Here is a 55,838-nt window from a genome sequence, read left to right as displayed (position 1 = left end):
TGCCATATATTTGTCTAATTGTATATTCAGATACCAGACATGCGAACTGTGAATATAGTCGAGTTCGCCAGCCCGAAGAGGCCTGGGCTGCCTGTTCAGTCGCGGACGGGCACGGTGTAATTCAGCGGCAGGCGCCCGCCGTCGGCATACAGGGTCTGCCCGGTCATGTAGGAGGCGTCGTCGCTGGCGAGGAAGGCGGCGATCGCGGCCACTTCTTCCGGCTCGCCGCAGCGTCCGAGCGGCGTGCGCGACAGGATGGTGTGGCGCGCTTCCGGGCTGGACAGCACGGCCTGTTTCGCCAGTTCGGTCAGGATCGTGCCCGGGCCGATGGCATTCACGCGGATGCCGTGCTGGGCCAGGCTGACTGCCGCCACGCGCGTGAGCTGGTTGACGCCGCCTTTCGAGATCACGTACGGTACCTGGTTCGGAATCACCAGTTCGGCATTCACGCTCGACATATTGATGATGCAGCCGTCCTGGCGCTTGACCATGTCCCGCGCGGCCGCCTGGCTGCACAGGAACATCGATTTCAGGTTGACCCGCAGGACGCGGTCGAAGTCTTCCTCCTGCAAGTCGAGGAAGTCGGCCGCATGGGTGACGCCGGCGTTGTTGACCAGGATGTCGACACGGCCGAAGGCATCGAAGGTGGCCTGGAAGAGAGCGTCGACATCGGACTTCTGGCTGACGTCGGCAACGAAGAAGCGAGCGGCCTCGCCCAGTGCGGCGGCCGCCTCGGCCACCTCCGGGCGCACGTCGGCCAGCATCACGCGCGCCCCTTCGCGCACCAGACGTTGGGCGCAGGCCAGGCCGATGCCCTGGCTGGCACCGGTGACGAGGGCGATCTTGTTTTCGAGTTTCATGGCGCGCTTTCACGGAGTTCGGTTGCCGATATTCTAAGGGCAAGCCCGCGTCCGTGATAGCCGGTCCTCAGAGCATGATCGGACTGTCCGGCAACTCGTTGGGCCGCGCGCCGTTGGCCGGGAAGTGCGTGCGCAGCAGTGTATTCACCTGCTCGATCGCCGCCAGCGTGGCGTCGTGGTAATTGTTCTGCCTAAAACCCTCGGTCATCGTGCGGCACACGGCCTGCCAGGTGGCGGCGTCGATCTTGCGGTCGATGCCGCGGTCGGCCACGATGTCGACCTTGTGTTCGGCCAGGTTCACGTAGATCAGCACGCCGCAATTGTCCTCGGTGTCCCAGACGCCGTAGTCGGCGAACAGGGCGAGGGCGCGCTGGCGGTTGGTGACGCCATCCCAGACTTCGTCGGTGGGCAGCGCTTTTTCGACGATGAAGCGCACTTCGCCCCGATGGGTCTGCTCGCCAGCCGTGATCGCCTGGGCGACGGCTGCGAGGGTGCTGTCGGGGAAGGCGCGCTGGGCGTCGGCCTTGCTGCTGCGCCAGTGCCGCAGTACGCGACCGCAGCGCTGGCCGAAGGATTCATGGGTCATGTGGTCTGCCATCACCAGTCTCCCGAGGCGCCGCCGCCATCAAAACTGCCGCCGCCGCCGGAGAAGCCGCCACCGCCGAAGCCGCCGCCACCGCCGGAAAAGCCGCCGAAGCCGCCACCGCCGCCGCTACGCCCGGCATTGCTGAGGATGCTGCCAAGGATGAACCCGGTGGCGCCACTGCCCCAGCCGCCGCGCGACAGGCGCGTGCGGCGCGGACGGAACATCGAGCGGAGCAGCATGAACCCGAAAATCAACATCAAGATACCAAACATACCGATCCCGCCTCCTCCTCCATCCTGGGCCGTGTTCGCAGGGGCTATCTGCGGTGCCGGCTCGGGAAATCGTTCCCGGTTCAGCAGCGTGGCGATCGCGCCCACGCCTGCGACCAGGCCCTCGTAGTAATGGTTCTGACGAAAATGGGGCGCGATGACGTCCTGCAGGATGCGCTTCGATTGCGCATCGGTGAGCACGCCCTGCACCCCGCGTCCGGCTTCGATGCGCAGGCGGCGCAGCGAGCTCGGGTTGTCGCGCGCGACGAGCAGCAGCACGCCATCGTCCACGCCCTTGCGTCCCAGCTTCCAGGCATCGACCACGCGAATGCCGTACTGCTCGATCGCTTCCGGCTCGGTCGACTTCACCAGCAGGACGGCGATCTGGTTGCCGCTTTTTGCTTCATGTTCGGCCAGTACGGCTTCCAGGCGCTGGCGCTGGGTGGTGTCGAGCATGCCGGCTTCGTCGGTGACGCGGCTGGTCAGCGCCGGCACCGGTTTCAGCTGGGCCTGGGCCGCGCCGGCCAGCATGAAGGCCAGCACGAACAGCCAGAGTGGTCGCAGGAAGCGCATCGTTATTTGCCGAAGTTGACCGTTGGTGCGGTCGAGATCGCTTTTTCGTTCTCGACCGTGAACGACGGCTTGGCATCGTAGCCGAACATCATCGCGGTCAGGTTGGTCGGGAACTTGCGCACGGTGACGTTATAGTCCTGCACCGAGGCGATATAGCGCTGGCGCGCGACCGTGATGCGGTTCTCGGTCCCTTCCAGCTGCGACTGCAGGTCGCGGAAGCTGGTGTCGGCCTTGAGTTCCGGATACTTCTCGGAGACGACCATCAGGCGCGACAGCGCGCTCGAGAGTTCGCCCTGCACCTGCTGGAACTTCTGGAAGGCCTGCGGATTGTTCAGGACCTCGGGCGTGATCTGGAAGCTGGTGGCGGCCGCGCGCGCACGGGTGACCGCTTCCAGCGTCTCGCGTTCGTGCGAGGCATAGCCCTTGACGGTGTTTACCAGGTTCGGGATCAGGTCGGCACGGCGCTGGTACTGGTTGACCACTTCGCCCCAGGCCGCCTTGGTGGCCTCGTCCTTGGTCTGGAATTCGTTGTAGCCGCAGCCGGAGAGCAGCGAGCTTGCCAGGGTGGCGGCGGCCAGCAGACGGGCCCAGCGAGAGAATACGGAAGACCTCATGATGTCCTGTCCATTGCGAGTTGTCGAATGAATAAAAATATACAGGAGTCGCCCGTTGGCGGTCGCACGGTCGCGCCCGTCGTGCCACCGGGGCCCATGCGGCGGGTACAATAATGGGTTTGCAACGACTACTGACAAGGGGCTGGACGTGAATTTCATCGATAAACTCTCCGCGGCCTGGGCCCGCAACGACTCGCTCCTGTGCGTTGGACTCGACCCCGACCTCGCGCGTTTCCCTGCGCACCTCAAGGATCAACCGGACGCCATTGTCCAGTTCTGCAAGGCCATCATCGACGCCACGGCCGATCTCGCCTGTGCCTTCAAGCCGCAGATCGCCTATTTCGCCGCCCTCGGCGCCGAGGACCAGCTGGAAGCCATCTGCCGCTACCTGCGCGACACCTACCCGCATATCCCCCTGATCCTCGACGCCAAGCGCGGCGACATCGGCGCCACCGCGCACCAGTACGCGCGCGAAGCCTTCGACCGCTACGGCGCCGACGCCGTCACGGTCAGCCCCTACATGGGTTCGGATTCGGTCGAACCCTACTTCGACTGGCCCGACCGCGGCGTGATCGTGCTGTGCCGGACCTCGAACGCGGGCGGCTCGGACCTGCAGTTCCTGGATGTGGGCGGCGTGCCGCTGTACCAGCACGTGGCGAAGCTGGTTGCCGAGAAATGGAACCGCAACGGCCAGTGCGCGCTGGTGGTGGGCGCGACCTTCCCGGAAGAACTGGCGCAGGTGCGCAAGATCATCGGCGACATGCCTTTATTGGTGCCGGGTGTCGGCGCGCAAGGGGGCGATGTGGCGGCGACCGTGCGTGCAGGGCGCACGGCGAACGGGACCGGAATGATGATCAATTCCTCGCGGGCGATTTTGTATGCCACTGCGCAGGAGGGCGAGGATTTCGCGACGGCCGCGCGGCGCGTTGCGCGTGAGACGCGCGACGAGATCAACCGGTATCGGGGGTAAATAACGGGCACGGGCGGAGTGGGGCAGTTGCCCGCGCCGTTAACGACATGCAACGATCCGCGCGGGGCGTAGCGGGGAATTCGGGCAGCATGCTGCCCGCCCGCGAAGCGCCCTGCCCGCGAGGGCAGGGCATGCCCGCCCTACGTTACGCTACGGCCTGTAGCTGCAGCGCACCGTAGGGCGGGCATGCCCGCGCGGATTTTAAAACACCGATAACGTAACAGGCGAAGCCCCGCTAACTTCAATACCTGCTCGGCGCAATCGCCTCCACGTATTCGTACAAGGCGCCGAGAATCTCCTCGGCCCGCTCGTCCGCCGTCTCCGACAGCGCATCGATCTCCCCAAACAACTGATCGACCGTACGCGCGCCGCCGGCGCCGTCGAACAGGCGCGCCGCCCGGTGCTCTTCCCAGCTTTCCATTTCCTGCTCGCTCAAAGTCTGCGGGAAATTGCGTGCGCGGTAGCGCCACAGCAGTTCGGCCAGGCGCTCGTCCTCGAAGGAGGGGCGGGCGGTGGCGAGCTGGGCGGGCGTCTGCATGCGCAGCGATTCGAGCTTGCGGCGGTCGTTGTTGCTGACAAAGCCGCCGTACAAATCCTCGTCGACATCGGTATCGTTGCCGGCTCCGGGCTTCTGGTAGACCTGGGCCCAGACCGCCGTCATGTCGGGACCCTTCGCCGCCAACTGCGCATGGGCTTTGGCCTGCTCGAGGTCGATGCCCCAGCGCGTGGCCATCGCCGGGCTCAGGGTTTTCAGGTTCCCGACCAGCATCGGCGACTTGTTCAGGTGCACGCTCTTGATCGGCAAGCGCGTCACGCCCTCGGGCAGGTCGGCGCTGCGCGTGAACATGCGCAGGCGAATCGTCTCCACATCCAGGCCGAACAGTTCCGATGGATCGTGGCGGCAATCCCAGACCAGGATCTCGTTCTTGTTGCTCGGATGCTGGGCCAGCGGCCAGACCAGGCCCAGGCAGCCATTCTCGGCCGGGAACATGCCCGACACGTGCAGGAAAGGCTGGCGCGTGCTGCGTTCCAGGTGCAGGCCCATTTCGCTGGCAACCTTGTCCTTGCGCCGCAGCTCCAGGCAGAAGTCGAACAGGCGCGGCTGCTTGCTGCGAATCAGGCGCGCCAGGGCAATGGTGGCGCGCACGTCGGACAGCGCATCGTGGGCCGCGTCGTGGCTGAGGCCGTTAGCGCGCGTCAGGTCCTCGAGGCGGAAGCTGGGGCGGCCGTCCGGATGCGTCGGCCACTCGATGCCCTCGGGACGCAGGGCATAGGTCATGCGCACCACGTCCAGCAGGTCCCAGCGGCCGCAATTGTTCTGCCACTCGCGCGCGTACGGGTCGAGCAGATTACGCCAGAACAGGAAGCGCGTGACTTCGTCGTCGAAGCGGATCGTGTTGTAGCCGACGCCGATCGTGCCCGGCTCGGCGAAGGCGGCTTCGATCTGGCGCGCGAACTCGTGCTCGGGCACGCCTTGCTTCAGGCATTGCTGGGGCGTGATGCCGGTGATCAGGCAGGATTGCGGATCGGGCAGGTAGTCGTTGGCCGGCTGGCAGAACAGCATCAGCGGTTCGCCGATCTCGTTCAGTTCGGCATCGGTGCGGATCGCGGCGAACTGCGCCGGGCGATCGCGGCGCGGCTGGGCGCCGAAGGTTTCGTAATCGTGCCAGAGGAAAGTGTGTGTGCTCATCGTTTTATTGTGTGTGCCTTCGTGCTGAAGCGTCCAGCGTGGCACGGATTGTCGGTGCGCGCTCGCGATCCGTCAATCAAACGCTCACACAATTGCGGCCGGCTTCCTTGGCACGGTAGAGGGCCGCATCGGCTGCTTCGATCAGGCTCACTTCATCGCCTTCCGGACCGAGTACGGCCACGCCGAAGCAGGCCGTCAGGTGCGGCATTGGCACCCGCATGTCGGAGAACAGGACCACTTCGCGCATCTGCTGGCACAGGCGGTCGGCCACCATGTGGGCCAGCTCGGCATTGGTTTCCGGCAGCACGGCCATGAGTTCTTCGCCGCCATAGCGCACCGCAAAGTCGGACGGGCGCAGGCCGTCGCGGATGGCATTTGCCGCCGCACACAGGGCGGCGTCGCCGACCAGGTGGCCGTGGGTGTCGTTGAACTTTTTAAAATTGTCGAGGTCGACCATGAGCAGGGACAGCGGGCTGCCCTGGGCGCGCGCGCGCGCCACCAGTTTCGGCAGCATATCGGCCAGCCAGGTGCGGTTGTACAGGCCCGTCAGGGTATCGTTCAGCGAGAGCTGGCGGTAGAACTCGCCCAGCTTCTGGCGCCGGCGCAGCAGGGCATTCGCCGCGCGGATGCGGAAGGACATCAGGCGCAGCAGGTTGCGCGCCACCGCGTTCGAATGGTCGATCAGTTCCCAGGCCAGTTCCGATTCGATCACCAGCAGCCGGGTTTCCTCGACCGCGTGCACGGCGTCGAGGTTGGCGGCGTCGTCCAGCACCGATTGCTCGCCCACGCTTTCGCCCGGCGCGATGCGGTTGACGTTGCCGTCGGAACTGCCGGTGTGGCCGTCCGTCTCGACTTCGAGCATGCCGGACAGCACGATGTAGAGCCGTGCCCTCACCGGATCCTCGATCGGTTCGCCGGCGGCGACCTGCACCACCTCGCAATCGGCCAGCGCAGTGGCCACGGCCTGCGTGTCGGCGCCGCGGAACAGCTCCAGCTTGTCCACCGTGTAGCCCGAATCCCGAAATGCTCCGATCAGTTTCAAAACGTTCCTCCGCGTGCTCGCTGGTAGCTGGAATGAGTAGGGAAATAAGCATGCATGATAAACCATTCGCCGCCGCGTTCCCGCTGGTGTTTCGGAAACAGGAGTGTTTCAATAGCGGCCATGACCGCACCCCTCGAACACCGCATCGACGCCCTGGGCGTCGCCCACCCGCCGGCGCCTGGCGCGCGCATCGTTTCGCTGGTTCCCTCGATCACCGAATTGCTGTGCGACCTGGGCCTTTCTCACCTGCTGGTCGGCCGTACCGGCTTTTGCATCCATCCCGCGGAAACAGTCGCGGCGATCCCGAAAGTCGGCGGCACCAAGGACGTCAACCTCGAGAAAATCCGCAAGCTGGCGCCGACCCACGTGATCCTCAACATCGACGAAAACGAGAAGCCGACGGCCGAGGCCCTGGCCGCCTTCGTGCCGCACCTGGTCGTCACCCATCCGCTGGCGCCGCGCGATAACCTGGCCTTGGCAAGGCTGATGGGCGGCATTTTCGGCGCCGAGGAGGCGGCCGAACGCTGGTGCGCGGACTTCGAAGCCGAGTACGCGGCGCTGAAGCAGGAGCGGGCAGGGCCGCCGCGCACGGTGCTCTACTGCATCTGGCAGGATCCATGGATGAGCGTGTCAAGCGACACGTATATCGCGCGCATGCTGGCCGAACTCGGCTGGACCTTGCCGGCTTTGCCCGACACCGCCCGTTACCCGCGTTTTGCGTGGTCGAGCGAGCTGGTCGACCAACTCGACGCGGTGCTGCTGTCCACCGAACCCTATCGCTTCACCGAGGCGCACGCGGATGCCCTGGAGAAGCAGCTCGGCATTCCGGTGTTGCTGGTCGACGGCGAGATGATGTCCTGGTACGGCAGCCGGGCGCTGGCCGGATTGCGTTACCTGCGCGAACTGCGGGTGCTGGTCGAGGGATAAAAAAAGCGCGGCCCCCGAGCCGCGCTTCAGCTTCCATCCGCGGCGATTACATGCCGCTGGTCAGGTTCTTGTCCTGTTCCGGCGCGAGGTCGCCGTCGGCATCGCCGAGCGGCACCGGCTCGCGCTTGCCCTTGTCGGCCAGGCGGCCCAGGGCGCTGTCGAGCGCGCGTTTGAGTTTGTTGCCAGCGCTGTTGACGGACTGGTGCAGGGTGTCCGCGTGTTCGTTGACGACCACCGGCGCATAGCCGGCGACGTGCGCTTCCATCATGCAGCGGCTGCCGCCGTCGGCGCCTTTCTGGCTGTTTTCATCGCTCAGGTGGACTTCGACGCGGTGGACCTGGTCCGCGAAACGGCCGATCGAGCTCTCGACGACGGACTGCACGTGTTCATCGAGACCTTGGTGTTTGTCGATGGTACGGTCGGTATTAACATTGATTTGCATAAAGATGGCTCCCTTATCAAAGATCTTGAAGCCGATCTTACACTTTTTGCATTATTTGCCGCGTTCTGGACGCCGCTAGGCTAGACCTTCGCTTCTTCCTTGTGATGCGGAAACCGGTCCATTTTCGACAACACCGGAAACAGCACGGCCCACAGTCCCGTCACCACCAGGGTCGCCGCGCCGCCCAGCAGGATGGCGCGCGTCAGGCCGAACCAGCCGGCGGTGACGCCGGATTCGAATTCGCCCAGTTCGTTGGAGGCGCCGATGAAGACGGCATTCACGGCGCTGACGCGGCCGCGGATCTCGTCCGGCGTCTCGTACTGCACCAGCAGGTGCCGCACGTAGACACTGACCATGTCGCCCGCGCCCAGCAGGAAGAGGGCGATCAGGGCCACAGGAAATTGGCTCGTCCAGCCGAGGGTCAGCGTGGCCATGCCAAAGACAGCGACGCCGCCGAACATCCAGGCTCCGACGCGGCGCCGGATCGGCATGAAGGCCAGCGCGATCGAGCACAGCGCCGCGCCGGCGCCGGGCGCGGTACGCAGCCAGCCGAGCGCCGTGGGACCGGCATGCAGCACATCGTGGGCGTACGCAGGCAGCAGGGCGGTGGCGCCGCCGAACAGCACGGCGAACAGGTCGAGCGAGATCGCGCCCAGCACGATCGGCCGCGAGCGAACGAAGCGCAGGCCCTCGAGCAGGGTATGCCAGCTGGCGGGCTTGGTGCTGCGTACTTGCGGCGCGCTGGTGGTCGAGGCCATGAGCAGGGTGGCGACCAGCAGCAGCGCGGCGGAAATCGTGTACACGACGGTCGGCCCGAAGGCATACAGCAGCCCGCCCAGTACGGGACCGGCGATCACGGCCACGTGGAAGGTCGAGGAGCCGAGCGCGACGGCCTGGCCGAAGTCCTTGTCCGGCACCAGGTTGCGCAGTACCGCCTGCGAGGCCGGCATCATGAAGGCGCGCGCGCTGCCGAACAGCACCAATACCGCGAACACGGGCCAGACCACATGGCTGCCGCTGGCGGTAAAGGCCAGCAGCAATGCGCTCACCAGCAATTGCGTCAGCATGCAGCCGACGATGATCTTGCGCCGGTCATGGCGGTCGGCCACGTGGCCGGCCCAGAGGATCAGCACCAGGAAGGGCGCGAACTGCGCCAGCCCGATCAGGCCCAGGTCGAACAGGCTGCCGGTGATCTGGTACACCTGCCAGCCGACGGCCACGCTTTGCATCTGGACGGCCAGGGTGCCGAGGAAGCGCGAGGAAAGATAAAAGGAGAGATTACGGTTGCGCAGGACGGCGAGGCCGCTGGAGGAGGAGAGCAAAGACATGAAGGAGCAATGACAGGCGAGAAGCTGTCAATTGTGCCCGAATTAGAACGTTGCTGCCGACGTAGGGTGGGCGCCCTGTGCCCACCAAAAACATGCGTCGAGGTGACGCCACGTTCGGTGGGCACAGAGCGCCCACCCTACGTCGTTATTCCGCCGCCAGATCCGCCTCAGTCGTGAACGCATCCGCATAAAACTCCTCCGCCGGCAGTCCGCACTGCGCCACGTACTCGGTGCGCGCCGCATCCACCATCACCGGCGCGCCGCAGGCATACACCTGCCAGCCCGACAGGTCCGGAATGTCCTGCATCACCGCCGCGTGCACATAGCCGGTACGGCCGGTCCAGTTATCCTCGGGAAGCGCATCCGAGATCACGGGCACGTACTGGAAGTCGGGCATGGTCGTGGTCCAGGCCTGGCACAGCTCGTCCATGTACAGGTCTTGCGGACGGCGCCCGCCCCAGTACAGGCGGACCGGACGCGTCGACTTCAGGTGCATCAGGTGCTCGACCAGGGCCTTGACCGGTGCGAAGCCGGTGCCGGAAGCCAGCAGCACGATCGGCTTGTCGGACTCCTCGCGCAGGAAGAAGGTGCCGAGCGGACCCTCGAAACGCAGGATGTCGCGCTCCTTCATGGCGCCGAAGACGTGGTCGGTAAACAGGCCCCCCGGCAGGTGGCGGATGTGCAGTTCCAGCGGACGCTCGAGCGTCGGTGCGCAGGCCAGGCTGTAGGCGCGGCGCTTGCCGTCCTTCAGCAGGAATTCGACGTACTGGCCGGCGCGGTAGGCCAGCGCCTCGTTGGCCGGCAACTGCAGGGTGACGATGGCGACGTCCGGCGCGGCGCGCGTGATCGACTGCACCCGGGTCGGCATCTTGCGGATCGGGTAATCGCTGCTGCCGCCGATCTCGCGCGCCTCGATCACGACGTCGCCTTCGGGCAGGGCGCAGCAGAACAGCGACATGCCGCCGAGCTTTTCCTGTTCCGACAGGGCGCGCGCCTGGTGCGGCTTGTGGGTGACGCTGCCGCCGACGACCTTGCCCTTGCACGAACCGCAGGCGCCGTTCTTGCAGCCGTACGGCAGGCCCACGCCGGCGCGGATCGCGGCCGACAGGACGGTTTCGTCGGCCTCGCAGGCGAATTGGGTGCCGCTGGGCTGGACAGTGATCTGGAACGTCATACAATCCTCAACATGAATTTCAATAATAAATTTCGTCTGGGCCGCCCACGCCTGCTGCTGCTCGGCTGCGGCGATGTCGGCATGCGCCTGCTGCCGCTGCTGGTTCCACGCTTCCGGGTCTTTGCCGTCACCCGCGACGAAAGTCGCACCGGAGAGCTGCGCGCACTGGGCGCCATACCGGTCGTGGCCGATCTCGACCGGCCGGCCAGCCTGGCGCGCCTGCGCGGCCTGGCTTCCCGGGTGGTGCATCTGGCGCCGCCGCAAACCGAAGGCGCGCTCGACCTGCGCACACGGCGGCTGACCGCCATTCTACCCGAGGGGGCGCGCCTCGTTTATGTCAGCACGAGCGGGGTCTATGGCGATTGCAAGGGAGCGCTGATCGACGAAACCCGTGGCGTGGCGCCGAAGAATGCCCGTGCCGCCCGCCGCGTCGACGCCGAACGCGTGCTGCGCGCCTGGGCCATGCGCAGCGCCGGCAGCGTCGCCATCCTGCGCGTGCCGGGCATCTATGCCGCCGACCGCCTGCCTTTGAGGCGCCTGCGCGAAGGCACGCCGGCCTTGCGCGCGGAAGACGACGTCTACACGAATCACATCCAGGCCGACGACCTGGCGCGCATCGTCGCCTTGGCGCTGTTTCGCGGCCTGCCGGGGCGGGTGTATCACGCGGCCGACGATACGCGCCTGAAAATGGGAGACTATTTCGACCTTGTGGCCGACGCCTACGGACTGGCGCGGCCGCCGCGCCTGGCGCGCGAGGACTTGCGCGCGGCGGTGTCGCCGATGCTGCTGTCCTTCATGTCGGAATCGCGCCGCCTCGACAACACGCGCATGCGGCGCGAACTCGGCGTGCGCCTGCGCTATCCGGATGTTCACCGCGCGCTGGCCCAATGGGCGCTGATAGAATAGCGCCCCTCCCAAAAGCATCCTGTAAAGCTCACCATGAAAACCCTGACCTACGAAGCCTTCCTCGACGAAGTCACGACCCTGCTGACCGAAATCTACGACCTGGACGACGAGACGGCCATCAAGCTGGTCGTGGACGCGCAGGCGAACGATTATTTCGTGGCGCACGACGACCACGAAGCGATGCGTACCGTCGAGCAGGCGAAGAAAGAAGCCGTCGCCCTGTATGAAGGCAAGAAGAACAGGACGCAGACGCAGGAACGGCAGCAACTGCGCGCACGTCACAAGAAGCCGTAATGCGGCGTCTGCTCGTCTTGATTAATCGTCTGATAGTTGCTTGAGCAAAATCCAACTTTCCCATTATCATTGCCACTGTGAGAATATCACCATATAAACGGTGCATATTTTGGCTTGAAGGCCAATTTTTCACTACAAAAGAAACATTGTGAAAAATAAGAGTTGGTTTGTGACATTTGGAAAGAATTGATATGCCAGTCAGAAGATTGCCGGAAGGCGCGCAATACGACCCTAACCGTGTCCTGGACGCGATCATCGAGAAAACCGGCCTCAAGAACGATGCGGCCTTGTCGCGCGCGCTGGAAGTGGCGCCGCCCGTCATCAGCAAGATTCGTCACAGCACCTTGCCGATCGGTGCCACGATCCTGCTGCGCATGCATGAGATCAGCGATTTCAGCATCCGCGAGCTGCGTGCGTTGATGATTGCGCCGGAAGGGGGAGCGGCCGGCGCTTGATGAAAGGAGCGGTGACCGGCGCGTCCTGCGCTTGGCCACCGGAACATCGAATTATCACGCCGCCTGCCGGGTCGTGCCCATGCACCAGGCGGTTTGCACATCGGCTGCCTTGATGCGGGTCGTGCCCATGCACCAGGCAGTCTGCGCATCGACAGCCTTGATGCGGGTCGTACCCATGCACCAGGCAGTCTGCGCATAGGCTGGCGTGATCCTGGTTGTCCCCATGCACCAGGCAGTCTGCGCATAGGCTGGCGTGATCCTGGTTGTCCCCATGCACCAGGCAGTCTGCGCATTGGCTGCCGTGATCCTGGTGGTGCCCATGCACCATGCAGTCTGCACATCGCCCGCCGTAACCCTGGTCGTGCCCATGCACCAAGCCGAGTTTGCCGCCTCTCCATTAGTCTGGACCAATGCCGTTTGCACATCGGCCGCTTCCACGGCGTCGTCGGTCCTCAGCGGACGCACATACGACAGCCCGAACGTGGACTCATACAAGTCGCGCATGCGCTTGCCCGCCTGCTTCTGCATCTCCGCGTCGTCTTCGCCCTCCATGCCGAGGTAGGGGTAGTGGTGCAGGAAGCGGCCGAAAGTCTGCTCGCAATCCCGGGCGTACTTCATCGTGTCGAGGATGTGGTAGTGCCAGAACGTGTCGACATCCACGGTCGGCGCCACCTGGGCGTCGGGATAGGCATTCATCAAGTACAGGAAGCGGCGATACTCGGTCTCGATGGCATTCGCGCGTTCCAAGGACCAGCCTTCGCCGGATTCCTTATGCATCAGTTTTACTTTGATCGGGTTCAAGTCCAGAGAGGCAATGAGGGCGAAGTCGTTATTCGAAATCATGATCTATCCTTTTGTTTTGGCTACTGCATCGTTATTTTGGTGTGTGTTGGCAAGCGATGAAGTGATGCTGGCAAATGGGTAGTCCTCCTCGGTTTTTTGCTGCTTACGTCGCCATTGACGCGAAGCATTGATAGGAATTCTCTACCTCAAGCACCCAAAAATCGTTGATTTGGCACAAGTTGAAACGTGTCAACAAGTTCGGTGTCGCAAAATTGCCTACAACGCCACGGGCAGTAGGCCTACAAGACGGCCCTCTTCGCACCTACAGCGCGTCAAGGGCGGTATGGAGGGGAATAGCGGGCTCCGGCATATAGGAAACGGAGAGCAGATTGTCCGCCGCGGGAAGCGCCACGTGGACCGTGGTGCCAGCATTCGGCACGCTCGTGATAATGCATTTGCCGCCTAAAATGCGCACCCTTTCTTCGATGCCGACCAGGCCGAAGGATCCCGGTTTCGGCCCGCCCGCCTTGCTCAGGCCGATGCCGTTATCGCTGACGGTCATTGAAATCGATTCGGGGTCGACAGCGAGCTCGACCCTGACCTTGGTGGCGCGGGCGTGGCGCGACACGTTGGTGAGCGATTCCTGCAGGATGCGGAACAGGGTCGTGGCACAGCGGTCGCTGACATGCAGGTCGTGGTTGTCCGATACCAGTTCGCAGGCCAGCCCCGTACGGCGCTGGAATTCGGCGATCTGCCAGTCGACCGCCGCCGTCAGGCCCAGGTCGAGCACGTGCGGGCGCAGGTCGTTGATGATCTGGCGCACGCTCTTGATCGTCGCGTCGATCTGCTCGAGCATCCAGTGCGCCCGCGCATGCAGGCGCGGATGGCGCTTGTTGGTGCGCGAGGCCAGCAGGTCGACCTCGATGCGCAGGGCCAGCAGGTTCTGGCCCAGGTCGTCGTGGATCTCGCGCGCGATGCGCTTGCGTTCGCTTTCCTTGATGCTTTCGGCGTGGGCCGCCAGGCGCCGCAGGTTGTCGTTCGTCTTTTGCAGCTTTGCTTCGCTCGCCCTCAATTCCTCGGTCATGTCCTCGGCCAGCACAATGGCGCGCCGGCGCGACGAGCTGAGGGTCTGGAACAGGGCATACAGAAGGGCGGTGCTGGTCATCCCCGCGAGCATCGCCACCCATGGCAGGACGCTGTCGAGCCCGGAGTACAGGCTGCGCTTTTCGACGCTGAAATCGATGTCCCACCCGCTCTTGCCGAAACCGAGCGGCAACACTGCATGAAATAGGGTCTGTCCGTCGGTGGCGTCACCCGGACGGTTGTCAAACACCACGGTACGGATGTAACCCTTTGGCGTGCCTGGTTCGTCGATTGGGCTCGTTCCGGAAATCACAAGCCGCGTTGCATTCTTCGGAGTGTTGTCGAGCACACCCTTGGCAAGACTCTCAACGCTGAACCCAATCCCGAGCGTTCCCAAGTAGGCAGCGCGGCGCTGGGCTACGGTCCGTGGGAGGAAAGGGCCGCGGTAGACTGGAAACCGCATCGAAAGGCCGATCACCACCGATCCCGCTTTGACCGGGGCGCCTGAAGTCAACACTTCTCCTGTATCGCGCGCGTGTGCCAGCAGCGCCGGCGCACTTGGAAAGGTGCGCAGGTCCAGGCCGATACGGTCGACCCAGATCGCACCGGGCTCGGCGAAACTCAGTACCGTGTACTCGCTGCGCTGGCCCTCGGGCATGATCCTGGCATTGCGTCCGCGTCCGTCGATGTTGCGCAGCATAGTCGTTTCGAACTGCTCGCGTTCGGCATCGGGCACGTATTTGGCGAAGTTGATCGACTGGACGCCGGGGAATTGATTGGGCAAATCGAGGCCGGCTACATAGCGGCGGAACTCGTCGCGCGTGACCTCGTCAGACGTAAGAAACAGGCTCGCCGTTCCCCGCAGTACGTCCAGGTAGGTTTTGATGCGCCCGTTCAGGGTCGACTGGACGGTGCGCGCCATGTTCGTGAAGCGCTCCTGGGCGTCGCTCTCGAGCGTCCGGCTGGTGCTGATGTAGAGGCTGATGCCGACACCGAGCGACAGCAGCGCGCCCAGCCAGGTCCCCAGCTTGATCCCCTTGATCTTCGTGAGCGGGTCGGCCGTTCGCATGTCGAATTCGATTGATGATGGGCTTGTTTGATGTAGATCAGAATCTATCAGATGTGCGCCCGTGAAACCTATCAACTCTGGGAGTTGTGGACCTCGTCGCGGCAAGGCGAAAAAAATCCCGCCGCAGGCGAGCCCGGGGCGGGATGGAGGGTGGCCGGGGCGGCGTCATCGTCCCCGTATGGACGATTACTTAGCCCAGCTATCCTTCAGCGTCGTGACACGGTTGAACACCGGCTTGCCCGGCGTTGAGTCGACCTGGTCGGCCACGAAATAGCCGTGACGTTCGAACTGGAAGCGCTGCTCGGGCTGGGCCTTGGCCATGCCCGGCTCGAGGTAGGCGGTGACGGTTTCCAGCGCGTTCGGGTTGAGCAGGGCCTTGAAGTCCTTGCCGCCGGCGTCCGGGTGCGCGTCCAGGAACAGGCGGTCGTACAGGCGCACTTCCGCTTCCAGTGCCGAGGCGGCGCTGACCCAGGTGATGTTGCCCTTGACCTTGTAGTTGTCGGCGCCCGGCGTGCCCGACTTCGAATCCTCGAAGTATTTCACGTGCACGGCGGTCACCTTGCCGTTCTCGTCCTTGTCGTAGCCGGTGCACTCGACCACGTAGCCGTACTTCAGGCGCACGCGCGAACCCGGCTGGTCGCCCACGGGCGGGGTGAAGCGGAAATAACCCTTGGTCGGGGTTTCCATGAAGTCTTCCTGCTCGATCCACAGTTCGCGCGTGAACGGGAAGCTACGCACGCCCCATTCCGGATGGTGCGGGTGGACCGGGGAGCTGCACTCGTGCGCTTCGCCTTCAGGGAAATTGTCGACGATCAGCTTCAGCGGACGCAGCACGGCGATCGCGCGCGGCGCCTTCGGGTCGAGGTCGTCGCGCAGTGCGCCTTCCAGCGTGCTCATGTCGATCCAGCCATCGGCCTTGGAGACGCCGATGCGCTCGCAGAACAGCTGGATCGATTCCGGCGTGTAGCCGCGGCGGCGCAGGCCGACGATGGTCGGCATGCGCGGATCGTCCCAGCCGGAGACGATGCCTTCGTCGACCAGCTGGCGCAGCTTGCGCTTGGACATGACGACGTAGGTCAGGTTCAGCCGCGACATCTCGTACTGCCGCGGCACCGGCGGCGTGAAGAAACCGCCTTCGGTCGCGGTGGCGATCAGCCAGTCGTAGAAGGGACGGTGGTCCTGGAATTCCAGGGTGCAGATCGAGTGGGTGATCGCTTCCATCGCATCCGACAGCGGGTGCGTGAAGTCGTACATTGGGTAGATGCACCAGTCGTCGCCCGTGCGGTGGTGGTGCGCATGGCGGATGCGGTACAGGGCCGGGTCGCGGTTGGTCATGTTGGGCGAGGACATGGCGTCTTCGCTCATCTTCGCGCGCAGGATGTGTTCGCCGTCCTTGTACTTGCCGGCTTTCATGTCGCGGAACAGCTGCAGCGATTCTTCCACCGGACGGTTGCGGAAGGGCGAATTCGTACCCGGCGTACCGAAGTTGCCGCGGTTCTTCGCCATGTCTTCGGCGCTCTGGCTGTCGACGTAGGCGACACCCTTCTGGATCATGTATTCGGCGATCGCGTAGAGTTTGTCGAAGTAGTCGCTGGCGTAGTGCAGGTATTCCTCGCCGCCTTGCTCCCACGAAAAGCCGAGCCACTTGACGCTGTCCATGATGGTGTCGACGTATTCTTGGTCCTCTTTTTCCGGATTGGTGTCGTCGAAGCGCAGGTGGCAGCGGCCGGCGTAGTCGCGCGCCAGGCCGAAGTTCAGGCAGATCGATTTGGCGTGGCCGATGTGCAGGTAGCCGTTCGGCTCCGGCGGGAAACGGGTGATCACCGGCGGCATGCCGTCGCGATCATGGGTGCCTGCCGCCAGGTCGTTGTCGATGATGGCGCGCAGGAAATTCGACGGAGGCACGGGTGCGGCCGCCGCCTTGTTCTTGTCGTTACTCATGAATGGTGTTTTGGATAGGTAAAGTTAACGGCATTTTACCGTACACGGCCTGGCCAGGGGCCGCCTATGTGGTGGAGCGCACGGTCCGCTCCGTATGCAAGGACCATACTTGGGGCGCGCTGCCCCGCTTGCAAGGGCGGGCGGGGCAGGGCGTCGCGTATTGCCGTCCCTGTCATGTTGGCGTTTTCTATAGGATAATCTCGTTTTTGCCGTTCGTTCGGCCCCAGCCGGAGAGTTCCAAAGTGGAAAATTTATACGCGATCCTCGGCGTCGCGCCGAATGCCAGCGACGAGGAAATCAAGAAAGTCTACCGCTCGCTCGCGATGCGCTACCACCCCGACCGCAACGACGCGCCGGGCGCGGAAGCGCGCTTCAAGGCCGTGACCAAGGCCTACGAAATCCTGTCGGACCGCGCCAAGCGCGAGGAATACAACCAGAGCGTGAACCACCGCATCGTGCTCGATGCCGAAGCAGAAGCCTTCGAGCTGTGGCGCTCGCTGTTCGCGCTCAACGGCGTCACGCTGCAGGGCTGAGCTCCCTATTACAGGACAACACATGAAAAGAGTACATCCCGAATTCGCCTACCAGTCGCGCGAACTGGAAGGCCAGATCGAAGGCACGCTGGGCGATCCGCCCAACAAGAAGAATTACCAGATGATGGTCGACGCCCTGGTCTCGGAATACGCGAGCGGTTCCGGCATCGACGACGTCAACCTGATGGCCTTCGCCCTCGTTGACAAGATCAAGTTCATCGACCCGAAAGGCCTGCTGCGCGAGGCGGCCGACTACGAAGGCGACGACCCTGTGAAAGTGTTCGCGATGGCCGAGTGCACGGGCGAAGACGGCGCAGCCATGTACGCGTCCATGACGGAAAACCATCCGGAACTGGCGCGCCAGGCGATCATCACCGCCTTCCTGTTCAAGCACCAGGGCCGCTGGGAAGACGACGACCAGTCGCTCGAGCAGCTCGGCCGGGGCGACGAGGGCGACGACGAGGACGAGAACGACGACACCATGGCGTCGGACGACTTCACGCAGATCTTCGACGCCGAAGGAGAACGCGAATGAGCGACAACGCAAGTAAAAGCGCCAACCTCCCGGCGCTGACCAAGCAGGTCAGCGAACTGGTGCTGGCCGGCTCGCTGCAGCACGCCGAAGAGGCGTTCTCGCAGGCGGCCGACGAGCACGGCGACTATGCCGTCGCCGAAGTGCTGGCTACGCTGCCGCCGCAAGTGACGGCCCTGCACCTGGCCGGCTTCGACGGCGCCAAGACTTCGCTGGCCACCATGCTGGTGCCGCCGAAAGCCTGGGCCGAGAGCCTGGCCTACCTCGCCGCGACCTGGCCCGACAACATGATCGAGGACGACCCCGAGCGCATCGCCGAGGGCCTGTTCAACCACGTCCACGGCGTGGTCTACGCCACCGACGACGAAGACCGCCGCCACGAGCTGCTGCAGGAGGCATCGGCCACCGACCACGGCGCCACCGTGTTCGCGATCCTGTGGTCGCTGGCGCCGAAGGAGATCATGGAAGTGGCCGGCGAGATCAACACCAAGGGCCGCTATGTGACGGGCCAGACCTCGTCCGACAGCGACATCGTGCCGCTGGCCATCGACCTGGCGAAAGCCAGCGAAGACGGCTGGGAGCGTTCGCTGATCGAGCTGTTCCCTGAATTCAGGCACAGCAACGAGATGGCCGAAGCCGAATTCCCGGACGACCCCGACGAAGACCCTGACTTCCAGCAGAGAAGCACGCGCGACCTGCTGTACCGCCTGCGCAAGCAGGTGCCGTCGGTGCGCACCATGCCAAGGCGCAGCACGCGCAAGAGCATGGGCACGGACATCTTCTCGTGACCGGATCGCCATCGATGCTGCCTGCAATCGTCATTGAAAAACTGCCGCGCCTGATCCGTGCGATCAAGCTGGCTGCAACCCAGGCCGACGCCGACGAGGCGATCGGCCTGGCCGACGAACTCGCGTCCATCACCGCGATGGTGGCCGAGAAGTTCACCAACGACCGCACCGCCGAAGGCATCCAGCGCGCCCAGATGCTGACCATCGGCGGCGTCTCGCTGGGCCTCGAGCATTTAGTGGACGACGACTCCGACGAAACCGCGCTCGACATCCTGATCGCGGACGGCGCCGAGTACGTGTTCCAGGCGGGCTTCCGCATGATCCGCGAACTGGCCGCGCTGCCCGAGGACAGCCTGGTCGGCGAATACGACAACGACCCGGTCTACGCCGGGCGCCGTTTGAAGGAGCTGTTCGTCGACATCTGCACCGCCGATCCCGGCGAGAGCTGGAGCGGCTACGAGCGCTACCTGGGCCAGCTGCGCCAGCGCGAGGGCGTGCTGGCGGTCGTCAACGCCGCGAAGTGGCTGCGCAAGAACCACTACGAGGGACCGGTCATTGACCCGGACCTGAATGCCGAAGGCGTGATCGCGCTTGCGGTCATCTTCGCAGTCGACGGCGGCACGATCCATGCGCGGGCAGGGCAGAAGGACTTCGAGCGCTTCGTCAAATCGGTCCGCAAGAACAACCCCGACTTTGAGACCGGCTGGGCCGCGTTCCTGGAAAAGGTGCCGGCACCGCACAAGGCCATCATCGCCGAGCGCGTGCAAACCTACCGCGAGCACTGCACGGTCCTGCAAAGCATCCGCACCAAGGCGCCGATGACGCAGCTGATCGCGGAGCTGGAGAACTATGCGGGGTCGGAGCTCGATACCGAGTATCCATAAGGTCCGCTTTGAATCGGTGGGCACGGGGCGCCCACCCTACGTTTGCTGCGGTCCGTAGGGTGGGCGCCCCGCGCCCACCGGTTGGCCGCGACCCGGCGGCCACGGCTTCTCCCATTTTTCGCTATCATGGGCAGTCGAGTTCCAGGATGTCCCCATGTCTTCTCCCGCCATCGCCGCCGGCAGCAGCGATTTCAAACGCGTCAACCGCGCCATGGCCTTCGGTGGCTTTTCCACCTTCGCTCTGCTCTACAGCGTCCAGCCCCTGATGCCGCTGCTCGCGCGCGACTTCGCGCTGACGCCCGCCCAGAGCAGCCTCGCCTTGTCGATCTCCACCGCCGCACTGGCCGTCTCGCTGCTGGTCTCGAGCGTGCTGTCCGAACGTTTCGGACGCAAGCCCATGATGGCCGCGTCCATGTTCAGCGGCGGCCTGCTCACGCTGCTGGCCGCCTTCACCAGCGACTACAACCAATTGCTGATCCTGCGCGCGCTGCTCGGCTTCATGCTGGGCGGGATGCCGGCCATCGCCATGGCCTACCTGAGCGAAGAGATCGAAGGGACCTCGCTCGGCCTGGCGATGGGCATGTACATCAGCGGCAGTGCCTTTGGCGGCATGTTCGGACGCGTGCTGGCCTCCGTCATCAGCGACTTCTGGTCTTGGCGCATGGCGCTCGGCCTGATGGGTGCGGCGGGCCTGTACGCAGCCTGGGAATTCTGGCGCAGCCTGCCCGCCTCGAAGCGTTTCCGGCCGGGGCAGGGCGGCTTCGCGGGCCTGGTCGACGGCGTAAGGCGCCATGCACGCGATGCCGGCCTGCCTTGGCTGTTCGCCTTGTCCTTCCTGCTGATGGGTTCATTCGTGAGCCTGTATAACTACATCGGCTACCGCCTGCTCGGATCCGAATTCGGCCTGCGCCAGAGCGCGGTCGGCGCGCTGTCCGTGCTCTACCTGCTGGGGATTTTCAGCTCGGTCTGGGCCGGGCGCCTGGCCGACCGGCTGGGACGGCGCAACGTGCTGTGGCTGGTGATGTCGGTGATGTTCGCCGGGCTCCTGCTGACCCTGTTCGGCAACCTGGTGGCGGTGGTGGCCGGCGTCGGCCTCTACACCTTCGGCTTCTTCGCCTCGCACTCGGTGGCCAGCAGCTGGGTCGGACGGCGCGCGCGGCCGCCGCAGGCGCTGGCCTCGGCCCTGTACCTGTTCTTCTACTATCTCGGTTCGAGCGTGGTCGGCTGGTTCTGCGGCTACGTCTGGGAGCACGGCGGCTGGAGCGGCGTCGTCGGCCTGCTCGGCGCCGTGCTGGTCGGCGCCATGCTGATCGCATTGCGCCTGCGCGGCCTGGCCCCGCTCGACCCGGCCACGGCTGCGCCGCCGGGCTAAACCCGCCCGGGTCTTGATGCGGGTCATGCCCGCAGGCATCTTCGCTCACTTTACGTCCGGTAACATCGACGGTTGGCAAGCGTCCGGCTTGCCGTCGATTCCCAGACGGAGGAGTGCGCATGAACGCGCCCGGCTTTCCCACCCTTGGCCTGTTCGGCACAGGCCTGAGCCAGCATGCACGGCTCATCACCCTCGAGACCAGCCAGGACGGCGATCTGCCCGAAGCGCTGGCGGCCGAAGCCTTCAGCGGCCGCGAGGCGGTCAACGAACTGTTCCGCTTCGACGTCGATGCCCTCAGCACCTCGACCGATCTCGACATCGACGCCTTCATCGGCGCGGAGCTTACCCTCGGGCTGCTCCAGCCCGACGGCAGCCGGCGCGCCTGGCACGGCCTGTGTCTTGACGCGGCCTGGCTCGGTGCCGACGGCGGCGTCGCCCGCTACCGCCTGCGCCTGGAGCCGGCGCTTGCGCTGCTGTCTTATCGCCGCGACAGCTGGATCTTCCAGGACCGGAACGTACGCGACATTGTCACCGAACTGCTGGCCGATTATCCGCAAATCCGCTTCGATTTCGACATCAGCCAGGACCTGCCTGCGCGCCCGATCTGTACCCAGTACCGCGAGAGCGATCTGGATTTCTTCGTGCGCCTGCTGGCCTCCGAAGGCCTGAGCTGGCGCTTCGAACACGAAGAGGGTGGACATCGCCTGGTCATCTTCGACAGCCGCGCCATGCCGCCCGCGACGCCGGGCAACGCCGCCATCCGCTTTCACGGCGTGCGCGCCACCGAGCGCGACGACGCCATCGACAGCTTCAGCGCGCAGCGCCGCGTGGCCGCCAACGGCGTCGCGATCAGCAGCTGGGATCCTGCGCAACTGGTAGCGCCAGGTTTCGAGCAGCGCTCGAACCTGGATGCGGGAGACATACCGCCGCTGTGGCTGTATGACGGCAGCGGCGAACGCATCGCGAGCGGGCGCAGTACCGCCGACACGTACAGCGAGTTGATGCTGCAGGCGCTGGAGCTGGACAACAAACGGTTCGAAGGCACGGGCGCGGCGCGCCGGCTGGCGGCGGGGCACGCCTTCCAGCTTACCCAGCACGAGCGCTATCCCGAGGGTGAGAATGCCTTCACCGTGCTCTGGGTGCAGCATGAGGCCCGCAACAACTTCGATACCGGCATCGTCCAGGGAGCGCAGGGCGGCATCGAGAAGGGCACCTACCGCAACCGCTTCGGATGCGTGCGCGACACAGTCGCCATCGTGCCCGCGCTGACGGCCTTGCCTTCGAAAGTCACCGCACCCGGCGCCCAATGCGCGCTCGTCGTCGGCCTGCCTGATGCGGTATCGACCACCACGCGCGACCACCAGGTGCGCGTCCAGTTCGCCTGGCAGCGCGGCGCCCGCCCGAACGCCGGCGGCCTCGCGCACGACACGGACAGCGACGGCTGCGCCCCCGGAGACGAACGCTCCGGTACCTGGGTCCGCGTCGCCGAAGCGCTGGCCGGCGCGAACTGGGGCACGCTGTTCACGCCGCGCATCGGCACCGAGGTGCTGGTCGATTTTATCGAAGGGGACATCGACCGGCCGGTGATCGTGGCCCAGCTGTTCACCGGATCGGACCTGCCGCCATTCCCGGCCGGCGTCGGCTCAAGCGTCGAGCATCCTGGCACCCTGTCGGGCATCCACAGTCACAACTTCGACGGCGGCGGCTTCAACCAGTGGCAGCTCGACGACACGCAGGAACAGCTACGAACCCGGCTCGCCACCAGCACCGCGAGTACGCAGCTGAACCTTGGCTACCTTATCCAGCAGGCTCCCGGCTCGGCCCAGCGCGGCGCCTACCGCGGCAGCGGTTTCGAGCTGCGCACCGATGCCTGGGCCGTGGTGCGCGGCGGGGAGGGCGTGCTGCTCTCCACCAGCGCCCGTTCGCGCCAAGGGTGTGGGGTGACTTCCACCCAGATGGATGCGGCGGAAGCTGTCTCTCTACTGAAGGGCGCACAGGCGCTCGGCAAGACGCTGGGCGACGCCGCCGCGCAGCAGCAGGCGCTGTTCAGTGCGAATGCCTTGAAGGCGCAGGCGGAGTTCATCGGACAGATCGATCCAAAAGAGAAGGGCAAGTTCGCCGGCGCCGTCAATGGGCAGGCCGCCCTGAAGGCCAGGAACGGTTCGCGCGAGCTCGATGCCGAACAGCCGGTTGAAAAGTTTGGTTCTTCCCTTGTGCTGATGGACTCGGCAGCCAGCATCAACTGGGCGACGCCGGCCTCGACTCTTCTCTACGCAGGCCGGCAGCTGCACTGGACCACGCAGTCGGACCTGCACATGGCAGCCGCGCACACGGTGTCCTCGGTTGCAGGTGGCTCGGCCGGCCTGTTCACGCATGCCGGCGGCATCCAGGCGATTGCCGGGAACGGGCCGCTATCGCTGCAGGCACATACGGATGCGCTGGAAATCCTGGCGGACAAGGAGATCACGGTGATCTCGGTGAATGACTGTATCGAGATCAAGGCCAAGCAGAAGATCGTGCTGCAGGCAGGGCAGTCGGCGATCACGCTGGAGGGTGGGGATATTACGTTTGCGTGTCCGGGGAAGTTTTCGGTGAAGGGTGGGAAGCATCTGTTCGATAAAGGTTCGAAACAAGCGGCCGAGCTTCCTCATCTACCTGATGCAACCAGTGAAAGCAAAAACTTCATCGCACTCAATTATCGGGACGCCAGCGGGGAGCCGATGGCAGGCGTCGGCTACAAGATCAAGTTTGCTGACGGCGTCGTCATTAGTGGAAAGCTCGACCAGAACGGGAACGCACGCCACGACAACGTGCCGGAGAAACCAATCTGCGCAGAGTATGAGGAGCGCACACCGCTAATCGACACGCCTTGGGAACCCTTGAAAGCGATGTTATCCCAGGCAGACAAGATGTTCACCGGCTGAAAAAATTACTCGGAGGTGCAACACATGAACGATGAGTTCGAGAACGCGTTGGCCTGGTTTTGTTCTGCTCCCGCTCGTTGGATCAAGGACGGCAAGGATAATCTGGCCGCAGGTGCTGAATGGATCTGGGAGGTAATGCAGGGAGACTTCAACGATAACGCGAGCACTGCCCAGGTTGTTACTGGCACCGTCATCTCGATGATTCCATTCGTCGACCAGCTTTGCGATGTTCGCGATCTCGTTGCGAACTGCAAGAAGCTCGAGAAGGAGCCGGAACAGTCATGGCATTGGTTCTCGCTTGCTTTGACCTTGATCGGCCTGATTCCCGGGCTCGGATCACTGTTGAAAGGATGTCTGAAGGTGCTGTTTGCCGGGGGACGCAAGGCTGCCGCTGTCAGTGGCGTGACGCCGCGGCTGGCTTTGCATCTCGATGAGGCCATTGTTCAGTTAAACAAATTCTTTGCCCGCCCGGAAGTCATTGCTGCACTCAAGGCCATGAAGTGGGATAACCCTCATCGCAGGCTAGCCGCTGAGATCAAGAAAGTGGTTGGTCGGGTGAACACCGGTGCGTTGATGGGAGCATTCGACCACGTGGCCGGCGCAACAAAACGCCTGTTAGGTTTGGTAACGAAATGGGGGAGCGGCGACTTGGCGTCACGCGCGGCAGATCTTCTCAGGAAGATCGATCAGGTTCGGCAGGGCGCAAGTCGCCACCTGGCTGAAGCTGTCAGTCCGCTCCGAAATGCTCTGGAAGGCTTGGCGCGGCGCTTGGAGATACAAGCCGACATGGCGCACCGGGCCTACCTGAATTCGGTGAATCCACATGCTTTTGCGAAGGTGTCGGAAGCTGAGGAAATAGCGGCGTTAAACAAGGCCAAGCCAGTCTGGGTCGATACGACAACAAAGGTAGCATATCGTAAGGTGAATCATCCGCCAGTTGCTCCGCCGGGCTGGACAAGCACAGCTCCAGACCCAATGCGTGGGCGCCATCCACTTAACGATGCACATAAGACTTTCAATACTATTCAAGCATTGACGATCCCTCCTGGGACGAAGCTCTACCGTGTGGTAGACCCGGCCTCTTTTGATAACAGCATTTGTTGGATGAGCGAGACCGAATTCACGAAATTGAAGTCGAAAGACGACTGGAGACGCCGTTTCGCAGTATGGGCGAACTGGAACAGTAACGGCGAATTTATCGTTTATACCGTTCCGCCGGGGCCGGGTCTAAATGTTTGGGAAGGAGTAACAGCATCTCAACGGCTGGACAAAACTGACTTCGTTCTTGAAGGCGGCGCACGCCAAATAGTCGTCGATCCTTCGCATATCGATAAGTCACACATTAGTCCGCGAAAAAAGACTGGATGGGGGTATGACGACTTGGGCACAAATAACGGCTTGGTTGGTGTGCCTGTCCAAAAAAACCATGTTCGTTAGAGGAGAAAAATGAATCAATTTCTTAATTCCCAGGAGCTTTTCCTTCTCGAGCGATATACATCTGCCGAGTATTTTTGCGAACTACGCGACACTTGGGCGCAGATGGTCGAGCACTTAGAAAATTGTCTTGGTAGGTTTATGCAAAATTTACCGAAAGACTATCGTGCCCGGTCTTTGCCGGAGCAGCCAGACGTTGCCTGGGGGAATCGTGTAATTCCCAATTTCCGGAAGACTCTGCAAAGCTTAAATTCGGGATACATCTTGTTAACCCATGGAGATTTCGAGGGCCTAACTTGTTCATGGGGCCCGGAAAGTGATTTTAAAGGTCAAATGGATTATTGGTCTGGATGGATGTCACAAGCGGACGACAATATTTATGGGGAGCTCCTGAGTAAGGCGATTACGTTGGCTGGCAATATTTCAACAACAGAAGGTGCAGAGTGGGCGCCATTCCAGCTGGCTGAGTATGGCGACTACCTGGGACCACTGAATCCTCCCGCACTGTGGCCCAAGTACAGAATCCAGCGAAATGTCTCGGTTGCGACTGGAAAGAAATTGGAGCAAAACGGCATCTATGTTCCCGATGTGGAGCGCAGCTGTGCTGAATTCCTGTGTGTCAGATACGAGACGGCGCCCGCCGCCAAGGTACGCGTAGGAATGCGACCTCTTCTGCATCCAACAACAGGCGAGAAATATGCCGAGGAGCCAATAGTGGAGGAACGAGACTGTACCTGGTATCTGGTTGAGCGCGCTCCCGATGAGCGAGACGGGGTGCAAACTGATCCTTCATCGGGAGTGCAACATATCCGGGTTCCGAGTGGCGAGCCCTGCCCAGAGACTGGCTTCTACTTTACTCCCGCCAAAACCGACTCGCGGCGCCTATTCCAGAAAGGAGAGGTGATGTCGAGCGTTGACTCTGCTTACGGACGGACGATCTGGCAATGGGATAGCAATCAAGGTTCCTAGGCGCACAGCAGCTGCTCTTTGTTTGCCTGCAAACGAACTACAGCGCGCGCGCCCCTTTTTGATCCAGCGCTAAAATCATCTGCTCTCTTTATGTTGAGGAGGTCATGATGCTGCAATCCAATGAAATCCAGCAACGGTACAGCCACCTGCAACAGACCATCGGCGAAGCCGAGCAGGCCTGCAGGGCGTCGCAGGATACGCCGCCCGAGATGCGTGACTGTATCGAACGCATTGCGCGTGAAGTGAAACAGGCGCGCGATGTGATGCAGTCGAACGACGAGGCACGCATCGTTCAGTGCGTGGACAGGATGGAGGACATGGGCGACGAGGCCAAGCGCATCAGCCGTTCCAGCCCGCAGATGCCGGCGCACCTGGAAGCGGTCGTCACCCGCGTGCACGCCGAGCTGTCCGACTTCAAGCACAAGCTGCACTAAGAAAGCCAGCGCCGGCTTACGCAAACGCGTAGCTGACGCAATCCACGCGGGCGGCAGCGCCGCCCGCCGTACCAGGCGTGTAGAACGCGCCCTTACACCACCCCGCGTGCGCGCAGCGCCGCAATCTCGTCGCCGCTTCGGCCCAGCACATCGCGCAGCACTTCCTCGGTGTGCTGGCCCAGCAGCGGCGGCGCCTTGTCGCTCGTCGCCGGCGTGGCCGACATCTTCATCGGGCTGCGTACCAGCGTCACCTGGCCGGCGCTCGGGTGCGGCAGCTCGACTGCCATGCCGCGTGCCTGCACCTGCTCGTTGGCGAAGACTTCGCCGACGTCGTTGATCGGGCCGCAGGGTACGCCAACCGCTTCCAGCGCGGCGATCCACTCGTCCCGCGTGCGCGTCGCAACCATTTCCGCCAGCAGCGGCACCAGCACGTCGCGGTGCTGGACACGGGAAGGATTGGTGGCAAAGCGCGGGTCCAGCGCCAGCTCCGGCCGGCCGCCGGCTTCGACGAACTTCTGGTACTGCCCGTCGTTCCCGGCCGCGACGATGATGTGCCCGTCCGAACAGGCGAAGGTCTGGTAGGGCACGATGTTGGCGTGCGCATTGCCCCAGCGCTTCGGCGCCTTGCCGCTGTTGAGATAATTGCTGCCGACATTCGCCAGCATCGCGACCTGCGTGTCGAGCAGGGCCATGTCGATGTACTGGCCCTCGCCGGTGCGGTCGCGGTGGGTCAGGGCGGCCAGCACGGCGATGGTCGCGTACATGCCGGTCATCAGGTCGGTCAGTGCGACGCCCGCCTTTTGCGGGCCGCCGCCGGGCAGTTCGTCGCGCTCGCCGGTGACCGACATCAGGCCGCCCATGCCCTGGATCAGGAAGTCGTAGCCGGCGCGGTGCGCATAGGGCCCGTCCTGGCCGAAGCCGGTGATCGAGCAGTAGACCAGGTCCGGCTTCAGCGCCTTCAGCGATTCGTAGTCCAGGCCGTAGCGCTTCAACTGGCCGACCTTGTAGTTTTCGAGGACCACGTCGGCATGGCGCGCGAGGTCGCGGATCAGGGCCTGGCCTTCGGGGCTAGCGATATCGACCGTCACCGAGCGTTTGCCGCGGTTCGCCGACAGGTAATAGGCCGCTTCGCCGGTGTTGTTCCCGTCCGCGTCGCGCGCATAGGGCGGGCCCCAGGCGCGGGTATCGTCGCCGCAACCGGGGCGTTCGATCTTGATGACGTCGGCGCCAAGGTCGGCCAGGTTTTGCGCGCACCAGGGGCCCGCCAGCACGCGCGACAGATCGAGTACGCGGATGTGGCCCAGCGCTTTCGGAGAACCATTCGTCATGATGTTTTCACCAAGTTTGTCGAGCCGCGATTATAGCTGGCGATCCGGTCAGGCCCGGTGGCCCGGTTCGCGCAAGCCGGCGTCGTTCAACTGCTCCGCGAACAGGTCGCGCTCGTAGTCGACGATGTCGTCGACGGTGCGCTCGTCCAGGCCCATCGCTTCGAGCACGAAGGCCGACAACTGCAGGCTCGCTTCCAGCGTCTCCGGCACCACCACGGTGGCGCCGGCGCGCTTGAGCAGGCGCGCATGGCGTTCGTCGCGCGAACGCACGAACAGCGGCACGTGCGCGAAGTCGCGCCGGATGCCGCGCACGGCGTGCAGGGCCGAGGACGGATTGTCCATGGTGAGCACGATCGCCGGCGCTTCCTCGGCTTTTACGAGACGCAGCAGTTCCGGGCGCGCGGCATTGCCGTAGTAGACCGGAATGCCTTGCGCGTGCAGCTTCGAGACCAGCGCGGCATCGTTCTCGAAGGCGACGTAGGGGATGTGCTGGCTTGTGAGCAGTTTGGCGAGCTGCTGGCCGACGCGCCCGAAGCCGGCAATGATGATTTGTCCGCGTCCGGCGGCCAGCACGGCTTCGTCGTTCTTCGCCGCGTTCTCGACGGCGGCAAGCTCGGCGTGTTCGCCGATGGTCCGGCCCAGGCGCGCCAGCAGCGGCGTGATGAACATCGACAGGCCGACGGCCAGCATGACGCGCGAGCCCAGGCCCGGGTCGAGCAGCTTGGCGTTGATCGCGTCGCCCAGCACGATGAAGGCGAACTCGCCGCCCTGGGCCAGCAGCAGGCCGCCCTCGAGCGCGCGTGCCCAGGGCAGGCGGCCGGCGCGCAGCAGCAGCGTGACGACCAGCGCCTTCACCAGCACCAGGCCCAGCACGGCACCAAGCAGCCACAGTGGCGCCTCGACGATCTGGCGCGTGTCCATGCCCATCCCGACCGTCATGAAGAACAGGCCCATGAGCAGGCCCTTGAAGGGTTCGACCATGAGTTCGACTTCGTGGCGGAACTCGGTTTCGGCCAGCAGCAGGCCGGCGATCAGGGCGCCCAGCGCCATCGACAGGCCGGCCGCGCTTGATAAGCCCGCGATGCCGAAGGTGCTCAGCAGGATCAGCGCCATGAAGACGTCCGGCTGGCGATGGCGCGCGAAGGCTTTGAACAAGGGATGGATCACGCGGCGGCCGACCAGGTAGATCAGGGCGATGGCGCCGCCGGCCTTCGCCATCGTCACCAGCGCCAGCGTCGCGGCGCCGTCGCCGCTGCCGCGCGCCAGCACGCCGATCAGCACCAGGATCGGGACCACGGCCAGGTCCTGCAGCATCAGGATCGCAAACGCGGCCTGGCCGAGGCGGCTGCCGGTGCTGTTTTGCTCGCTCATCAGCTGCATGACCACGGCGGTAGACGAGAGCGAGAGCACGACGCCGAGGATGGCGGCCGCGGGGAAGGGCAGCCCGAATAGCATGGCGGCGCCGCCGATCAGGACGGCGGTAGCCAGCACCTGCACCGTGCCGGCGCCGAAGACCCAGGCGCGCATCGCCCACAGGCGCGCGGCCGAGAGCTCTAGGCCGATCATGAACATCAGGAATAGCACGCCGATCTCGGCCAGCATCGAGACGCCCTGGCCGCTGGGGAAGGTGAGCCAGGCCAGCCAGGGGAATTCGCCCGCGTGCAGTGCGAGCCCGAAGGGGCCGGCGATGGCGCCCACGGCCAGGAAGCCCAGCACCTGGTTGATGCGCAGGCGTTGCAGGATTGGGATGAGGATGCCGGCGAGGATCAGGAAAAGGATGATTTCCCGAAAAAACGGGAAAGCGTGTTGCTCTTGCACGGAGGGCGGCCTTTGCGGTTGTTGACTGGCATTGGCATTTTATAACGGCGGCCCGGTGCGGCCGCAGCGAGGGCAGCGGGGCTGCCCCGGTCATGCATGATTCGTGAGACGGGAATCCTGCTCAGTAGGTCACGCTCAGACGCATATTGAAGGGCACCATCATCTGGCAGGGCTGGCCGCCGCAGCGCGCCGGCTTGTACTGCACGAGCCCGGCGAGCACCCCGGCCAGGCGCCTCGCTTCCGGGTCCTCGATCCCCATCGAGGTCACCGACGCCACCTTGCCGTCCGCGCCGATCAGCACGTAGATGCGCAGGTCCTCGTTGAGTTGGTACTTGCCGCTCAGCTCGGCCAGCCTGGCATAGAATGTCTGCGGCCCCTTCACCGGATAGGGCGGTTCGTCCGCCTCGTCCAGCGCCGGGTAGCGATCGCGGACCATGCGCTGCTGCGCCGGCGTCAATTGTTCCCATCCGGCGTTCAGCGGGATCGCCGAGGTGCTGATCTTGTGCGAGAAGTGGGAACCGATCTTCGCGTTGGCGTCGCGCAGCGCGTATTGTTGTTTGGGTGGATCCGGTTCCGGCGCAGGCATCTTCGCGTCGATGCGCTCGCCGTCCACGAAGCCGACCTCGGCGCGGCGGCCGCTGCCGGCAAAGGTCATGACGCCGCGGCCGTCGCGTACGCCCTCGCGCCAGCGGCCTTCGTAACTGCCGCCGAGCATATAGGTCATGGTGCCATTGCCGTCCGGCTTGCCATCCTTCCATTCTCCCTTGTAACGGTTGCCATTCGGGAAAAGTGCCTCGGCAAGGCCGGTACGCCGTCCCATGTGCACCTCGCCCTCGTACTGCATGCCGTCGGCATCCTGGAAGTAACCTTTGCCGTCGGGGACGCCGTTGGTGACCGTGCCAATGTAGATGCCGCCGCCGGGCAGTCTGAGGGTGACTTCACCCGCTGCCGACCCCACTCCCTGCGCAAGGGCGGAAGAACAGCCGAAGGCCATGCCGAGGGCGAACAGGAAAGCGGAAGTGTGCACGGATGAACTCCTTGTTGATTTGTTGCTATTGATTTTCAGCTGATTTATAAACGACAGTCAATGATAGTTGGCAACATTTCGGGGCCGCTCCCCTGCAATGTGAGACAAATCAGCAAGCTTGCATCCTCCCCGCAGCCGTCCCTCTACATCCACAGGCGATACATCCAGAACGATTCGTCATCGGTGAAACGTTCGGCGAACTCGGTCGGCGAAAATCCCGTGATGCGCTTGACGCTGCGGATCATGTGCGCCTGGTCCGTAAAACCCTGGTCCAGCGCCAGCGTGGGCCAGTCGAAGGGCAGGCCTGCTTCGTGGCGCTCGCGCGCGGCGAAGAACAGGCCTTCGGTGCGCACGATGGACTGCCATTCGCGCAGCGAGCGGCCGCTGAAGGATTTCACGCGGCGCTCGACGTGGCGCGGACTGTGCACCCGCGCCCACTGGCCGGCCTGCCAGGCCAGGCGCTCGACCCAGTGCCGTCCCAGCTGCTGCAGCGAAGGGCGGATTGAATCGCGTCCCTGCAGGACTTGCCAACGGCGGGCGAGGTGGCGCTCCAGCACGGCGGGCACGTCGGCGTCGCTGCTGGCGAAAAGATCGGCCCACAGGGGAGCGAATTCGGGACCGATTGCCTCGTCGACGGAAACGAAGCGGTCCTGGATCGCCGCCAGATCCAGCCCGAACAGCGCCCGTGCCGCGTCCGCATTGAAGCAGAGGACGTGGCCGTAGCCGGTGGTCGGCGCCCAGCTCACGGTCGGATGCGACTGGCTGCCGGAGATGACGACCGGCGCGCCGAAAGGCGACCAGGACGGTTCCGGCGTCACCAGGCCGACGTCGGCGCCGCGGAACCAGGACAGGGTGACGAAGGGCGAAGCCGGAAAGTGCGTGAGACGCTGCGCATCGCTCAGCACCAGGCCGGTGGTGTCGCGCGTGATCAGCGCGAGCAGGGCGCCCTGCAGCGATGCCGGCGCCAGACGCAGCCATTCGCATGCGGCGCCGTCCGCGCGCGGGGCGCGGGGAGCGCGTCCGAGCGGCGAGGGAGGTACGATGCAAGGTCGGGCAGCCATGGGCGCCGAGTATAGCAAGGAAATGCTGTCAAAATGTCATGCTCTGTGCATGTCGCTTTCGTACAAGACCCGACTTGCGGCACGCCGGAGAATCGGTGCCATGAAACCTGACACGACTTCCGGATGTCCCTTCCACGCCGCCGCAGTGCCGCGGCCCCTCGACCAATCGCGCGCGCCCTCGATCTGGCCGCCCGGACCGGCGCCCGGCCTGACCGGTTGGGGCCTGCTGCGCGCGATGTCGCGCGACCCGCTCGGCTCCCTCGAGCGCTGGCGCCGGCAGCATGGCGACGTCGTGCACCTGCGCATCTGGCCCGAGCATCAGGTCGTGCTTACCGATCCGGCCCTCGTGCGCGAACTGCTGATCACACAGCACGAGCAGCTGGTGCGCTGGGAGCGCGGCATCGCGGTGATGTCGCAGCTGCACGGCCGCAGCGTGCTGACGGCCGAAGGTCCGCTCTGGCTGGCACGGCGCCAGGCCCTGCAGCCGGCCTTTACGCCCAAGGCTTCGCAATCCTACGTGCCCGTCATTGCGACCGCGGCGCAGCAGGCCTTCGCCGGTTGGCGCGCGGGCGAAGAGGGCTGGCCCATCGAACAGGCGTTTACCTCGCTCGGCATGGACGTCATCCTGCGCACCATGTTTTCGAGCGCGATCGATGCCGATGCGCGGCTGGCCGAACGCGCCGTGCACACGGTCTCGGTGGCGGGGAATGCGGAGATGTACTGGCCGGCGAGCTGGCCGGACTGGATGCCCTGGAAGGCACCCAAGCGCCGTGCGATGCGGGTGCTGCGCGGACTAATCGAACGCCATGTGACGGCGCGCCTGGCGCTGGCGCAAGAGGAATGGCCGGCCGACCTGCTGACCCGCTTGCTCGCCCTGCACCGCACCGATCCCGCCGCCTGGCCCTTGCGGGCAGTGCAGGACGAGTGCATGACGGCCTTCCTCGCCGGCCACGAAACGGCCGCCGCCACGCTGACCTGGTGGGCCTGGTGCATGGCCGCCAACCCGGCGGCCCAGACGGCCGCGCGTGAAGAAGTCGACTCGGTCCTGCAAGGCCGCGTCCCGGCCGCATCGGACCTGCCGCAGCTCGGTCATTTGAAGCGCACGCTGCAGGAAACGCTGCGCCTGTATCCGGCCGCGCCGGTACTGCTGACGCGCCGCACCCGGCAGCCGATCGCGCTCGGCGGCTGGCGCTTCCCGGCGCGCACCATGTTCACGGTGCCGGTCGGCCTGCTGCAACGCGATCCGCGCCTGTTTCCGGAGCCGGAGGCATTCCGTCCCGAGCGCTTCGCCGGCGATGCGTCCGACCGCGTGCGCGGCGCCTGGATGCCCTTCGGTACCGGCCCGCGCGTGTGCATCGGCCAGCACCTGGCGCTGGCCGAGATGACCGTCATCGCGGCGATGTTCCTGCAGCGTTTTACAGTGCGGCCGCGCGACAACATGGCGCCGCCCGAACCTGTGTTCAACATCACGCTGCGCCCGCGCGAGCCGCTGCGGCTGGTGCTGGAAAGGAGAGAAGCATGAGGGCAGTGCGCAAGCTGCACCGCGCCGGCGCGCTGCTGGTCGGCGTCTTCGTCTTGATGCATTTGGCGAATCACCTGGCGGCGCTGGGCGGCATCGCCGCCCACCTGCGCTTCATGGAAGCGGCGCGGGTCGTGTACCGGCAGCCGCTGGTCGAGATTATCCTGCTGCTCGCGGTGGCGGCGCAGGCAGGGAGCGGCCTGCGCCTGCTGGCGGGGAAGCGGCGCATGGACCGGATCGCGCGGCTGCAGGCGGCGTCCGGCGCCTACCTGGCGCTGTTCCTGCTGATTCACGTGTCGGCAGTCCTGTTCGGGCGGGCCGTGCTGGATCTGGACACGAACGTCCACTTCGCAGCGGCCGGACTGCAGGTCTGGCCTTACCAGCTGTTTTTCGTGCCCTATTATTTCCTGGCGGTGCTGGCGCTGTTCACCCACCTGGGCTGCGCGCTGGCGCGGCGCGCGGGGACGGCGGCGCTGGTCGTGCCGGTGTGCGCCGGCGTCCTGGTCTCGAGCCTGGTCGTAGCGGCCCTCATGGGCAAGCTGCTGCCCTATGAGGTGCCGCAGACCTACCGGAATACCTACGTTCAGAGCTGACCGGCGACCGCTTCGGCCGGCGTTTCTTCCTGCTGGCGATGGCCGCTGGCGGCAGGCACCCGCGTCTCCATCGTCTTGACCAGCTCTTCGTACTCCGGATCGTCGACACCGCGCAGTTCGATGTAGCGCTCCAGCGCGTTCTCCAGCTTCGGCAGCAGGACGCCGCGTTCGCTGTGCAGGACGCTGTAGGCCGGACGTGCAGCGGGCATACCCAGCGCGGAGGAGGACTGGGCCACCAGCGTGGCGCTACTGATGCCGGCTTTTTCCGCCGCCAGCTTCGCCAGTTCGTACCAGGTGACCGATCCGCTGTTGTTCAGGTGCCAGACCCCGGATTCGCGGTCGATGGCGAGATCCAGGCAGGTGTGCACCAGGTCCGGCACATAGGTCGGCGACACCGTCATGTCGTCGGCCGCGGCGAAGGTCTCGCCCCGCTCGAGGGCGTTCAGCGCCAGGGTGACGAAATTATGGCGGTCCCAGGGGCCGAAGAAGGCGCTGGTGCGCACCACCAGGGCGCCCGGGTGCGCGGCCAGCACGGCCTGCTCGGACTCGGCCTTGCTGCGGCCGTAGACATTCAAGGGCGTGACCGGATCGCTTTCGACATACGGGCGCGCCGATCGGCCGTCGAATACCAGGTCGCTCGAGAAGGTCGTCAGATGCACGCCATGGCGCGCGCAGGCCGCGGCCAGGATCGCGGCACCTTGCGTGTTCTCGCGCATGCAGCGCTCCGCTTCCCGCTCGGCGTCGTCCACGCGCACATAGCCGCTGGTGTTGATCAGCGCCCAGGGCTTGTAGTGGGCCAGCGCGCGTTCGACCGACGCCGGGTCGGCGATGTCCATGTCCTGGCGCGACAGCAGTTTATAGGCCAGGTTGCGCTTCTGGCACAGGCGCGCAAAGGCGCGGCCCAGGGTGCCGGTCGCGCCCGTGATCAGGATCGGCGCGGCGCTGATGCCAGCAAGGCGCTGGGCCGGCGCCGGGATCGAGGTGAGCGCAGCGGGCGTCGCGACCGGTGGGCACAGGAAACGGTTCGGACGGCGCCACCAGCCCTGGCCGCGCAGCACCGGGTTGGTGAGCGGCTGGCCGGATGCCAGTTCGCGCATCATCGCGGCCAGCGCGGTCGGGCGCGGCATCGGCGAGCGTACGTCGAAGGGGCCCGGTTCGTAGTAGCCGCGGTTCTGGGTGACCAGGCTGTTCCAGTCGAAGGAACCGAGCAGCGACCAGACGGTGACGGCGCGCAGGTCGACGCCGTTGGCGCGCACGTTCTCGGCCGCCTGCCAGATTTCCAGCAGCCAGCGCAATTGGTCTTCGCGATTCGCGTCGATGTGGGCTTCGGTGATCGCCAGCGGCAGGCGGTAGCGTTCCCAGACCTCGGTCAGCAGGGGCGCGATGCCGGCCGTCGGTGTGGCCAGTGCGCGCGAAGCCTCGATGTCCGCGCAGGGAATGCCGTCGGCCACGCCGCGGTGATGCTGCGGATAGCGCTCCGGACGGTGGTCGAGCCAGCGCTCGCTGGTGACGTAGTAATTCACGCCGATCAGGTCGGGCGGGCAGGTGTTCTCGCGGAACCAGAGCAGGTCGGCGACGTCGACGCCGGTGCCGGTGAGATATTTCCACAGCTTGTGTTCGGGCCCGACGGTGCCGCACAGCAGGTCCCAGGCCAGCCAGCGGCGCTCGTTGTAGAACTCGGCGACACGGGCCAGTTCCGGCGTGCTGTAGGTTTTACCCAAGTCGTCGGTCTGGACCAATTTGGCGTTTGGGTTGACCTTGCGGATCTCGCGCATGCAGAGCACGACGGCGCGGCACTGGATCAGGAGGGCCTGGATGAAGGATTTGTCGTCGCGCGCATGCGGATACCAGACGCCGTACAGGCCGGCGAAGCGCGCGGTGGTGCAGGGTTCGTTGACGGGGGTGTAGTACTCGAGCCAGGGATAGCGGGCGGCGACGGCGCCGGCGTATTCGGCGAGGCGCTCCGGGAAGGCGGGGTCGAGCAGGCTGGTGTCGCGCGGGCCGCTGCCGTGGTGGATCAGGCCGGCGATCGGCGTCACGCCCGCATCGCGGAGGAGCGGGAGGCGCTCGTCCGGCCAGCTCCAGTCGGCCTTGTCGATGCCGTCCGGGGCGGTACGTTCCCACAGGATAGGATAGCGGATGGCGCGGATGCCGGTGGCGGCAAAGCGGCCGATGTCGCAGTTGCGCAGCGCGTGGCCATTGCGGTCGAGCTGGCTGAAGTATTCGTCTTGCACACGGTTCACGGTACATTCGAGGCCGCCCCAGAGTTCAAGAGGGCGGGGCTGGCTGTTCGGGCTCGTGTTATTCATAGGTTCATCACTTATTAGAATTTTAACAACAAAAAACTTTTAGACGGTCGCCGAAAAGATAAAGTTCGGAATAATCGACTTGTCTGGATCTGCTGCCGCCCGTGAACCGGGCGGCTCCTTCATGGCCGGACGGAACCGCTTCCCCCGTCGCGGTCCTGTTTCCACTTCCGGTTGACAGCGCGCCGCCAACCTGCAAACATGCCATCCATGAAATTTATCAACTCACACTCTTTCTGCACTTGGTGGCGCCGCTGACAGCGCGCGGCCGTAACGAGAAGATGTGACTCAATGAACGCCGCCTCGATTCAGGTGGCGTTTTGTTTGGCGCGGCGGGATCGGGGCAAACCCAGTCAATCCAAGGAAACCCGATGAACCAAACCGCGACCAATACTCCCGCACCCGTCATCCTCACCGGCGACCGTCCGACCGGTCCTTTGCACCTCGGCCACTTCGTGGGCAGCCTGCGCAACCGCGTCGCCTACCAGAACGAATACCGCCAGTTCATCATGTTGGCCGACGCCCAGGCGCTCACCGACAACATGGATGACACCGGCAAGGTACACCGGAACGTCGTCGAAGTGGCGCTCGATTACCTCGCCGTCGGCATCGACCCGACGCGCTCGACGATCTTCATCCAGTCCCAGGTGCCGGAACTGGCAGAGTTGACATTCTATTATCTTAATCTCGTGACCGTCGCCCGTTTGGAACGCAACCCGACTGTCAAGACGGAAATTGCGCTGCGCAACTTCGAGCGCGACATCCCGGCCGGCTTCCTGACCTATCCAGTCAGCCAGGCGTCCGACATCAGCGCCTTCAAGGCGACCCTGGTGCCGGTGGGCGAGGATCAGATCCCGATGATCGAGCAGTGCAACGAGATCGTGCGCCGCTTCAACCGCCTCGCCAACAAGGACATCCTGGTCGAGTGCAAGGCCCTGGTGCCGGAAATCGGCCGCCTGCCTGGCATCGACGGCAAGGCCAAGATGAGCAAGTCGCTCGGCAACACCATCAACCTGGGCGACAGCGAGGACCAGATCCGCGCCGCCGTGAAGCAGGTCTACACCGACCCGCTGCACCTGAAGGTCTCGGACCCGGGCCACGTCGAAGGCAACGTCGCCTTCCTCTACCTGGACGCCTTCGACAACGACAAGGCGGCCCTGGAAGAAATGAAAGCCCATTACACGCGCGGCGGCCTGGGCGACAGCATCGTGAAAAAGCGCCTCGATGCCGTGCTGCAGGAAATGCTGGCCCCGATCCGTGCCCGCCGCGAAGAGTTCGCCAAGGACAAAGGGGCGGTGCTGCAGATGCTGAAGGAAGGCACGATGAAGGCGCGCGAAGTGGCGGCCGGCACCGTGGACGAAGTGCGTCGCGCGCTGGGTCTGTCGTACTTCTGATTCCCCACCGGGGTTGAACGCGGGGCGCGGGTGCGCTTCGCGCTACTCCTGGTGCCGCCATACGCTCCCTTGTCACCCCGCGCTGGCATCCCGCCTTGCGCCATGCCAAGCTCCGTCCCGCGCGATTCGACGATGATCGCCGTTTATTTAATGACGGGAGGGAATGATGAGCAAAGGTTTGCGCTTGACCGAGAAATGGCTGCAGCGCGCGCTGTGGCTGGTGGCTTTCGCCTTCGCAAGCTTCCTGATCGGACTCGGCGGCAAGATCGTCGACAACCTGTGGGACGTGGAGCCGGAACTCAGGGTCGAGCAATTCATGGATGCGGGGCAGGTTAGCGCCCTGCGCGCCGAGATCGAGCAGGCGGATAAGCGGCGCGATGCCGCGCGCCTGGACCTGGAGCAGGCCAGCGAGCAGCACCAGGTGGCGCAATCGAACACGCAGTCGGCACGCGCCAGCTTCGAGAACTGGCGCGATACGCGCCAGGCTACGGCGCGGCCCGACCAGGATCCGGAACTGATCAAGCGCACCCATGCGCTCGATGAGCTGGAAGCCAGCGAGCGGCGCGCCCTGTCGGCGGTGGAAAAGCAGCGCCAGGCCATGCTCGACGCCACCCAGGCGGCCGAGCGTGCGCAAACGCGCTGGACTGCGCTGGAACGCCCGGCCTTCGATACATACCAGGACGCGATGCGCAGCAAGGAGCTGCGCGTCTTCGGTTACCGGCTGGCCCTGACCCTGCCGCTGCTGCTGGTCGCCGGCTGGCTGTTCAAGCACAAGCGCAAAACGCCCTCCTGGCCCTTCGCCTGGGGCTTCATCTATTTCGCCCTGTTTGCTTTCTTCTTCGAGCTGGTTCCCTACCTGCCGAGCTATGGCGGCTATGTGCGCTACATCGTCGGCATCATCCTCACCGTGGTGGTGGGACGCTATGCGATCACGGCCCTGCAGGCCTATCTGGCGCGGCAAAAGGAAAGCGAGGCGCTGCCCGACGTGCAGCGGCGCCAGACCCTGCGCTACGACGTCGCGCTGGCGCGCCTGGGAAAGAGCGTCTGTCCGGGCTGCGAGCGGCCGGTCGACCTGAAGGACGACAAGACGGATTATTGCCCGCACTGCGGCATCGGCCTGTTCGACCGCTGCGGCGGCTGTACCACGCGCAAGAATGCCTTCGGACGCTTTTGCTTTGCCTGCGGGACGGGAGCGAACACCAGCCTGGCCGATTGAGCGCCAGGCCGGCGCCGCGATAAAGGCTTAGTCCTTCAAGTCGGCCGGCACCTTGCCGCCATTGGCGGCCAGCTTGTTCATCACCTGGCGGTGCAGCCAGATGTTCATCGAGGCCGAGTCCGAGGTGTCGCCGGTGTAGTGCAGCTCGGCGGCGAGTTCCTTGCGCGCCTGCAGGCTGCTGTCGAGGTCGAGCAGCTTGAGCAGGTCGACGATCGAGGTGCGCCAGTTCAGGTTCTGGCCCGAGGCTTGCAGCTTCTGGTTCAGGATGGCTTCGACATCGACCTGCTCCATTGCTGCCGGGGCAGGGGCGGGCGCAGGCGCCGCAGGCGCAGGAGCGGCTGGTGCCGTTGGACGTTGTGCTTGCGCTTGTGCCTGGGCTTGCGCTTGTGCCTGGGCCTGTGCTTGCGCCTGTGCTTTCTTGGCCGAGTCCGAGTTCGGGAAGATTTTGTTAAAGATATTGCTTAGCATACCCATGTGATGCTCCTTGTTGTTGGTGAGTGAGGGACTGCGAATCAACGGCGCTGGATGTTCTGCGCCATGTGGCCGAGAGCAATGGCAAGCGCGGCTGCGCCGAGGCCCTTGACGACATTCGGATGCTCGGCGTAGAAGTCGCCCATACGCTCGACCACGCCAGGATTCTCTTGTTCCGCCTTTTGGGCGATCTCTTGCACCTGCTCAGGCGACAGCTGGGATGCCTGTTCCGGCGTGATCTGCGGCTGGCCGCCGCCGGCACCGCCGAGCAGGTTGCCCAGCATGCCGCCCAGGTTGCCGAGGCCGCCGCCCATGCCACCTGCGCCGCCGCGGCCGGAGAGCATGCCGATCAGCGAAGGGCCCGCGGCTGCGATCAGCTGGTTCAGCATGCTTGCCTGCTGGTTCGGATTACTCTGGCCAAACATCTGGCCGACCATTTGCGGGAAGGGTGGCGTCTGGTCCGAGCGCAGCGCCTGGGTCACGCCGTGGGCGACCGCTTCGCGCGGCGCCGCCTGGGTGGCACGGTCGAAATCCTCTTCGGTGCGGGCGTTGTCGGCACCGGATGCACCGCCCAGGTATTGGTTCAACAGGTTTCCTAGATCAAAAGCCATGATGTCCTCCTGTATTGCGTGACAAGTTGAAGGACGAGGGTAGGGCGCACGATTCGTCAATTCGGTACGTTATCGAACCATCGGGCGATAAATTAGTCAGATAAGCAGTCACATCCGTGCCTGCCAGCAATTGCATGAGGCGCGGACTGAGGCTAAGCTGACGAGATGCCGTACTTGCCCATACTTTTATTCGCCGCCATTTATGCTGGCGCCATGCTGGCCTGGAACCTGCCCTGGCTGGTCGGCGCCGCCTACCTGGTCACCAGCCTGACCTGCTTCGTCGCCTATGCGATCGACAAGTCCGCTGCCCGCAACGGCGGCTGGCGCACGCCCGAGCGCACCTTGCTGCTGCTGGGCCTGGTCGGCGGCTGGCCGGGCGGGATGCTGGCCCAGCAGTGGCTGCGCCACAAGACGGCGAAACGCTCCTTCCGGCAACTGTTCTGGTTCACGGTCGTGGCCAACGTCACCGGTTTCCTGTGGCTGTCCGCGCGCATGGCGGGAGCCTGAGATGCAGCCCGGCGCCTGGCGCTACCCGCGCGTGCTGGCCCACCGGGGCGGCGGCACGCTGGCGCCGGAAAATACGATGGCCGGCCTGCACGCGGGCATGCGCCGCGGTTTTCGCGCCATCGAATACGACATCATGCTGGCGCGCGACGGCGTCCCGGTGGTGATGCACGACCCTTATCTCGGTCGCACGGTGCTCGGCACCGGCAACGTCTTCGACTACGACGCGCTGGAGCTTGCAAGCATGGATGCCGGCAGCTGGTTCGCCCGCGAGCACGAGGGCGAGCCGGTGCCGTTGTTCGTCGAGTTCGCGGGCTGGTGCAAGGCGCACGGGATCTGGATGAACATGGAGATCAAGCCGGCGCCGGGCTACGACATCGAGACCGGCGGCACCATCGCCCGCATTGCCGCTGCGCTGTTCGCGGACGAGATCGCGGCGGGAGACGTGGCGGCGGTGCCTTTATTATCTTCGTTCAGCCATCTCGCACTGGAAGCGGCGCGCGAAGTAGCGCCGCAAGTGCCGCGCGCCTGCCTGATGAGCGAGCTGCCGCCGGATTGGGAGAGAAGGGCGCAGTCGGTCGAGGCAGTGGCGATCCATACGAATCACCGGCATCTGACGCCGGAACTGGCGCGCGAGGTGAGGGCGGCAGGCTATGGATTGTTCTGCTACACGGTCAACGATCCGGGGCGGGCGCGGGAATTGCTGGCGTGGGGCGTCGAGGCGTTCTGTACCGACCGCATCGACCTGATCGGGCCGGATTTCGCGTAGAGGCTGTTCATGTGCTTGTCCGCGTGGGCATGCCCACCCTACGGCGCACCACCGCCAGTAGCAAGTTCATGGAACCGTTGTGTAACGTAGGGTGGGCATGCCCACGCGGATGGGAAGGGTCCGATAACGGCCCAGGCGACAGCCCCGCTACCCCGTGAAAACCCCTCAAACAGCGCGGTCCAACCCCGTGTAAATAAAGTCACCAACTGACTGATATAATCGTTGCTTTATCTACCGTACCGCGCTCTTTCCGCACCCACCAACATGAAATCTTCCGAAATTCGCGAAAAGTTCCTCAAGTTCTTTGAGTCCAAGGGCCATACGATCGTACGGTCCAGCCCCCTCGTGCCGGGCAACGATCCGACCATGTTGTTGACCAACAGCGGAATGGTGCAGTTCAAGGACGTCTTCCTCGGTCTCGATTCGCGCCCGTACTCGCGCGCGACCACCGTGCAGCGCTGCGTGCGCGCCGGCGGCAAGCACAACGACCTGGAAAACGTCGGCTACACCGCGCGCCACCACACCTTCTTCGAGATGCTGGGTAACTTCAGCTTCGGCGATTACTTCAAGCGCGACGCCATCAACTACTGCTGGGAGCTGCTGACCAAGGTCTACATGCTGCCGGCCGAGAAGCTGACCGTCACCGTCTACTTCGAGGACGACGAAGCCTACGACATCTGGGCCAACGAGATCGGCGTGCCGAAAGAGCGCATCATCCGCATTGGCGACAACAAGGGCGCGCGCTACGCCTCCGACAACTTCTGGCAGATGGCCGACACCGGCCCATGCGGCCCGTGCACCGAGGTGTTCTACGACCACGGCGCCGACATCTGGGGCGGTCCTCCGGGCTCGCCGGAAGAAGACGGCGACCGCTTCATCGAGATCTGGAACCTGGTGTTCATGCAGTTCAACCGCGACGAATCGGGCGTCCTGACCCCGCTGCCGAAGCCGTCGATCGACACCGGCATGGGCATGGAGCGCCTGGCCGCCGTGCTGCAGCACGTGCACAGCAACTACGAGATCGACCTGTTCCAGAACCTGATCAAGGCGGCCGCGCGCGAAACCGGCGCGACTGACCTGGAAAACAATTCGCTGAAGGTCATCGCCGACCACATCCGTGCGGCCTCCTTCATGATCGTCGACGGCATCATCCCGAGCAGCGAAGGCCACGGCTACGTCCTGCGCCGCATCATCCGCCGCGCCCTGCGCCACGGCCACAAGCTGGGCCAGACCCGTCCGTTCTTCCACAAGCTGGTTGCCGACCTCGACGCCGAGATGGGTACCGCCTACCCCGAGCTGACCGAAGCGAAAGAGCGCGTCGCCCAGGTGCTGAAGGCCGAGGAAGAGCGTTTCGGCGAGACGCTGGAAAACGGCATGAAGATCCTGGAAGCGCAGCTGGCCAAGGACGCGAAGAACCTGGACGGCGCCACCGCCTTCACCCTGTACGACACCTACGGCTTCCCGCTCGACCTGACGGCCGACATCTGCCGCGAACGTGGCGTGACGCTCGATGAAGAAGGCTTCACCGCCGCCATGGAGCAGCAGAAGAAGACCGCGCGCGCCGCCGGCAAGTTCAAGATGGCCGCCAAGGTCGAGTACGCCGGCGAGAAGACCAAGTTCGTCGGCTACGAATCGCTGGTGCACAACACCCACGTGCTGGCGCTGTACTCGGAAGGCGTGTCGGTGCAGGAACTGAAAGCCGGCCAGGAAGGCATCGTCGTGCTCGACACGACCCCGTTCTACGCCGAATCCGGCGGCCAGGTCGGCGACCATGGCCTGATCAAGGCGGCAGGCGGTGACTTCGAAGTCGAAGACACCCTGAAGATCCAGGCGGACGTGTTCGGCCACCACGGCGTGCTGCGTAGCGGCTCGCTGAAGGTCGGCGACACCGTGGACGCCCAGGTCGACCAGGCCAAGCGCGCGCGCACCATCCGCAACCACTCGGCGACCCACCTGATGCACAAGGCCCTGCGCGAAGTGCTCGGCGGCCACGTGCAGCAGAAAGGCTCGCTGGTCGATCCGGATAAAACCCGTTTCGACTTCAGCCACAATGCGCCGGTCACAAGCGAGCAGATTGCCCAGGTCGAGATGATCGTGAACCGCGAAATCCTGGAAAACCATCCGACCAAGGCCCAGCACATGTCCTTCGACGACGCCGTCAAGCACGGCGCGATGGCCCTGTTCGGCGAGAAGTACGGCGACGAAGTGCGCGTGCTCGACATCGGCTCCTCGAAAGAGCTGTGCGGCGGCGTCCACGTGACCCGCACCGGCGACATCGGCCTCTTCAAGATCGTGTCGGAAGGCGGCGTCGCCGCCGGTATCCGCCGTATCGAGGCCGTGACGGGCGAGGGCGCGCTGGCCTGGGTGCAGGCGACCAATGCCAAACTGCTGGCTGCCGCATCGGCCCTGAAGACGGCCCCGGACGAACTGCCGTCGCGCATCGCCCAGGTGCAGGATCAGGTGAAAGTGCTGGAGAAGGAAGTGTCGGCACTGAAGTCGAAGCTGGCTGCAGGCCAGGGCGACGAGCTGGTCAACAAGGCAGTGGACGTGAACGGCATCAAGGTGCTGGCCGCGACCATGGAAGGCGCCGACGTCGCCAGCCTGCGCGAGACCATGGACAAGCTGAAGGACAAGCTGGGCACCGCGGCCATCGTGCTCTCCAGCGTCCTGGACGGCAAGGTCAGCCTGATCGCGGGCGTTACCAAGGACGCCACCGATAAAGTGAAAGCCGGCGAGCTGGTCAACTTCGTCGCCCAGCAGGTGGGCGGCAAGGGCGGCGGCCGTCCGGACATGGCGCAGGCCGGCGGTACCGATCCGTCGGGCCTGCCGAACGCGCTGGCTGCCGTGCCGGGCTGGGTCGGCGAACGCGCTTAACAGTACCTGTAGTTCGTAGGGTGGACGGCTTCGCCGTCCACGCGTTCAACGCACGGTGAAATGGTCGGTACGGCTTTTCATCTGCCGCTTGAACGCGTGGACGGGGGACCCGTCCACCCTACGCCGTTAACGGACGCGTTTTTGGTGCATCCATGTATCACTACGGTGCAAAAACAATCAACCCGTTCTGCGCTAATTCACATTTGCTGTGCGCCGATAGGGGCGCTGCCGGAGGCAAAATCCCACGCTGCACAAGGTGGGCACGGGGCGCCCACCCTACGGCATATCCCTGCCGCTACAATTTATTCGCCTGTCAAGCTTTCCCTGACTCATCTGTTGCGGTTGTGGTAATGCAACAATTCGTGACTATTTTGGTGCGGCGCGTCATAATCCGGGAATTGGAGTAGTATGCAACCAGTATCACCCCGGATCACCACCTGAGCAGGCATGCGATGAGCGACATCATTCTCGATACCGATACGATTCAATTCCAGAAGGACCTGGACGCGCGCGGCCTGAACTGCCCGCTTCCTATCCTGAAAGCCAAGAAGGCGCTGGCCGAGATGGCCACCGGCGAGGTGCTGCGGATCACTGCCACCGACACCGGTTCCGTGCGTGACTTCCAGGCTTTTGCCAAGCAGACCGGCAATGCGCTGGTCCACCACTCGCAGAACCAGGGCGAGTTCGTTTTCTACATGCGCCGCAAGTAAGCATGGTCCCGGCGGGGCAGATCCTGCTCCGCCCCTTTTCCTTTTCCGTTGAATGTTTAGTCAGACCAAGTTTGGAAGCATTCCTCTACCTAAAAATCGCACGATCGTGCTTTAATTTAGTTTTAGTGCGGTTTATCTCTTATAATCTGGACCACTTTAGCCCAGTCTACCTCTTCAATTTTTCAAAGGCACACCTATGAAAGTCCTGGTACCCGTCAAACGCGTGGTCGACTATAACGTCAAGGTCCGCGTCAAGTCCGACGGCAGCGGCGTGGATATCGCCAACGTCAAGATGTCGATGAACCCGTTCGACGAAATCGCGCTCGAAGAAGCGACCCGTTTGAAGGAAGCCGGCAAGGTTACCGAAGTGGTGGCTGTCTCCGTCGGCGTCGCCCAGTGCCAGGAAACCCTGCGCACCGGCATGGCGATCGGCGCCGATCGCGGCATCCTGGTGGAAACCGCAGGCGAGACCGAGCCGCTGGCCGTGGCCAAGATCATGAAGGCGCTGGCCGACAAGGAACAGCCGCAGCTGATCATCCTGGGCAAGCAGGCGATCGACGACGATTCGAACCAGACCGGCCAGATGCTGGCGGCCCTGCTGGGCTGGCCACAAGCCACCTTCGCCTCGAAGGTCGTACTGGAAGACGGTAAAGTCACCGTGACCCGCGAAGTCGACGGCGGCCTGGAAACCGTGGCCCTGAGCCTGCCGGCCATCGTCACCACCGACCTGCGCCTGAACGAGCCGCGCTACGTCACGCTGCCGAACATCATGAAGGCCAAGAAGAAGCCGCTGGAAACGATCAAGCCGGAAGACCTGGGCGTCGACGTTAGCCCGCGCCTGAAGACCCTGAAGGTCGTCGAGCCGGCCAAGCGCTCGGCAGGCATCAAGGTGCCGGACGTCGCCACGCTGGTGCAGAAGCTGCGCACCGAAGCCAAAGTCATCTAATAAGGAAACATCATGGTCGCACTCGTTATTGCTGAACACGACAATGGCTCCCTGAAGGGCAGCACCCACCACACCGTGACCGCGGCCGCCCAGTGCGGTGGCGACGTGCACGTGCTGGTCGCCGGCTCGACCTGCGGCGCCGCCGCCGAAGCCGCCGCGCAGATCGCCGGCGTCTCGAAGGTACTCGTCGCCGACGCGCCGTACTTCGCCGACGGCCTGGCCGAAAACGTGGCCGAGCAGATCCTGGCCGTGGCCGGTTCGTACTCGCACATCCTGGCTCCGGCCACCGCCTACGGCAAGAACATCCTGCCGCGCGTCGCCGCCAAGCTGGACGTGGCCCAGATCTCGGAAATCACCAAGGTCGACTCGCCCGACACCTTCGAGCGCCCGATCTACGCCGGCAACGCCATCGCCACCGTGCAGTCGAGCGACAGCGTGAAGGTCATCACCGTGCGCGGCACCGGCTTCGACGCCGCCGCCGCCACCGGTGGTTCGGCTGCCGTCGAAACCATCGGCGCAGCCGCCGACTTCGGCAAGTCGACTTTCGTCGGCCGCGAACTGGCGAAATCGGACCGTCCGGAACTGACCGCCGCCAAGATCATCGTCTCCGGTGGCCGCGGCATGGGCTCGGGCGACAACTTCAAGCTGCTCGAACCGCTGGCCGACAAGCTGGGCGCGGCCATGGGCGCCTCGCGCGCGGCAGTGGACGCCGGCTACGTGCCGAACGACTGGCAGGTCGGCCAGACCGGCAAGATCGTCGCGCCGTCGCTGTACATCGCCGTCGGTATCTCGGGCGCGATCCAGCACCTGGCCGGCATGAAGGATTCGAAGACCATCGTCGCCATCAACAAGGATCCGGAAGCGCCGATCTTCTCGGTGGCCGACTACGGCCTGGTGGGTGACCTGTTCGAAGTCATCCCGCAGCTGGTCCAGGAACTCGGCTGATAACGTAGGGTGGGCGCCCCGTGCCCACCTTGCAGAATCAAAACACAGGCCACGCTGGTTCGGCATCCGCCGACTACCGTGGCCTGTTTTACATCCAAATCTGAGGAGATATCGTGAGCTACCAAGCCCCGATCAAAGACATGCTGTTCGTCCTGAACGAACTGGCGAACCTGCAGCAGGTCAGCCAGCTGCCGGGCTGCGAAGACGCGACCGCCGACACCGTGGAGGCGGTGCTGGAAGAGAACGCGAAATTCTGCGGCGAAGTCGTCGCGCCCCTGAACGCCCCGAGCGACAAGGAGCCGAGCTTCTGGCACGACGGCCAGGTCACGACGTCCGCCGGCTTCAAGGTCGCCTTCCAGGCCTTCGGCGAATCCGGCTGGCAAGGCGTGCAGCATCCACAGGAATTCGGCGGCCAGGGCTTGCCGAAGATCGTCGCAACGCCATGCACCGAAATGCTGAACGCCGCATCGATCTCGTTCGCGCTGGTCGCGCTGCTGACCGACGGCGCCATCGAGGCGCTGCTGACGGCAGGTTCCGACGAGCAGAAGGCGCGCTTCCTCGAGCCGCTCATCACCGGCAAGTGGACCGGCACCATGAACCTGACCGAGCCGCAGGCCGGTTCGGACCTGGCCGCCGTGCGCACCCGCGCCGTGCCGCAGGGAGACGGCACCTATAAAATTTTCGGCACCAAGATCTTCATCACCTACGGTGAGCACGACATGGCCGAGAACATCATCCACCTGGTGCTGGCGCGTACGCCGGACGCGCCGCCGGGCGTGAAGGGCATCTCGCTGTTCATCGTGCCGAAGTTCCTGATCAACGAAGACGGCTCGCTGGGCGCGCGCAACGACGCCCACTGCGTCTCGATCGAACATAAACTGGGCATCAAGGCCAGCCCGACCGCCGTGCTGCAGTTCGGCGACAACGGCGGCGCCATCGGCACCCTGGTCGGCGAAGAGAACCGCGGCCTGGAATACATGTTCATCATGATGAACGCGGCCCGCTTCGGCGTCGGCATGCAGGGCATCGGCCTGGCCGAACGCGCCTACCAGCAGGCGGTCGCCTTCGCCAAGGACCGCATCCAGTCGCGCGACCTGCTTGGCTCCGCCGGCCCGGTCGCCATCATCAACCATCCGGACGTGCGCCGCATGCTGATGTCGATGCGCGCCCAGACCGAAGCTGCGCGTGCGCTGGCCTATGTCGGCGCCGGCATCTCGGACGTGGCCCATTACCACGCCGACGAAGCAACCCGTAAGGCCAACCTGGCCGTCTACGAATACCTGGTCCCGGTCATCAAGGGCTGGTCGACCGAGATGAGCGAGAACGTCGCGCGCGACGGCGTGCAGGTGCATGGCGGCATGGGCTTCATCGAAGAGACCGGCGCGGCCCAGCACTACCGCGACGCCAAGATCCTGACCATCTACGAAGGCACGACGGCGATCCAGGCCAACGACCTGGTCGGCCGCAAGACCGTGCGCGACGGCGGCGCCGTGGCGAAGTCGATCATCGCCCAGGTGCGCGAGACCGAAGCGGCGCTGGCGGAAGTGCAGGGTGCTGATTTCGTAGCCGATTTTGCTGCGATAGGCAAGCAGCTCGCACTTGGCTCGACCGCGCTGGAAGAAGTCGTCGACTTCGTCGTCGCCAACATGAAGTCGGACATCAAGGGCGTCTTCTCCGGTTCCGTGCTCTACCTGAAGCTGGCCGGCATCGTGCTGGGCGGCTGGCAGATGGCGCGCGCGGCCCTGGTCGCGCAGAAGAAGCTGGAAGCAGGCGAGGGTGATGCCGCCTTCCTGCGCGCGAAGATCGCCACCGCGCGCTTCTTCGCCGACCACATCCTGTCCGGCGCGGGCGGCCTGCGTGCCGCCATCGTCGAAGGCAGTGCCGGCGTGCTGGCGCTGGAGGTCGAGCAGTTCTGAAGCAGCCCCCCGGTCTTCATGAAGCGGCCTGCGGGCCGCTTTTTTTATGCACAAGCGGACGACGCGCACGATTTGCTGAGTTTGATTCAGCTTAAACGAAGCATTACAGCCGCGTTCGTAGACTGGGTTCACCTACTCAGCCATGGAGCCCGATCATGCGAACGCCATTACCACGCTTGCTGCACCTTCCGGCCCTCGCCGTCTCGTCCCTGTTGCTGCTCACCGCATGCGGCGGCGGCAGCGACGATCCGACGCCGGTCACCACCAATCCCGATCCGGTCCAGCCGGGTCAGCCCAGCCAGCCGACGCAACCGTCGCAGCCATCACAACCGTCGCAGCCGGGTACGCCGAACCAGCCGGCGCCTGGCGAACCCGTGCTGGCCGATACCTTTACCGCCTGGAGCAACGACACGATGAACAGTCCGCCCGGCTGGAATGCCTGGGTGGCGCCGTCGGGCAGTGTCCCGGTGGGCGGCGTGGTCTGCGCGGCCAGCGAAAACTTTCACCAGCATTCGCTGGTCTCGATCTACAAGGACGGCGTGCGCCAGGGCCTGCCCGACAATGTCGGCCGAGGCGGCTGCAACTACGAGCTGCATACCCACGACGGCACAGGCGTGGTGCACATCGAGGCGGACGTACCCAAGAAGTTCACGCTCGGGCAGTTCTTTGCGCTGTGGAAGCAGCCGCTGAGCGCCAATGGAACGGCCGGGCTGGCCGGGCCGGTGCGCTTCTATGTGATCGAGAACGAAAGGCTCACGCGCTACACCGGCGATCCGGCCGTGCTGGAGCTGGTGGCGCACAGGGAGATCGTCGTCATCAGCGGCCCGGCACCGGCAGTGCTGCCGAAGTACCAGTGGCCGACCAATCTTTGAAAGGGCTTGTTGCCCGCGCTGGCGCTTCAGGCGCTCAACCGTAAGCGCCGCCGGTGAACATCAGGTCGAACAGGCGCGAGATGGTGCCGATCAGCACGGTCGCGCCGACCAGCAGCGTGGTCACCAGCAGCAGGGCGAGGATCCAGCTCGAGTCAGTGCGGACGCTCGACGCGGCATTGAAGCGGGCATCCCATTTCTCGTCCGGCGTGAGGCCGATGGCGAGGGCTTCGATGCAGGCGGCAACGGCGGAAATGAGGAGCGGCAGCAGCGCATAGAAGGGATTGATGCCGTTCATGTTGCTGAAAATGAGGCCGGCGATCGGCAGGCTGCTGACGTGCAGCAGGCCTAGTTTGTCGACGCCGCCATGCAGGTAGAAGCGATGTATCCCCAGCGACCCCAGGGTCAGCGCCAGCGCGGTGGCGAGCGTCTTGTTCTTGTGAGCCATGCGTAAGCAAGTAAAGTGAAACGGATGTGTTACACGAAAGGGCTCAGTATCGTTCATAAACATAACAAAAGCATCAGTTTTTATGTAAATGCAATGTATCAATCACTTGCGGGGAAGGGGGCGGAGGATGGGCGGTAGCGGTCGGGCGAAAAATAGCGGATAATGCGCGATTCGGCCGGGACTGCGCGCTCCGATATCCGTTTTGTCATTATCGCTTGCTGCTCTTTGGCATTGCGCGCTATAATCGTCGGCTTTCTCCGTCCAATACAACTTTTTGGAATTATTATGGTCGTTATCCGTTTGGCTCGTGGCGGCGCAAAAAAGCGCCCGTTCTTCAACATCGTTGCAACCGATTCGCGTAACCGTCGCGATGGCCGTTTCATCGAGCGCATCGGCTTCTACAACCCGATGGCTTCGGGCGCTGAAGTCGGCCTGAAGATCACCGCGGACCGTCTGGCCTACTGGCAAGGCGTTGGCGCACAACTGTCGCCGACCGTTGCTCGCCTGGTTGCCCAGCAGACCCCGGCTACCTAAGGTTTTACCGGTTTGAGCGATCCAGCAGTGAGCGGGGCGCAAGCCCCTGATGACCTGACCCAGGTCGGTTACATCTCCGGCGCCTATGGCGTCATGGGTGCCATCCGCGTCACGCCGTTTTCGACGGACGCCGATGCGCTGCTGAACGTGAAAACCTGGTGGCTCGACAAATCGGGCCTGCGCTCCGTCACCGTACGGACCGCGAAGATGCATGGTGGCGACGTGGTCGCTACCCTCGTCGGGATGTCGGGCCGCGATGCGGCGGAAGCGCTGAAAGGCGCAGCCGTGCACGTGTCGCGTGCCGAGTTTCCCGCGCTTGAGGAAGACGAGTATTACTGGTCTGACCTGATCGGCATGGATGCCGTGAACCTGCAGGGCGAAGCCCTCGGCAAGGTGATCGACATGATGAGCAATGGTCCGCAATCGATTTTGCGGATTGAGCCGGTGCCGGAGCAGGACAGCAAAGACAAGGCGCCCGAGCGCCTCGTCCCGTTTGTGGACCAGTTCGTCAAGAACGTCGATCTCAAGGCGAAAACGATTACCCTGGACTGGGGTCTGGACTATTAGAGCACCTAACAAAACCGCCATGGCTGCGTTGCATTCGTCTCGCCGTACTAGCGTACTGTCTTCGACGATGCGCCTTGCCCTGACGATTTTGTTAGGTGCTCTGAACCCCGTCCGCATGAAGCGAGGTCATGATGCAGTTTGACGTCGTGAGCTTGTTTCCCGAGATGTTTGCCGCGTTGACGCAGTCGGGTGTGACCCGGCGCGCCTTCGAGCAGGAACGCTGGGGCCTGACGCTGTGGAATCCGCGCGATTTCACGAGCGACCGCCACCGTACCGTGGATGACCGCCCGTATGGCGGCGGCCCCGGGATGGTGATGCTGGCCAAGCCGCTCGAGGCGACGATCAATGCGGCCAAGGCGCGCCAGGTCGAACTCGGCCTGCCGCCGCCGCGCGTGGTGTTCATGTCGCCGCAAGGCAAACCGCTGACGCACGAACGCGTCATGGCGCTGAAGGACGAGCCGGGCCTGGTCGTCCTGTGCGGCCGCTACGAAGCGGTCGACCAGCGTCTGCTGGACCGCATCGTCGACGAGGAAATTTCGCTCGGCGACTTCGTGCTCTCCGGCGGCGAATTGCCGGCGATGGCCCTGATGGATGCGGTAGTGCGACAATTGCCCGGCGTGCTGGGCGACGATGCCTCGGCAGTCGAAGACAGTTTCGTCAACGGCCTGCTCGATTCGCCGCACTACACCCGCCCCGAGGTCTACGAGGGCGTGCCGGTGCCGCCGGTCCTGATGGGCGGAAACCACGCAGAGATCACGAAATGGCGCCGTCAGCGTATGCTGGAAGCGACATTCAAGAAACGGCCGGAATTGTTGGACAAGGCGCGCGCAGCGGGCCAGTTGACCAAGGCCGACGAACAGTTTTTGGCGACGCTCTCCCAGGAGAGTTAGCCGGAAAATGCACCATTATGGTGCGAAACGTGTGGGCATGTTGCTCGTACGTTCAACCCCATCCTCTACTGGGCGACGCATTGCGTCCTACAGCGCCAGCAAGATGGTTTTTGGAGTCATAAGAAATGAACCTGATTCAGCAACTCGAGCAGGAAGAAATCGCGCGCCTCGGCCGCGCCATTCCTGATTTCGCACCAGGCGACACCGTGGTCGTCAACGTCAACGTCGTCGAAGGCAACCGCAAGCGCGCCCAGGCATACGAAGGCGTCGTCATCTCGCGTCGTAACCGCGGCCTGAACTCGAACTTCATCGTTCGCAAGATCTCGTCGGGTGAAGGTGTCGAGCGTACGTTCCAGCTGTACTCGCCGCTGATCGCTTCGATCGAAGTGAAACGCCGCGGTGATGTCCGTCGCGCCAAGCTGTACTATCTGCGTGAGCGTTCGGGCAAATCGGCACGTATCAAAGAAAAGCTGCCGCAGCGTAAAGTTGCAAACACCACCGCCGCTCAGTAATTGCGATTGTGGAATGAAAAAGGCATCCCCCGGGATGCCTTTTTCTTTATCTGTTGGAGATAATGCTTTTGGTTAAGGTTCATTTCGATCCCTCCCGCCTGCCGGTCGACGCCATCGCCGGCGAACCCGCCATCGATCCCGCATTATTGACGGCCGAACACCTGCGTGCGCGCTTCGCCCGGGCGCAGCCGCGCTGGGAACCGGAAACGCCGGACGAGTCCTGGATGACGCCCGGCTTCAAGCTGCGCCGCGCCGCCGTGCTGATACCGGTGGTCGAGCGGCCCGAGGGCCTGAGCGTGCTGCTGACCCAGCGTACCGATCACCTGACCAGCCATGCCGGCCAGATCGCCTTTCCCGGCGGACGTGCCGAAGAACTCGACTCCTCGCCGATCGAGACCGCGCTGCGCGAATCGGAAGAAGAGATCGGCCTGCATCGCCGCCATATTTCGATCGTCGGCGTGCTGCCGGATTATGTAACCGGCAGCGCCTACCGCGTCGCGCCCGTCGTCGCGCTGGTCAAGCCGCCTTTCGAGCTGGCGGCCGACCCGGGCGAGGTCGCGGAAATCTTCGAGGTGCCGCTGGCCTTCCTGATGAACGGCCTGAATCACCAACGCATGTCCTTCGATCTGCCCGAAGGGAAGGGGCGGCGCCAGTTCTACGCCATGCCCTATGAACGTTTCTTCATTTGGGGCGCCACGGCCGGAATGTTACGTAATCTGTTCCATTTCCTGCGCGCATAAAAATTCTTACAAGTGCCGATTTGATTATGGCGTGCACCTGCGCTATCGTAGCGGGCAGCGTGGTATTGCCATAACAAAAGAAGGACTTGCATGACATTTTTTTCCATTCTGTGCGCGCTCATCATCGAGCAACTGAAACCCCTGCGCGCAGATAACCAGGTCTATGCCGGCATCAAGGGCCTGGCCATGCGTATCGAAGCCTCGTTCAATGCCGGCGAAGCGAAAAACGGCCGCATGGGCTGGTTCCTGATGATGGCGGTGCTGGTCGTGCCGGTTGCGGCCATCTATTGGGTCCTGATGTATTTCGGCCTGGTGTTCCTGGCCTTTGCCTGGAACGTGCTCATCGTCTACCTGACCCTGGGCTTTCGCCATTACAGCCACTACTTCACCAACATCCAGCTGGCCCTGAACAGCGGCGACGAAGCCACGGCGCGCGCACTGCTGGCCGAATGGGCGCGCATCGACACGGTCGGCATGGACACGACGGAAATTGCCCGCATCGCCGTCGAGAAGTCCCTCATCACCACCCACCGCAGCGTGTTCGGCGTCTTCTTCTGGTTCCTGATGCCGGCCGGCCCCGCCTGCGCGGTGCTGTACCGCGTCTCCGAATACCTGGCGCGTGCCTGGAACGAACCCGAGCACATGCGCAACGAAGCCTTCGGCCAGTTCGCCGCCAAGGCCTTTTACTGGATCGACTGGATTCCTGTGCGCCTGACGGCCGTCGCCTTTGCCGTGGTCGGCAATTTCGAGGACGCGATCTACGCCTGGCGCAACTTCGCCAACCGCTGGGCCGACGAATCGCGCGGCATCATCCTGGCCGCCGGCGGCGGCGCCATGGGCGTGCGCCTCGGCACCCCTAACGAGAATGCGCCGCAGTTGCTGCCGGCGGACGCCGCGATGGTCGACATGAGCGACGCCGACACCGACGTCCTGCCCGGCGAAGAGCCGAGCCTGCGCGCACTCCAGAGCACCGTGGGACTTGTCTGGCGCGCCCTGATACTATGGATGATTCTGCTCCTGTTGTTGTCCAGTATGGTCTGGTTAGGCTGAGTTACGAGGAGTTCGGTGGCTTGTCGTGAAACTTGTCGAGACAAGCCTCGTGCCCAAGTCTTCTATAAGATATAATACTGGTCGTCTCCTCCACGCAGCATTCAAAGCAGCACTATGGCCGACTTACCGCATACCGGGAACGAAGGCGCCGTCGGCGAATTCTTCATCCTGGGCCTCACCAGCAATGGCAAGCAGTTCCGCCCCAGCGACTGGGCCGAGCGCCTCTGCGGCGTCATGTCCTGCTTCCGCCCCGAAGGCAGCGGCGGCCGCCATGCCCACCTGCAGTTCTCGCCCTACGTCCACCCGACCGTGGTCAACGGCGTCAAGGCCGTGGTCGTCAACAACAAGCTGAAGAAGGCCGAACCGCTGGCCTATCACTTCGTGGTCAACTTCGCCAAGGACAACGACCTGCAAGTGGTCGATGCGTGTTTTGTTGAGCTGCCAGGCGACAAGAAGTAATTTCCCTCAAGCGTTTGAGCCAGATCAAACGCGCCTCACTCTCCTGCACTAGCGTAAAGGGCAAGACAGCGCCAGGGGAGGCCACCATGAACATCAGCGATATCTGCACCGTCCAGACCATCAGCTGCAGCCGCGACGAAACCGTGCAGGGCGCCGCATTCCTGATGCGCAAGAACCACGTGGGCGACCTGGTCGTCGTCGACGGCAGCGACGACACCGCCATTCCGGTCGGCATTCTCACCGACCGCGACATCGTCGTCTCGGTCGTCGCTCTCGGGCTCGACCCGGCCAGCCTGCAGGTCGGCGACATCATGAGCGACGACCTGCTGACCTGCCGCGAAGAGGACGACGTCTACCAGACCATTGAACACATGCGCGTGCGCGGCATCCGCCGGGTGCCGGTGGTGAACCGCCACGGCGGCCTGGCCGGCATCGTCAGCGCCGACGACCTGCTCGAATTCCTGGCCGAGGAAATGGGAGATTTGTCGCGCATCAGCGGTAGCCAGCAGGCCATGGAGCGCCGCGCCCGCCATTGAACCGGGCTCACGCACCAGACTGGTGCGCGACGGCATCGTCGACATCGGCCATCTGTTACCATCCCCGTTGGCGCGCCGCGGCAGAGCGGCGCACGAACCTGACGGGATGACATGAATTCGACGATGTACCGCCGCGGCTTGCCCGCGCACCTGATCGCGGGCGCTTTCGCCTTCCTCGCCGCCGGCACCGTCCTCGCGGCACCGAACAAGCCGCTGCCGAAGGGCGTCACCCTCGGCGCCTCGGTCGAGGGCATCACCGAATACAGGCTTGCCAACGGCCTGAAGGTACTGCTGTTCCCGGACAGTTCGCGCCCCACCGTCACCGTCAACGTCACCTATCTCGTCGGCT

The 55,838-nt window shown here is 64.2% G+C and carries 55 protein-coding genes (1 of these 55 cut by a window edge); 35 read left to right on the top strand and 20 right to left on the bottom strand.

Annotation, left to right across the window (positions count from 1 at the left end; translation table 11 throughout):
- Positions 1 to 95: 95 nt before the first annotated feature.
- The 4 genes from C2862_RS08155 to C2862_RS08140 form a co-directional block, all read right to left on the bottom strand.
- Positions 96 to 860 (bottom strand): SDR family NAD(P)-dependent oxidoreductase, encoded by a 765-nt coding sequence (locus tag C2862_RS08155; protein WP_136219615.1) that lies wholly within the window; start codon positions 858 to 860, stop codon positions 96 to 98.
- A 67-nt stretch (positions 861 to 927) separates the two neighbouring features.
- On the bottom strand, positions 928 to 1,458 hold the full coding sequence (locus tag C2862_RS08150) for a TPM domain-containing protein (RefSeq protein WP_229467343.1): 531 nt from the start codon (positions 1,456 to 1,458) through the stop codon (positions 928 to 930).
- A complete protein-coding gene (locus tag C2862_RS08145) occupies positions 1,458 to 2,288 on the bottom strand; it encodes a YgcG family protein (RefSeq protein WP_136219614.1) in 831 nt (276 codons plus the stop codon). Before C2862_RS08145 ends, C2862_RS08150 begins: the two co-directional genes overlap by 1 nt.
- Positions 2,289 to 2,290: 2 nt before the next feature.
- On the bottom strand, positions 2,291 to 2,902 hold the full coding sequence (locus C2862_RS08140; protein WP_136219613.1) for a LemA family protein: 612 nt from the start codon (positions 2,900 to 2,902) through the stop codon (positions 2,291 to 2,293).
- 148 nt (positions 2,903 to 3,050) lie between these two features.
- Here C2862_RS08140 and pyrF point away from each other — a divergent pair, with 148 nt between their 5' ends.
- On the top strand, positions 3,051 to 3,872 hold the full coding sequence (pyrF, locus tag C2862_RS08135; RefSeq protein ID WP_136219612.1) for an orotidine-5'-phosphate decarboxylase: 822 nt from the start codon (positions 3,051 to 3,053) through the stop codon (positions 3,870 to 3,872).
- Positions 3,873 to 4,113: 241 nt separating this feature from the next.
- On the opposite strand, the gene sbcB is transcribed toward pyrF, so the two are convergent.
- Entirely contained in the window at positions 4,114 to 5,562 is a 1,449-nt protein-coding gene (gene sbcB / locus C2862_RS08130; protein WP_136219611.1) for an exodeoxyribonuclease I, read from the bottom strand.
- Between the two features lie 76 nt (positions 5,563 to 5,638).
- Positions 5,639 to 6,604 (bottom strand): diguanylate cyclase, encoded by a 966-nt coding sequence (locus C2862_RS08125; RefSeq protein WP_136219610.1) that lies wholly within the window; start codon positions 6,602 to 6,604, stop codon positions 5,639 to 5,641.
- A gap of 120 nt (positions 6,605 to 6,724) precedes the next feature.
- Here C2862_RS08125 and C2862_RS08120 point away from each other — a divergent pair, with 120 nt between their 5' ends.
- The gene (locus C2862_RS08120) at positions 6,725 to 7,531 is read left to right on the top strand and encodes a helical backbone metal receptor (RefSeq protein WP_136219609.1); all 807 of its coding nucleotides are present in this window, start codon (positions 6,725 to 6,727) and stop codon (positions 7,529 to 7,531) included.
- Positions 7,532 to 7,577: 46 nt separating this feature from the next.
- Here the strand turns inward: C2862_RS08120 and C2862_RS08115 are convergent, their stop codons facing one another.
- From C2862_RS08115 to C2862_RS08105, 3 genes are all read right to left on the bottom strand, one after another.
- Complete coding sequence (locus C2862_RS08115; protein ID WP_136219608.1) at positions 7,578 to 7,973, bottom strand: HPF/RaiA family ribosome-associated protein; 396 nt, start codon at positions 7,971 to 7,973, stop codon at positions 7,578 to 7,580.
- Positions 7,974 to 8,053: 80 nt separating this feature from the next.
- Positions 8,054 to 9,301 (bottom strand): MFS transporter, encoded by a 1,248-nt coding sequence (locus C2862_RS08110; protein ID WP_136219607.1) that lies wholly within the window; start codon positions 9,299 to 9,301, stop codon positions 8,054 to 8,056.
- A gap of 145 nt (positions 9,302 to 9,446) precedes the next feature.
- Positions 9,447 to 10,475: a CDP-6-deoxy-delta-3,4-glucoseen reductase gene (locus C2862_RS08105; protein ID WP_136219606.1), complete on the bottom strand. Its 1,029-nt coding sequence runs from the start codon at positions 10,473 to 10,475 to the stop codon at positions 9,447 to 9,449.
- Between the two features lie 12 nt (positions 10,476 to 10,487).
- On the opposite strand from C2862_RS08105, the gene C2862_RS08100 reads away from it, so the two are divergent.
- The 3 genes from C2862_RS08100 (at position 10,488) to C2862_RS08090 (ending at position 12,130) form a co-directional block, all read left to right on the top strand.
- Positions 10,488 to 11,381: an NAD-dependent epimerase/dehydratase family protein gene (locus tag C2862_RS08100; protein WP_136219605.1), complete on the top strand. Its 894-nt coding sequence runs from the start codon at positions 10,488 to 10,490 to the stop codon at positions 11,379 to 11,381.
- A gap of 33 nt (positions 11,382 to 11,414) precedes the next feature.
- Entirely contained in the window at positions 11,415 to 11,675 is a 261-nt protein-coding gene (locus C2862_RS08095; protein WP_210735922.1) for a hypothetical protein, read from the top strand.
- 191 nt (positions 11,676 to 11,866) lie between these two features.
- Positions 11,867 to 12,130, top strand: coding sequence for a hypothetical protein (locus tag C2862_RS08090; protein ID WP_136219604.1), 264 nt, complete (start codon positions 11,867 to 11,869; stop codon positions 12,128 to 12,130).
- Between the two features lie 54 nt (positions 12,131 to 12,184).
- On the opposite strand, the gene C2862_RS08085 is transcribed toward C2862_RS08090, so the two are convergent.
- The 3 genes from C2862_RS08085 to C2862_RS08075 form a co-directional block, all read right to left on the bottom strand.
- A complete protein-coding gene (locus C2862_RS08085; protein WP_136219603.1) occupies positions 12,185 to 12,973 on the bottom strand; it encodes a glycine-rich domain-containing protein-like in 789 nt (262 codons plus the stop codon).
- Between the two features lie 262 nt (positions 12,974 to 13,235).
- Positions 13,236 to 15,065, bottom strand: a complete 1,830-nt coding sequence (locus C2862_RS08080; RefSeq protein ID WP_136219602.1) for a CHASE domain-containing protein — start codon at positions 15,063 to 15,065, stop codon at positions 13,236 to 13,238.
- Between the two features lie 186 nt (positions 15,066 to 15,251).
- A complete protein-coding gene (locus C2862_RS08075) occupies positions 15,252 to 17,006 on the bottom strand; it encodes a glutamine--tRNA ligase/YqeY domain fusion protein (RefSeq protein WP_136219601.1) in 1,755 nt (584 codons plus the stop codon).
- Positions 17,007 to 17,248: 242 nt separating this feature from the next.
- On the opposite strand from C2862_RS08075, the gene C2862_RS08070 reads away from it, so the two are divergent.
- The 9 genes from C2862_RS08070 to C2862_RS08030 all read left to right on the top strand — a co-directional run bounded on the left by C2862_RS08070 (position 17,249) and on the right by C2862_RS08030 (position 26,876).
- Positions 17,249 to 17,539 carry a DnaJ domain-containing protein gene (locus tag C2862_RS08070; protein WP_136219600.1) on the top strand — a complete coding sequence of 97 codons (291 nt, stop codon included), beginning with the start codon at positions 17,249 to 17,251 and terminating at the stop codon, positions 17,537 to 17,539.
- A 22-nt stretch (positions 17,540 to 17,561) separates the two neighbouring features.
- Entirely contained in the window at positions 17,562 to 18,074 is a 513-nt protein-coding gene (locus tag C2862_RS08065; protein ID WP_136219599.1) for a hypothetical protein, read from the top strand.
- Positions 18,071 to 18,859 carry a hypothetical protein gene (locus C2862_RS08060; protein WP_136219598.1) on the top strand — a complete coding sequence of 263 codons (789 nt, stop codon included), beginning with the start codon at positions 18,071 to 18,073 and terminating at the stop codon, positions 18,857 to 18,859. Before C2862_RS08065 ends, C2862_RS08060 begins: the two co-directional genes overlap by 4 nt.
- A 14-nt stretch (positions 18,860 to 18,873) precedes the next feature.
- Positions 18,874 to 19,743, top strand: coding sequence for a hypothetical protein (locus tag C2862_RS08055; protein WP_136219654.1), 870 nt, complete (start codon positions 18,874 to 18,876; stop codon positions 19,741 to 19,743).
- Positions 19,744 to 19,897: 154 nt separating this feature from the next.
- Positions 19,898 to 21,115 carry an MFS transporter gene (locus C2862_RS08050; protein ID WP_136219597.1) on the top strand — a complete coding sequence of 406 codons (1,218 nt, stop codon included), beginning with the start codon at positions 19,898 to 19,900 and terminating at the stop codon, positions 21,113 to 21,115.
- A gap of 119 nt (positions 21,116 to 21,234) precedes the next feature.
- Positions 21,235 to 24,039, top strand: a complete 2,805-nt coding sequence (locus C2862_RS08045) for a type VI secretion system Vgr family protein (RefSeq protein ID WP_136219596.1) — start codon at positions 21,235 to 21,237, stop codon at positions 24,037 to 24,039.
- Positions 24,040 to 24,063: 24 nt separating this feature from the next.
- Positions 24,064 to 25,476 carry a hypothetical protein gene (locus tag C2862_RS08040; protein ID WP_136219595.1) on the top strand — a complete coding sequence of 471 codons (1,413 nt, stop codon included), beginning with the start codon at positions 24,064 to 24,066 and terminating at the stop codon, positions 25,474 to 25,476.
- A 9-nt stretch (positions 25,477 to 25,485) separates the two neighbouring features.
- Complete coding sequence (locus tag C2862_RS08035) at positions 25,486 to 26,442, top strand: hypothetical protein (RefSeq protein ID WP_136219594.1); 957 nt, start codon at positions 25,486 to 25,488, stop codon at positions 26,440 to 26,442.
- A gap of 107 nt (positions 26,443 to 26,549) precedes the next feature.
- Positions 26,550 to 26,876 carry a hypothetical protein gene (locus C2862_RS08030; protein ID WP_136219593.1) on the top strand — a complete coding sequence of 109 codons (327 nt, stop codon included), beginning with the start codon at positions 26,550 to 26,552 and terminating at the stop codon, positions 26,874 to 26,876.
- Positions 26,877 to 26,968: 92 nt separating this feature from the next.
- Here the strand turns inward: C2862_RS08030 and C2862_RS08025 are convergent, their stop codons facing one another.
- The 4 genes from C2862_RS08025 to C2862_RS08010 all read right to left on the bottom strand — a co-directional run bounded on the left by C2862_RS08025 (position 26,969) and on the right by C2862_RS08010 (position 32,110).
- The gene (locus C2862_RS08025; RefSeq protein ID WP_136219592.1) at positions 26,969 to 28,204 is read right to left on the bottom strand and encodes a CaiB/BaiF CoA-transferase family protein; all 1,236 of its coding nucleotides are present in this window, start codon (positions 28,202 to 28,204) and stop codon (positions 26,969 to 26,971) included.
- A gap of 48 nt (positions 28,205 to 28,252) precedes the next feature.
- Positions 28,253 to 30,022: a cation:proton antiporter gene (locus C2862_RS08020; RefSeq protein WP_136219591.1), complete on the bottom strand. Its 1,770-nt coding sequence runs from the start codon at positions 30,020 to 30,022 to the stop codon at positions 28,253 to 28,255.
- A gap of 121 nt (positions 30,023 to 30,143) precedes the next feature.
- Positions 30,144 to 31,049, bottom strand: coding sequence for an MORN repeat-containing protein (locus C2862_RS08015; protein WP_136219590.1), 906 nt, complete (start codon positions 31,047 to 31,049; stop codon positions 30,144 to 30,146).
- 143 nt (positions 31,050 to 31,192) lie between these two features.
- Positions 31,193 to 32,110 carry a helix-turn-helix domain-containing protein gene (locus C2862_RS08010; protein WP_136219589.1) on the bottom strand — a complete coding sequence of 306 codons (918 nt, stop codon included), beginning with the start codon at positions 32,108 to 32,110 and terminating at the stop codon, positions 31,193 to 31,195.
- Between the two features lie 100 nt (positions 32,111 to 32,210).
- Here C2862_RS08010 and C2862_RS08005 point away from each other — a divergent pair, with 100 nt between their 5' ends.
- Together C2862_RS08005 and C2862_RS08000 are read left to right on the top strand one after the other, a co-directional pair.
- On the top strand, positions 32,211 to 33,632 hold the full coding sequence (locus tag C2862_RS08005; RefSeq protein ID WP_136219588.1) for a cytochrome P450: 1,422 nt from the start codon (positions 32,211 to 32,213) through the stop codon (positions 33,630 to 33,632).
- Positions 33,629 to 34,222, top strand: coding sequence for a hypothetical protein (locus tag C2862_RS08000; protein ID WP_136219587.1), 594 nt, complete (start codon positions 33,629 to 33,631; stop codon positions 34,220 to 34,222). Before C2862_RS08005 ends, C2862_RS08000 begins: the two co-directional genes overlap by 4 nt.
- Here C2862_RS08000 and rfbD read toward each other — a convergent pair.
- Positions 34,213 to 36,531, bottom strand: a complete 2,319-nt coding sequence (gene rfbD, locus C2862_RS07995) for a dTDP-4-dehydrorhamnose reductase (RefSeq protein WP_136219586.1) — start codon at positions 36,529 to 36,531, stop codon at positions 34,213 to 34,215. The genes C2862_RS08000 and rfbD overlap by 10 nt on opposite strands.
- Before the next feature lie 368 nt (positions 36,532 to 36,899).
- Here rfbD and trpS point away from each other — a divergent pair, with 368 nt between their 5' ends.
- A complete protein-coding gene (trpS, locus tag C2862_RS07990) occupies positions 36,900 to 37,922 on the top strand; it encodes a tryptophan--tRNA ligase (protein ID WP_136219585.1) in 1,023 nt (340 codons plus the stop codon).
- A 166-nt stretch (positions 37,923 to 38,088) separates the two neighbouring features.
- Positions 38,089 to 39,138 (top strand): zinc ribbon domain-containing protein, encoded by a 1,050-nt coding sequence (locus C2862_RS07985; protein WP_136219584.1) that lies wholly within the window; start codon positions 38,089 to 38,091, stop codon positions 39,136 to 39,138.
- A 27-nt stretch (positions 39,139 to 39,165) separates the two neighbouring features.
- On the opposite strand, the gene C2862_RS07980 is transcribed toward C2862_RS07985, so the two are convergent.
- Together C2862_RS07980 and C2862_RS07975 are read right to left on the bottom strand one after the other, a co-directional pair.
- The gene (locus C2862_RS07980; RefSeq protein ID WP_136219583.1) at positions 39,166 to 39,612 is read right to left on the bottom strand and encodes a DUF3597 domain-containing protein; all 447 of its coding nucleotides are present in this window, start codon (positions 39,610 to 39,612) and stop codon (positions 39,166 to 39,168) included.
- Positions 39,613 to 39,650: 38 nt separating this feature from the next.
- The gene (locus C2862_RS07975; RefSeq protein WP_229467342.1) at positions 39,651 to 40,220 is read right to left on the bottom strand and encodes a hypothetical protein; all 570 of its coding nucleotides are present in this window, start codon (positions 40,218 to 40,220) and stop codon (positions 39,651 to 39,653) included.
- Between the two features lie 165 nt (positions 40,221 to 40,385).
- Between C2862_RS07975 and C2862_RS07970 the strand changes: the two genes are divergently transcribed.
- The 8 genes from C2862_RS07970 (at position 40,386) to C2862_RS07935 (ending at position 49,756) form a co-directional block, all read left to right on the top strand.
- On the top strand, positions 40,386 to 40,727 hold the full coding sequence (locus tag C2862_RS07970) for a DUF1294 domain-containing protein (protein WP_136219582.1): 342 nt from the start codon (positions 40,386 to 40,388) through the stop codon (positions 40,725 to 40,727).
- A gap of 1 nt (position 40,728) precedes the next feature.
- A complete protein-coding gene (gene ugpQ, locus C2862_RS07965) occupies positions 40,729 to 41,493 on the top strand; it encodes a glycerophosphodiester phosphodiesterase (RefSeq protein WP_136219581.1) in 765 nt (254 codons plus the stop codon).
- Positions 41,494 to 41,757: 264 nt separating this feature from the next.
- Entirely contained in the window at positions 41,758 to 44,367 is a 2,610-nt protein-coding gene (alaS, locus tag C2862_RS07960) for an alanine--tRNA ligase (protein WP_136219580.1), read from the top strand.
- A gap of 452 nt (positions 44,368 to 44,819) precedes the next feature.
- Positions 44,820 to 45,077 carry a sulfurtransferase TusA family protein gene (locus C2862_RS07955; RefSeq protein ID WP_136219579.1) on the top strand — a complete coding sequence of 86 codons (258 nt, stop codon included), beginning with the start codon at positions 44,820 to 44,822 and terminating at the stop codon, positions 45,075 to 45,077.
- Positions 45,078 to 45,273: 196 nt separating this feature from the next.
- Positions 45,274 to 46,023, top strand: coding sequence for an electron transfer flavoprotein subunit beta/FixA family protein (locus tag C2862_RS07950; protein ID WP_136219578.1), 750 nt, complete (start codon positions 45,274 to 45,276; stop codon positions 46,021 to 46,023).
- A 12-nt stretch (positions 46,024 to 46,035) separates the two neighbouring features.
- The gene (locus tag C2862_RS07945) at positions 46,036 to 46,968 is read left to right on the top strand and encodes an electron transfer flavoprotein subunit alpha/FixB family protein (protein WP_136219577.1); all 933 of its coding nucleotides are present in this window, start codon (positions 46,036 to 46,038) and stop codon (positions 46,966 to 46,968) included.
- A 113-nt stretch (positions 46,969 to 47,081) separates the two neighbouring features.
- Positions 47,082 to 48,884, top strand: coding sequence for an acyl-CoA dehydrogenase (locus C2862_RS07940; RefSeq protein WP_136219576.1), 1,803 nt, complete (start codon positions 47,082 to 47,084; stop codon positions 48,882 to 48,884).
- Positions 48,885 to 49,039: 155 nt separating this feature from the next.
- Positions 49,040 to 49,756: a hypothetical protein gene (locus C2862_RS07935; protein WP_136219575.1), complete on the top strand. Its 717-nt coding sequence runs from the start codon at positions 49,040 to 49,042 to the stop codon at positions 49,754 to 49,756.
- Between the two features lie 34 nt (positions 49,757 to 49,790).
- Here the strand turns inward: C2862_RS07935 and C2862_RS07930 are convergent, their stop codons facing one another.
- Positions 49,791 to 50,201 (bottom strand): NINE protein, encoded by a 411-nt coding sequence (locus C2862_RS07930; protein WP_136219574.1) that lies wholly within the window; start codon positions 50,199 to 50,201, stop codon positions 49,791 to 49,793.
- 285 nt (positions 50,202 to 50,486) lie between these two features.
- On the opposite strand from C2862_RS07930, the gene rpsP reads away from it, so the two are divergent.
- From rpsP to C2862_RS07885, 9 genes are all read left to right on the top strand, one after another.
- Complete coding sequence (gene rpsP / locus C2862_RS07925; protein WP_136219652.1) at positions 50,487 to 50,735, top strand: 30S ribosomal protein S16; 249 nt, start codon at positions 50,487 to 50,489, stop codon at positions 50,733 to 50,735.
- Between the two features lie 12 nt (positions 50,736 to 50,747).
- Entirely contained in the window at positions 50,748 to 51,302 is a 555-nt protein-coding gene (rimM, locus tag C2862_RS07920; RefSeq protein WP_136219573.1) for a ribosome maturation factor RimM, read from the top strand.
- Positions 51,303 to 51,433: 131 nt separating this feature from the next.
- Positions 51,434 to 52,192: a tRNA (guanosine(37)-N1)-methyltransferase TrmD gene (trmD, locus tag C2862_RS07915; RefSeq protein ID WP_136219651.1), complete on the top strand. Its 759-nt coding sequence runs from the start codon at positions 51,434 to 51,436 to the stop codon at positions 52,190 to 52,192.
- Positions 52,193 to 52,317: 125 nt separating this feature from the next.
- Entirely contained in the window at positions 52,318 to 52,704 is a 387-nt protein-coding gene (rplS, locus tag C2862_RS07910; RefSeq protein ID WP_136219572.1) for a 50S ribosomal protein L19, read from the top strand.
- A gap of 62 nt (positions 52,705 to 52,766) precedes the next feature.
- The gene (locus C2862_RS07905; protein WP_136219571.1) at positions 52,767 to 53,444 is read left to right on the top strand and encodes a CoA pyrophosphatase; all 678 of its coding nucleotides are present in this window, start codon (positions 52,767 to 52,769) and stop codon (positions 53,442 to 53,444) included.
- Between the two features lie 90 nt (positions 53,445 to 53,534).
- Entirely contained in the window at positions 53,535 to 54,494 is a 960-nt protein-coding gene (locus C2862_RS07900; RefSeq protein WP_136219570.1) for a CobD/CbiB family protein, read from the top strand.
- A 114-nt stretch (positions 54,495 to 54,608) separates the two neighbouring features.
- Positions 54,609 to 54,953, top strand: coding sequence for a DUF3579 domain-containing protein (locus C2862_RS07895; protein WP_136219569.1), 345 nt, complete (start codon positions 54,609 to 54,611; stop codon positions 54,951 to 54,953).
- 86 nt (positions 54,954 to 55,039) lie between these two features.
- Positions 55,040 to 55,489: a CBS domain-containing protein gene (locus tag C2862_RS07890; protein ID WP_136219568.1), complete on the top strand. Its 450-nt coding sequence runs from the start codon at positions 55,040 to 55,042 to the stop codon at positions 55,487 to 55,489.
- A gap of 111 nt (positions 55,490 to 55,600) precedes the next feature.
- Positions 55,601 to 55,838, top strand: partial view of a pitrilysin family protein gene (locus C2862_RS07885; RefSeq protein ID WP_136219567.1) — the 5' end (the start) only. It continues 2,504 nt past the right edge of the window; 238 of the gene's 2,742 nt are visible here — the first part of the coding sequence; the start codon lies at positions 55,601 to 55,603; its stop codon lies beyond the right edge, outside the window.

This window comes from Massilia sp. Mn16-1_5 (genome assembly GCF_004798585.1).
Classification (GTDB): Bacteria; Pseudomonadota; Gammaproteobacteria; order Burkholderiales; family Burkholderiaceae_D; genus Telluria.
Note: the sequence above shows the minus strand (reverse complement) of the source record. Positions and strands in the feature narration are given on the sequence as shown.

What these genes read in the sequence shown, in the direction of transcription:
- C2862_RS08155 (WP_136219615.1), bottom strand. Translation starts at nt 860, where the DNA reads ATGAAACTCGAAAACAAGATCGCCCTCGTCACCGGTGCCAGCCAGGGC.
- C2862_RS08150 (WP_229467343.1), bottom strand. Translation starts at nt 1,458, where the DNA reads ATGGCAGACCACATGACCCATGAATCCTTCGGCCAGCGCTGCGGTCGC.
- C2862_RS08145 (WP_136219614.1), bottom strand. Translation starts at nt 2,288, where the DNA reads ATGCGCTTCCTGCGACCACTCTGGCTGTTCGTGCTGGCCTTCATGCTG.
- C2862_RS08140 (WP_136219613.1), bottom strand. Translation starts at nt 2,902, where the DNA reads ATGAGGTCTTCCGTATTCTCTCGCTGGGCCCGTCTGCTGGCCGCCGCC.
- sbcB (WP_136219611.1), bottom strand. Translation starts at nt 5,562, where the DNA reads ATGAGCACACACACTTTCCTCTGGCACGATTACGAAACCTTCGGCGCC.
- C2862_RS08120 (WP_136219609.1), top strand. Translation starts at nt 6,725, where the DNA reads ATGACCGCACCCCTCGAACACCGCATCGACGCCCTGGGCGTCGCCCAC.
- C2862_RS08115 (WP_136219608.1), bottom strand. Translation starts at nt 7,973, where the DNA reads ATGCAAATCAATGTTAATACCGACCGTACCATCGACAAACACCAAGGT.
- C2862_RS08110 (WP_136219607.1), bottom strand. Translation starts at nt 9,301, where the DNA reads ATGTCTTTGCTCTCCTCCTCCAGCGGCCTCGCCGTCCTGCGCAACCGT.
- C2862_RS08105 (WP_136219606.1), bottom strand. Translation starts at nt 10,475, where the DNA reads ATGACGTTCCAGATCACTGTCCAGCCCAGCGGCACCCAATTCGCCTGC.
- C2862_RS08100 (WP_136219605.1), top strand. Translation starts at nt 10,488, where the DNA reads ATGAATTTCAATAATAAATTTCGTCTGGGCCGCCCACGCCTGCTGCTG.
- C2862_RS08095 (WP_210735922.1), top strand. Translation starts at nt 11,415, where the DNA reads ATGAAAACCCTGACCTACGAAGCCTTCCTCGACGAAGTCACGACCCTG.
- C2862_RS08090 (WP_136219604.1), top strand. Translation starts at nt 11,867, where the DNA reads ATGCCAGTCAGAAGATTGCCGGAAGGCGCGCAATACGACCCTAACCGT.
- C2862_RS08085 (WP_136219603.1), bottom strand. Translation starts at nt 12,973, where the DNA reads ATGATTTCGAATAACGACTTCGCCCTCATTGCCTCTCTGGACTTGAAC.
- C2862_RS08080 (WP_136219602.1), bottom strand. Translation starts at nt 15,065, where the DNA reads ATGCGAACGGCCGACCCGCTCACGAAGATCAAGGGGATCAAGCTGGGG.
- C2862_RS08075 (WP_136219601.1), bottom strand. Translation starts at nt 17,006, where the DNA reads ATGAGTAACGACAAGAACAAGGCGGCGGCCGCACCCGTGCCTCCGTCG.
- C2862_RS08065 (WP_136219599.1), top strand. Translation starts at nt 17,562, where the DNA reads ATGAAAAGAGTACATCCCGAATTCGCCTACCAGTCGCGCGAACTGGAA.
- C2862_RS08060 (WP_136219598.1), top strand. Translation starts at nt 18,071, where the DNA reads ATGAGCGACAACGCAAGTAAAAGCGCCAACCTCCCGGCGCTGACCAAG.
- C2862_RS08055 (WP_136219654.1), top strand. Translation starts at nt 18,874, where the DNA reads ATGCTGCCTGCAATCGTCATTGAAAAACTGCCGCGCCTGATCCGTGCG.
- C2862_RS08050 (WP_136219597.1), top strand. Translation starts at nt 19,898, where the DNA reads ATGTCTTCTCCCGCCATCGCCGCCGGCAGCAGCGATTTCAAACGCGTC.
- C2862_RS08045 (WP_136219596.1), top strand. Translation starts at nt 21,235, where the DNA reads ATGAACGCGCCCGGCTTTCCCACCCTTGGCCTGTTCGGCACAGGCCTG.
- C2862_RS08040 (WP_136219595.1), top strand. Translation starts at nt 24,064, where the DNA reads ATGAACGATGAGTTCGAGAACGCGTTGGCCTGGTTTTGTTCTGCTCCC.
- C2862_RS08035 (WP_136219594.1), top strand. Translation starts at nt 25,486, where the DNA reads ATGAATCAATTTCTTAATTCCCAGGAGCTTTTCCTTCTCGAGCGATAT.
- C2862_RS08030 (WP_136219593.1), top strand. Translation starts at nt 26,550, where the DNA reads ATGCTGCAATCCAATGAAATCCAGCAACGGTACAGCCACCTGCAACAG.
- C2862_RS08025 (WP_136219592.1), bottom strand. Translation starts at nt 28,204, where the DNA reads ATGACGAATGGTTCTCCGAAAGCGCTGGGCCACATCCGCGTACTCGAT.
- C2862_RS08010 (WP_136219589.1), bottom strand. Translation starts at nt 32,110, where the DNA reads ATGGCTGCCCGACCTTGCATCGTACCTCCCTCGCCGCTCGGACGCGCT.
- C2862_RS08005 (WP_136219588.1), top strand. Translation starts at nt 32,211, where the DNA reads ATGAAACCTGACACGACTTCCGGATGTCCCTTCCACGCCGCCGCAGTG.
- C2862_RS08000 (WP_136219587.1), top strand. Translation starts at nt 33,629, where the DNA reads ATGAGGGCAGTGCGCAAGCTGCACCGCGCCGGCGCGCTGCTGGTCGGC.
- rfbD (WP_136219586.1), bottom strand. Translation starts at nt 36,531, where the DNA reads ATGAATAACACGAGCCCGAACAGCCAGCCCCGCCCTCTTGAACTCTGG.
- trpS (WP_136219585.1), top strand. Translation starts at nt 36,900, where the DNA reads ATGAACCAAACCGCGACCAATACTCCCGCACCCGTCATCCTCACCGGC.
- C2862_RS07985 (WP_136219584.1), top strand. Translation starts at nt 38,089, where the DNA reads ATGAGCAAAGGTTTGCGCTTGACCGAGAAATGGCTGCAGCGCGCGCTG.
- C2862_RS07980 (WP_136219583.1), bottom strand. Translation starts at nt 39,612, where the DNA reads ATGGGTATGCTAAGCAATATCTTTAACAAAATCTTCCCGAACTCGGAC.
- C2862_RS07975 (WP_229467342.1), bottom strand. Translation starts at nt 40,220, where the DNA reads ATGGCTTTTGATCTAGGAAACCTGTTGAACCAATACCTGGGCGGTGCA.
- C2862_RS07970 (WP_136219582.1), top strand. Translation starts at nt 40,386, where the DNA reads ATGCCGTACTTGCCCATACTTTTATTCGCCGCCATTTATGCTGGCGCC.
- ugpQ (WP_136219581.1), top strand. Translation starts at nt 40,729, where the DNA reads ATGCAGCCCGGCGCCTGGCGCTACCCGCGCGTGCTGGCCCACCGGGGC.
- alaS (WP_136219580.1), top strand. Translation starts at nt 41,758, where the DNA reads ATGAAATCTTCCGAAATTCGCGAAAAGTTCCTCAAGTTCTTTGAGTCC.
- C2862_RS07955 (WP_136219579.1), top strand. Translation starts at nt 44,820, where the DNA reads ATGAGCGACATCATTCTCGATACCGATACGATTCAATTCCAGAAGGAC.
- C2862_RS07950 (WP_136219578.1), top strand. Translation starts at nt 45,274, where the DNA reads ATGAAAGTCCTGGTACCCGTCAAACGCGTGGTCGACTATAACGTCAAG.
- C2862_RS07945 (WP_136219577.1), top strand. Translation starts at nt 46,036, where the DNA reads ATGGTCGCACTCGTTATTGCTGAACACGACAATGGCTCCCTGAAGGGC.
- C2862_RS07935 (WP_136219575.1), top strand. Translation starts at nt 49,040, where the DNA reads ATGCGAACGCCATTACCACGCTTGCTGCACCTTCCGGCCCTCGCCGTC.
- C2862_RS07930 (WP_136219574.1), bottom strand. Translation starts at nt 50,201, where the DNA reads ATGGCTCACAAGAACAAGACGCTCGCCACCGCGCTGGCGCTGACCCTG.
- rpsP (WP_136219652.1), top strand. Translation starts at nt 50,487, where the DNA reads ATGGTCGTTATCCGTTTGGCTCGTGGCGGCGCAAAAAAGCGCCCGTTC.
- trmD (WP_136219651.1), top strand. Translation starts at nt 51,434, where the DNA reads ATGCAGTTTGACGTCGTGAGCTTGTTTCCCGAGATGTTTGCCGCGTTG.
- rplS (WP_136219572.1), top strand. Translation starts at nt 52,318, where the DNA reads ATGAACCTGATTCAGCAACTCGAGCAGGAAGAAATCGCGCGCCTCGGC.
- C2862_RS07905 (WP_136219571.1), top strand. Translation starts at nt 52,767, where the DNA reads ATGCTTTTGGTTAAGGTTCATTTCGATCCCTCCCGCCTGCCGGTCGAC.
- C2862_RS07900 (WP_136219570.1), top strand. Translation starts at nt 53,535, where the DNA reads ATGACATTTTTTTCCATTCTGTGCGCGCTCATCATCGAGCAACTGAAA.
- C2862_RS07895 (WP_136219569.1), top strand. Translation starts at nt 54,609, where the DNA reads ATGGCCGACTTACCGCATACCGGGAACGAAGGCGCCGTCGGCGAATTC.
- C2862_RS07890 (WP_136219568.1), top strand. Translation starts at nt 55,040, where the DNA reads ATGAACATCAGCGATATCTGCACCGTCCAGACCATCAGCTGCAGCCGC.